This is a genomic window from Richelia sinica FACHB-800, from assembly GCF_014698825.1.
Lineage (GTDB): Bacteria > Cyanobacteriota > Cyanobacteriia > Cyanobacteriales > Nostocaceae > FACHB-800.
In genome coordinates, this window is the sequence record NZ_JACJTT010000027.1 from 1 (window position 1) to 57,671 (window position 57,671).

The following is a 57,671-nucleotide window of genomic DNA, read 5'->3' on the forward strand; positions in this document are numbered from 1 at the left end:
AATGAATTTATAATCACTATCAAATAGATATACTTTAATGTTTCGCCCAAAATCTAACATATTTTGGGCTGTTTTTATCGCATTTTTCTTAACATTCAACACTTCTGATATTATTCATGTTTGTACCTCATACACTTGCAATCTGCTGTAAAAAGCTAAATTTAATGATGATAGACATGCTTGGATAAGGGTTTAGCAATGCTAAACCCCTACCAGTAATTCGTATTTATCAGTACGATGACTCCTGTCTTGCCAAAATATTTAATTTTCTGGTTCGCAATCAGGAACCCCTTCTCTAAACACGCGACTAGCAAGGATATCTGCGGCTTCAATGGTGATTAAATCCTGCTTATTTAAACGTTTACCACTACTCAATAGTCGATTAGCTTGACGCAATCTTGCCCTATCTATAGCGTTGCGAACACTCCGCGCATTGGCAAAATGAGGCATTGTTTTCCGACGAATTAAATATTCTCGAAAAGCCTTTTCTGCATCTGGACTAAAACAATAATGTTGAGCTTTTAAGATGCTTTGGGCGATAATCATCAAATTATCAACGCCATAATCATTAAATTCAATATGTAGACCAATGCGGGAATTCATACCAGGATTACTATGGAAAAATCTTTCCATGTGGTCTTTATAACCAGCGAGAATCACAACTAAATCATCACGCTGGTTTTCCATCACTTGCATGATAATTTCTATTGCTTCTAAACCAAAATCTCCTGGATGATCTGGACGATATAATGTGTAGGCTTCATCAATTAACAAAACACCACCCATGGCATTATTTAAAACTTCTCTAGTTTTTGGTGCTGTTTGTCCAATTCCTTGCCCAACTAAATCGTCTCGTGTAACTAACATGACGTTTTCTTTGCGGATATATTCCAAACGATAGAGAATTTCCGCCATTCGCATTGCTACTGTGGTTTTACCCATGCCTGGGTTCCCTAAAAAGGTCATGTGTAAGCTAGGTGCACCCGCAGTTAAACCAAGACTTTTACGAATCCTGTCAACCAATAGCAAAGCTGCCATTTCTTTAATTTTGTTTTTGACGGATTTTAAACCAACCAATTCTTGGTCTAATTTATCCAGAATTTCTTGTACATGAGATTCCCGAAAAGCTGACTCTAAATCAATGTCGCTATCTTGGACAACGGTAAAATTTGCTTCTTTGTCTAAAAGCTGTTCACTCATGACTATTACCTCTGGCAATAGCCTTGATGATAGCGTCGAATCTGAAAATATAAAAGAATATAATTTTAATATGAGTTATATATTTTTCTTTATTATCAATTCTTGAGTTTAGTTATAGAGAAAACATTATCTACTGCTTCTCACCTCCAATATAGAGACAGACTGATAGCTGACAATTGGCAACGGGTAGTTAGTCAGCTTTTTCCCTATTTCCTGTCTTTTAACTTGTCAATAGGGATATTCAATAGATTGAAATATCCTATGGATGTGAAATAAAGGCTCATACATAGGAAAATTAGAACGGCTTGACGATAACCTGGCCTCAAATCTGATTTAGGTTGTAATCAATATGGTTATACAATTGACAAAACGGCTGTTGGCGTTGGCACTGGTTTTTGTTTGCTTATTCTTCTCTTTCAATGTTCCCGTTGCCGAAGCTAATCAATTTTTTCCCTCTCCGCGTGAAATTTTTACTACAACTAGTAAAAATACTCATCATACCCTCACTTTTTCTGAAGATGACTTGACTCCCCAAGAACACCAAGAAATTCAAGCTGTACGTCAGCGTCGAAATAGAGACATCTCTGGTGTTTTAGATTTGTCACAACGAAGAAAACTAACTCACGAATTACACTCCGGTAAGGATTTAGATAGTGCTTTAGATGCAGTGAATTTAGATAAAGACCAGAAAGAATTAATTAATGCAATTATAGAGTTGACTAATTTGAAAATGAAAGCGATTGTTTCCCATCACGCTTTATTGGAAGAGCATAAGTAAATTAGCCATAGTAATGATAATTTATCCCAGAAGCAGAGGTGCGATCGCATTTCTGCCACTGGTAATATTATATTGATCACACTTGACAGGATTTTTGCTGCACATTTTGACGGGAAACGGTTATGGAATCACGTTAGTTATGGATAAAGATAATCAGCAAAAATTTTTCTGGCTGAGTTTAGACGGTTTGCAAAATAGCATCCAATAGGATTTCTGCACCGAAACGGACGGGATCTGTACAAGGTAGATTGGTTTCAGCTATAGTTTGAGCGATCGCATCTTCAGCTTGGTATTTATCTAAATCTTTGGTATTTAAAGCAATTCCCACCACAGGAACTCGTGCAAATGCACCCCCCCCACTTGCCACAGCTTCATACAGTTTGATCACTTCTGGTAAGGGGGGAATGGGGATATGGGGGTTATTACGGTTATGAGTTTGTCCTGCTTTATGCACTAATATCAAGTGTGTTGGCTGGGAACCCCGAATCAAAGGTAATGTAGCAGTTGAACCGGGGTGTAATAAAGAACCTTGTCCCTCAATATGTAAAATATCGTAGTGTTGACCGAAGCGCATAACTAGCTGTTCCACTGCACCAGCGGCAAAGTCTACCCGCACCGCATCTAAAGCGATGCCATCTCCTTCTAACATCACACCAGCTTGACCAGTAGCTAAAAATTTAGACCGCAAACCCCGCAATTTTCCGGCTCGATTTAATTCTAAGCTAGTGGACATTTTGCCTATGGCCATATCTGTTCCCACTGTTAACACCCGCCGACAGGGGAGATTTCGCGCCATTGCCGATGCGATTTCGATGTTGCTGGGTTCCTTCCGCACATCCCAAATTAATTGTCCTGGTTTCAACAGCGCATTCAACTCTGGAATGCTAGCTAGAGGTGTGTGTAAACCATTAACTAAAGACATTCCTGCTTTTAAGGCATCTTTGATGTCTGTCCAATAATCATCAGGAACAGCACCACCTTTGGGAGCAATACCAATCACCAAGACTTCTGGCTGATATACTAAAGCAGCAGACAAGGATGGGACAATGGGTACATCTCGGTTGATACCAGTTAATTCTGGTATAGATTTACCAACAGCCTGACGGTCGATTACCGCCACAATCGGCGATTCACTGTAGCGTAAAATTGATAAGCCTGTTTTCCCTTGACTTCCACTTAAACCTTCATGGAGGAGAATAGCAATTCTTTGATTAAGCGGCAAACGCACTTTTTTGTACCCCCAAACCTGGTAAATTTTGCGGTAAAATCCTTCCCTCTGCCACTACTGCACCTGTAAAGGGATCATCAATTAAATTCAAGTGGCTATCTAAGTCTAAATAATCAGCTAAAGGTGCTAGTTGGGATGCAGCACTATTAGCTAAAGAACTATCAGAATAACAGCCAAACATCACCTGTAAACCGTGGGCTTTCGCTGTATGCACCATCCGTAATGCTTCAGTTAAGCCACCTGATTTCATTAACTTGATATTAACACCGTCTATTGCGTCAGCAAATCGAGGAATATCCGTACTGGTAAAGCAACTTTCGTCGATGAAGATGGGCAAAGGAGAATTTTGTTTGAGAGTGGGCAAATGTCCTTCCTCACCCCGTGGTAATGGCTGTTCTACATACTTTATACCCAAATCTGCTAGCCAATGGCACATAGCGATCGCATCATTTAAACTCCATCCCCCATTAGCATCCACAAATAATTCCGTTTCTGGTGCTTCCTCCCGTACCGCTAACAACATTTCCTGGTCTGCTTTTATGCCTTCTGGAGACCCCAATTTTACCTTTAACAGCCGCACATCCATAAAGTCTAACCAGTCCCGCGTTCTTTGCCTCGCACCTGCTGGAGAGTTAATGCCGATGGTGACGGAAGTAGGGACAATGGCATTGTGATTTAAGCCCCAAATTTGCCATAAAGGCAACCCTACATACTTACCAAACCAATCATGGAGGGCCATATCAATAGCTGCCCTAGCTGCGGAAGGAACTTGCTGCTGAATCAATAGAGTGTCTATTTCCTGTCGTTGCCAGGGATGGAAGGATGTTAATAAAGGGGCTACTTGCTCTAAACTATCTTTGATTGTATCCGTTGATTGTCTGCGATCGCCCACACCAAAAGGTGAACCTTCACCCCAACCTTCAATTCCATCATGGCTAATTGTCACCCACACATTAGTCGTCTGTGCCGTTGTGCCTCGACTAATAGTTAAAGGAAATCGCTTATTAACTGTAAATAATTTTATATATATTTGCATATATTTTGACTAAAATTCTTATAGATTCTAACTTAGAAAATACTATTTTTACATTAATGACTGAATTAAGTAAATGGAAGATTTTAAATTCTCGGATGGTTTTAAATCATCATTTTTGCCAAATCAGACAAGATGAAATCGAATTACCAAATGGTCAAGTCATTGATGACTATTTTGTTTATATTAAACCTGATATTGCTCTCATTTTACCAATTACGAACAATCAAGAAGTAGTTTTTGTTCGTCAATACAGACATGCAGTAGGGGATTTTTTCATAGAACTACCAGCAGGTAGTTTTGATCCGCAGAAAGAAAGTCCAGAAGCTGCCGTAATTAGGGAACTCAGAGAAGAAACCGGTTATTTAGCCGAAAATATGATTAAAATTGCCACCATTCACGACAAACCAAGCAAAGATACGAATTTAATCCATTTATTTCTAGCGGAAAATGTGGTTAAAGTTGGAAATCAGTGTTTAGATGTTACAGAAGAGATAGAAGTAATATTAATTCCTCTAAATGCTGTTTTAGATCAGATTTTACAAGGTAAAATTTCCGTATCGGGAACGGTAGCAGCTTTGTTTTTGGGCTTAAACTTTCTCCAAAATCGTGGTTAATTTCCGTATCAAGAGTATTTCAAATTCATGAACTAATTAACCTGCATTCAACAACTAGGAATTAATCAGGTAAATATTTGGTTTCTACCACTTTGCCATTCTGGAAATACACAATTAATATTTCTGCATTGTAACGACCATCAGTTGGGTCAAGAATGTAATTTAAATTCTGGTCAGAGATAATAACAACACCTTTTTGATCAGAGTTAAGATTTTCCCGCATCTCATTGAGTGACCATTCCGGTTGACGAAATCTTCCCTCTTTAGGAAAATGGTAGTTAAATAAGCCTTGCACTTCCTCAATTTTCATCCCATTTTTAATGTCCAGATAAAACTTGGTGAATGGTTTTACAGGACTGAGAGTCACAAAGTGTAGAGCTAATAAACTAATATTGAAACCAAGGAAAAGCCACAATACTTGTTTCCGCCGATATAGCAAGTATGCTGGCAAGAGTAATATGAGTGAGAAACCAGCCATCACTAAGTAAAATTGCCATAGTAAAGAAACCGCTAATTCATACTCTAGATAGAGTACCAATAGAAATAAGAATATTAAGAAAATTAACTCAAAAATAATTTCAAGAATGAGTTCAAAAATGAGTTGATTTTTCTTTACATAACGTTTGATGTATTTCATTTGACTGAATTTCCCTCTCAGAGCTAATTTGTAAACTCAAGTAAAATCTTTGTACGGTAAGGGTTTCAGAAATTTGAGCATATCAAGGATTTATCTTCCGAAAGCCATACCCAGCAATGAATTGCGTGTCCTTAAGATTTTCTTTACGAATCAGCTCTCATACGGCAGATTGCAAATCAATGAGGTACAAACTGAAAACCAAAACTCAAACAGCAACTATGTTTCACCTCCTGCCTTCTGCCTTCTGCTGTATGATGTCTGGCAAATCAATCATAAAAATATTTCCAAATTACTTGACATCAGTAACGCGCCAACTCAATTTTAAATTAACCCAGAAATTCCAAATTGTAGTTACAGCAATGGCAATTAGATTAGCAATATAGGGGTTAGGAATCAGGAAATTAACGACCAAATTTAAGACGATGATGTTTAAAACCAGTCCTGCCAAACAAATAACATTGAATTTGAGAAAACGTTTTAATCTTTTTCTCCATCCACGCTGATTAATAGATACATCAGCAAAAGTCCAAGCATCATTCCACAAGAAGTTATTAAAAACTGCTACTTCTCCAGCAATAAATTTGCTGGGAGTTAATGGTAAAGCTAGGGTTGCGGGGTCACTGAGTAAATAAAACACTGCCATATCTACAAATACCCCACTCAGTCCCACCAAACCAAAACGCAGGAATCTACCCAGAGGAAAGTTAACTTTTTGGCGGAATTTGGCGACTCTACCAGTAGTTAGACGTAACCTTAACAAGTGACGGATATAATCTACATACTGCTTCCATGTAACCTTACTCTCACCCTCTGTGCGTTCTCGGAAAACGTAACCAACTTCCCCTATTTCCCTCACCATGCCTCGGCCGATTACTTCCAGTAGGATTTTATAACCAACGGGATTGAGAGTCACATTAGCGATCGCACTCCGCTTGACCATAAAATAACCACTCATAGGGTCAGAAACTCTTCCCAACACCCCCGGCAAAATAATCAGTCCCAATACTTGGGCCCCACGAGATAAAAACCGTCTGACCACACTCCAGCTACTTACACCACCACCATCGACATGACGACTAGCTACTGCTAAATCAGCCCCCTGCTGCACTTTTTCTAATAATTGTGTAAGTACCTCTGGTGGATGCTGTAAATCTCCATCTATCACACCTAAAACATCACCTCTAGCCACTTGCCAACCCCGAATCACTGCGGAAGACAAGCCCCGTTCTTGTTGCCTTCGCATCACTCGCAATTGAGGATAATCTGGTAATAAAGATTGTGCTACTTCCCAAGTTCGGTCTGGACTATCATCATCTACTACTATCAGTTCATAATTATCAGGTATAAAATTGTCTAGTAACTCACTTAAAATTTTTACTATATTTTCGATGTTATCCCGTTCTTTAAAAGTAGGGATAACTAGAGAGAAATAAACCCGATTACTATGTATATCACTAACTTCTGGTGGATATTCATCAATCGTTAATTTACTGGTAGGAACAGATAAAAGTCCTGTTGATAAATCAAATTCCATAGAGCTAATTAGTTTTTATTTCTATCAGCGGTGTAAAATTATTATTTCATTCCTTATGCTTTTTTATACATTGTTTATATGAAGATAAGGTTAATTATTATATTAATGCGTGTGGACTTGGTATAATTTTTATTTAATGAAAATACCGAGAGATATTGACAATATGCTAAATACAAGAAACCCATCAGGTTTCAAATCTAACATCATTAACTAGAGAAAACTTATAGCATATTGCCGACAAATGATGTACAGACATAAAGAGTAAAACTTTTGTGGGGTGGGCATACTATGGCTAAAGCCACGCTGCTCAAACGACAAGCTCAGACAAGTCTTGCCTGCCCTTGTCTACTCCAATTACAGGAAAAATGCTGTATAAACTAGGCAGTAGTGGAAAACACTTTGAGCTTTACAACCGTGTAAGCTTTCAAGTTTTTCAACTATTTTCAACAACGTGATAACTTTTCTTTGTCCCTGTGACAATTTAGTAGAAAAACAAAAGTAATGTGTCACCTGAGATGACAAATTGCTAATAACTATATTTCAGAAATAGTATGTTTTCCTTCTGCAATTTTCTGTGATTCGCTCTTGAGTACCTCAGTTGCTTGCTGAGGAGAAAGGGGACGATAGTAAAAGTATCCTTGGACATAATCACAATTAATTGACCTCAAGAAATCTATTTCTTCTGCTCTTTCAACACCTTCAGCCGTCAATCTTAAACCTAGACTTTGACCCAAAGTCACAATCGCTTTAATAATATGACCTACCTTATCATCATTTCTCAATTGTTTAATGAAAGAACCATCAATTTTGAGAGTATGGAGTGGCAACATTTGCAACCGGGATAAAGAAGAATGACCAGTACCAAAATCATCAATTGAAAGATAAACACCCATTTTCTCTAAATCCTTTAAAACACTGCGAGTAAAATCTAGATCCTCAATGGCAGTTGATTCAGTAATTTCTAATTCTAAAAATTGCGGTTCTAATCCCGTTGTCTCCAAAATTTCCGCCACTTTTTCTAGCAAATTTGGTTGACGAAACTGCTTCGGTGAAAGATTGACGGCAATAGTCATAGGTGTCATACCAGCTTCTTGCCAGGCTTTGTTTTGAGTACAAACTTCACGAATTACCCATTCCCCAATTGGAATAATTAAACCACTCTCTTCAGCTAGGGGAATAAACACATTAGGTGCAACTACTCCCATTTCTGGGTTTTGCCAACGTAGCAAGGCCTCCATCCCAGTAATCTCTCCCGTAATGATATTTACGCGAGGCTGATAATAGACAATAAATTCTTTTCGTTCTAAAGCACAACGTAAGCTTTTTTCTAAACTGAGGATTTCTGGAGTTTTAGCACTTAAAGATACTTTATATAATTGACAGTTATTTCTGCCTTCATCTTTAGCATAATATAAGGCAGTATCTGCATGTTGGATTAATGTTTCTGCGTCAGGACTATCTTCATCCAATAAAGCGATGCCAATGCTTGCACTCACATAAAGTTCATGTTCATGAACGATAAAGGATTTTTCTAGAACTTGTAAAATATTGGGAGCAAGATTATTCACTGCTTCAGTAGCAGTAATTTGGGGTAAGAGAATGGTAAATTCATCACCTCCCCAACGAGCAATAGTATCTCCAGGACGTAAAGAATCTTGTAGTCTTTGGGCTACATTCTTTAACAACTCATCACCAACGGTATGCCCCAAAGTATCATTGATTAACTTGAAACGGTCTAAATCTAGAAACATTACAGCTAAAGGTTCCTCGTCTGCCAAAGCTGTATGGATAGCTTTGTCCAGCAAATCGTTAAACTGTAAACGATTAGGCAAACCAGTCAACAAGTCATGCATGGCTTGATAACGAATCTTTTCTTCCACCTGCTGACGCTGACGAGCACCACTAATACTAGCAGCAAAACTCAAAAGAGTAGACTCTTCATGTCTAGACCAATGCCTTTCTGAGAAGCAGTCTACCATACCCAAACAACCCCAAAATTCTTCTTCTAGCCGCAGAGGTACAAGTAGCAGAGACTGGATTTGATACTGATTTAAAAATTCCTGCTCACTAGCAGGTAATTCTTGGGTGCGTCCACTAATAGATTTACCACTTAAAAGCGTATCGTACCATCGATTGAGACCACATGATTGATAACATAAGTTTTGCCAATGTTGTTGAGAAGCTACGACACCCGATTTAGTCCATTCAAATCGCAAACTAAAAGCAATCTCTTCTGTATTTCCATTAAGATGATTTTGAAATAAATATACTCGATCTACATTAGCTGCTGTACCCAGAACAGCTAAAGCCTTTTCAATCCCACTTTTGTAATTCATATCTACAAGCAAATAATTAGCAGCTTCAGCCACAGCTTGTAACAAGCGATCGCGTTGCTTCAATTCTGCTTCTGCTTGTTTTTGTTCAGTAATTTCTCTAACTATAAAAGTTCTAATTAAATCGCTTTCTGGTAAATAATGAATAGACTGTTCAAATATTTCTCCCCCTACTTCAACCTCCCGCAAAAAAGAATTGCCTGGTTGAGTTTGTACTAAATCTAACAATTGGGCTAAAATTGGATGCTTTTGACCCACTTGTCTGAGATTAGGAAACTTCAGTGTTGCGGCAGGATTTAAATAAGTTACTGTTCCCTCTAAATCCATTTCAATAATTGGATTGGGAATCAATTCGGGAAAGGATGCAAGACGAGTAAGTGCAGCTTCTCCAGCCCCTTCAAAATTACTATCTGGAACAATAATGGTATCAAAGGGATTAGCAGGGCTACCTTGCGCGGATAAAAAATTCGATATATCTTCTGCTGCACAAGATTGAGAAAATTCTTGCTCTGACAGATTAGCAATGGCATAGTATTTGGCTTGGGCTTGATGATTACCAAAGACAATTACATCACCATGTTGAAGGAAGTGAGAAAAGCATTTATTCCCATTAACAAATAAGCCGTTGGTACTTCTTTTACCTGTAAAGTTACCATCAATAATCCGAAACCCATATTGTTCTGTATTCGGTATGGTAACTCGCAATAAAATTGCATGTTGTCTAGATACAGACCGAGAACGCAGAACAATAGCATTTCTTGAATCACGTCCCAAAGAGTAAGTAGCTTCTAACAATGGTATTGTTCTCTGTCCTTGGGTGTCTTGGACGACTAATAGATGGCGTATTTTTTCCTGCTCATTGTTTGACATGCCTCTACCTTAGATTCCAATTAATTAACTTCAGTTTTTGTTGGCAACACACTTAAATGATGTAACAAATATTGACTTTTAACTGTAATTTTGTGTTCAAGATGACTTGTACACAATTAAGTATAAAATAAAACATAAATTATTATCACGCAAACAACTTCACTGCCTCTTGAAACATAAATTTATGTATGACACGAATGTAGTTAGAGTGTTTATTTTACCTAGATTATACAAAGGGGAGATGATTTAATATTTACCCCTATCTATTCAACGTAGAACGCCAATTCCCAGTAAAAGACAAAAATATATAGTTAATAAAAATACACAAATTTAAGTGCCATTTGATTCCTTGGAATTTACAGATATTATATTTATCTCCCATTTAAGACTAGCTGTAACCTGGCTGTGTGTCCAGCACTACTTCTGTCCCACACCAACTGAACGAGAAGTCATCATTGTCTGAAATGGAATTATACCGTTTTGCATCCTGACTAATCCCAATTAGGTACCAGCATCTGGATAAAACGACGAATCCAGGGAAACAGTATTATCTGTAACATAGCATTCATTTCCGATTCCTGGGTAATAGTCCAGCTATTACCCAGGCAAAGATAGTAAATTTGAAAGCAAGATAAAAAGTAAACCTATAAAAATAAAAAAAGCTTTTGAGTCAAGCTTTACAGAGATTTTTAGGATCAATTTTAGGAGAATTGGCATTAGCCAAAGCGAAAAGTCAATCTTTTAATATAATCTGATTATATTATGTATTGACCATACTTTCCGTTTGTAAATGAGAATCAGGTAGAAACGCGAGTTTCTGCACAAGAGCGTAGATGGAACCGCAAAAACCGTAACCAGCGCATCCAGGTTCTAGCAGGCAGTTCAAAGAATGTGAAAATATCCCCGAAACCCAAGTTAGTTTTTTGGTGGTGTAGCCAATGCTGTTCAGGGGTGGTGATAAACAGCAACAGACAAAGCCAACGCACAACTGTGGGGGTTTCCCAACCCAAAACCATTGTGTGTCTCCACCACACGTGAAACTGACCCAATATCAAGCCAGCAATAACACCAATATTGGAGAAATGCCAAAGGCATACAGCTACGGCTAAATAGGGTACAGCACCGAGAATACCGTCCAACAACACTTGAAGGTTGAAAGTTAAAATAGCGTAGTGACGAAAGTCCTTCTTCCAAGAATGATGTGTTTTTAAGTGGAGGCTACCAAATACATGCTCAGGTACATGGTAAAAGAAAGTAGACAAAAAATCGCCAGAAAACAGTAATAGCCAAGCCACAGCGATAGCTTCAACCATTTGCACTCCTTAAATTTGATGAAAAAAATACTTTTGTTTCTTGTATCCTCTGCTTAGATCAATGAGGTGGTCGGTGAAAATGTCACGAATTGATTTACCTGTTCGACCATAAGCAAGTCTTGGATATAAGCTATCTTGTGGTGGATGCTGAAGAGCAGGGTCTTATACATCTAAATACCGACAGTTTTTTAGTTGTTTAGATGAGTTTCTTCATTATCTTCTGACTAAAACTCACCCTGTGAGCCAAGATTGAGTTAAGAGTGGTACAAATTTAGGTTAAGTAAATGACGATTTCCCCATTATTCAGGAGGTGATATCTACATGCCTAAGTGGAAACTGGTGACAGAGTTTAGTTTTGATAGTGCCCACTACATCAAAGATTATGATGGGCCTTGCGGAAGGATGCACGGACATACTTATAAGGTGAGAATAGAGGTACAAGCATCAAAGTTATCTGCATCCCAATATTGTCCTCATCCGGTGATGGTTGCGGACTTTAGAACATTGCGTTGGGCTAAACAAGATGTAACCAAAGGAGGATTAGATCATTGTGTACTCAATGAGGTTATGCCTCCTGAATATGAAACAACTGCGGAGATGATTGCTCAATATATTTATGATGAAACTAAAAAGCGATTAACATCTGATGTAAAGCTAAAAGTTGCCGTTTCTGAAACTCCTAATTCCTGGGCAGAATATGAAGATGATTAAGCAGTTTTGGCCGGGAAATTGCAGTTTGAGAAATGATGAGGCAGTAGAAATTTCCGGGGAGCATACCATGTTTTAATCAATGAGGAATTTCTAGTCATAAATCAGGTATGCAACAAAAAACAGCTGCTTTGAAGTTTGTGGTTTTATTAGGATTTGTAAGTTTGTGTGCAGATGCAACCTACGAAGGAGCACGCAGCATTACAGGTGCTTATTTACAAGTCTTGGGGGCTAGTGGCACTGTTGTAGGTTTGGTAGCTGGATTTGGGGAGTTAATTGGCTATGGTTTGCGCTTAGTAATTGGTTACCTGAGCGACCAGACTCGCAAATATTGGGGAATTACTACTTTAGGCTACATATTAAATACCGCAGTTGTGCCACTTTTAGCTTTTGCTGGTAGATGGGAAGTAGCAGCAGGGCTGATGATGGCAGAACGAACTGGTAAAGCAGTCAGAACCCCACCACGAGATGCTTTACTATCCTATGGTGTCAGCCAAATTGGTAAAGGTTTTGGTTTTGGTTTACATGAGGCGATGGATCAAACTGGTGCGGTGATGGGTCCGTTGGCTGTAGCCGCAATGGTTTATTTCCAAGGGGAATATCACAATGGTTTTACTATTTTGGTCATCCCTGCGGTGTTGGGATTGATTATATTGTTGTTCTTACAGTTTTTGTACCCAAATCCCAGTGATTTTGAGACAGAAACTATTGTGGAAAAAGACTCAAAGCTACCACGAATATTTTGGATTTATTTGGGTGCGGTGGCCATTATTGCGGCGGGTTATGCTGATTTTCCATTGATTGCTTTTCATTTCCAAAAACAAGAAATAGCTTCTGGTCAAACCATACCTTTATTCTACGCTATGGCTATGGGTGTAGATGCGGTGGCAGCGTTGATATTTGGTTACTTGTTTGACAGGGTAGGGATTACTATTTTGGTAGTTGCGGCTTTGATTTCTGCTTTATTTGCACCCTGCGTATTTTTAGGTGATACTCATTTGGCTTTATTGGGGATAGCATTTTGGGGCATAGGCATGGGAGCGCAGGAATCGATCCTCAAAGCCGCAGTTGCTGGTATGGTACCCATGGCTAAACGGGCTACTGCTTATGGAATTTTTAGCACTGGTTATGGTTTGGCATGGTTTGTCGGCAGTGCTTTGATGGGCTTTTTATACGATGGTTCAATTATGTGGTTAGTTGCCTTTTCTAGCACTACTCAACTGTTAGCTATTCCATTTTTTGTGTGGGTGAAATTAAAAGTTAGTCATGCTCCCACCGAGGTTGATAGTCAAGAGGTGACAAATGTGATAATTCAGGATTTAGAATCTTGATTATTCTGGCTGGGGATAACGAGGAAGAGAGACGGTGACTATTGTACCTAGACCCTCTGTGCTGTCTAGGAAAATATTGCCTTGATGAACTTCTACACACTTTTTGACAATTGCTAGTCCTAAACCAGTGCCTTTGATTTTGCCCACATTGTGGCAACGATAAAATGCGGTGAATAGATGTGGTTGATTTTCTAAAGGGATGCCAATACCTTTGTCTCTAACTCGAAAAATGGCAATCTCAGGTTGACAATCTAGCTCTAGGGTAATTTGGGAGTCGGTGGGAGAATATTTAATGGCGTTGGAGAGTAAATTATTGAGGATTTGCTGAAGCAGGGTGATGTCTATTTCTGCTTGAGTAGAGCTTTGTTGACAGGTGAAACGGAGTTGGTGTTGATTACCAACTCCGCATTGTAAGGAGTCGATGAGGTCGGTACAAAAATTTTTTAAATTTACTTCTACAGGATTATGTTGCATTTTGCCGACTTCCATGCTGCCGATGAGCAGGATCTCATCTAATAAGTTGAGTAGGTGATCAACGGCGTTGTTAATTTTATCGATATAGCGATTGATGACTTCTGGGGAGAGAGATTGAACTCCACATTGTAGTAAACCGGCAAAACCTTGAATTGTGGTGAGAGGAGTCCGAAAATCATGGGAAATCATGGAGACGAACTCAGATTTAAGACGATTGAGTTCTTGTTCCTGTTCTAAGGCTTTAATTGCTTGTGCTTTTGCTTGTTGAAGTTCTAACTGCATCCATCTTAAGTTAAGTTGGGTTTCGATTCTAGCTAGGACTTCTTCGAGTTGGAAGGGTTTGGTAACGTAGTCTACACCACCAAGACGAAAGGCTTTGACTTTATCAATGGTTTCGCTGAGGGCACTTAGAAAAATGACTGGGATGTCTTGGGTTTGTTGGTCATTTTTTAACCTTTGGCAAACTTCGTAGCCATTCATATCGGGCATATTAATATCTAGCAGGATGATGTCAGGATGTTCTGTACTGACTGCTATTAGGGCCATGGCTCCACTATTGGCACACCGGACTTCGTAGCCTTGCTCCTCCAGCATACTGGACAGTAAATGCAGGTTGTTGGGGGTATCATCAACTATTAATATGTTGCCTTTGTATATCTTGGTGGAAATATCTTTCATAAAAAAAACTTAAAAAATTACTGTAGTTTTAAGGATAAGGATTGGCTAATCACAGATAGTACAGTATTTAGATATGTTTCAATTTAGTTGGGGGTGTGCTGATAATTTAAGTTTGTGTGAATTATTTATTTTATTGACTTTTTTAGTGATTATCTCAATTTTCAGTAGAAATACTCATTTATCATCATAATGGATGAGATTTACTTAGATGTTGATCATGAGGAAATTAGGGAAGAAGATTGGGGATGATTCTCCTGTGGGGGAATGAAGTAGTGTTGTTGTTGCTACATCATTTGTTTTACGCTGTTTCTGTGCGATCGCCTCTCATCTATGGTTTACCATCGCTTGTTACCTCTGCCTCTGCGTACTGTTCTGACTTTACCGTTCATTTTGCTGTTAGTGATAACGGTAGGTTTAACCAATTTTTTATGTTTGCATGATAGCTATAAAGCAGCAGATGAGCTAGCACAACAGTACCTGACAGAAGTGGGCGATCGCGTACATATATATTTAGATCATTATCTAGACCTACCACATCAGATTAATCAGATCAATGTTGAAGAGGTACGATATGGATCTTTAAATATTAATGATTTAGATGCAGTTGAACGGCATCTCAGTGCCAAAATCCATACTTTTGACCAAGTATCAGATATTATCTATGCTAGCCAAGAGGGAAACTGGCGAGTAGTGGACACCCTCAATGGAAAACCGACTATGTGGGTCAGCAATAATTCACAACCCACACAAGTTGCACAATATGAAATTGCAGATAATGGTTTGCGGGGTAAACTGTTGTCTTTTGGTAATTATGGGACTGAGTGGGATATTTATCAAAGTGAGTGGTACAGATTAGCTAATCAGAAAAAACAACCTAGTTGGAGTTCTGTATATCCAGTTAGAAATAACACTGACTTCACGATTAGTGCTAGTTTGCCTGTTTTAGATAGGGAGAGTGGAGATAGTCAAGGAGTATTTGCAGTTAATTTAAATTTACATAAAATAGCTGTTTTTCTTCGCAGTTTAAAACTGGGCAACTCAGGGATGGTATTAATCATGGAAAGAGATGGTTCCTTGATTGCTAGTTCCACAAAAGAATTAGGCATTGTACATGGCAAAAATCAACCAGTAAGAAGGCTTTTAGCTCACCAAATCGCCAATCCTGTCTTGAGGTCTGCGACCCTGGCTCTAAAATCAAAATTCCCGAATTGGAATGCAATTACACAGGAGGAAAGTTGGCATTTCACGGTTGGTGATCAAACCTATTTAGCGGAAATTCAACCCTATAGTGATGAATATGGATTGAATTGGTTAATTGTGACGACTGTACCTCGTCCACAAATTCTTAGACAAATGAATGCTAATGCAGGCAACAATATCTTGATGACTATTGTGGCTGTAATAGTAGCGATCGCTCTAGGATCAATAATTGCTAATTGGATTGCTCGCCCCATCATCAATCTCAGTCACATTTCTACGGAGATTGCAGCAGGTAATTTTCATCAGCAGGTTTCTCCTCATTTACCAATTCGTGAGTTAGTGCGGATGGCCCAATCTTTTAACTTGATGATTGGGCAATTACAAGTCGCTTTTGAGCAGATCCAGGGTAATCTTCGCAATTCAGAAGCTAAATATGCCACTATCTTTCATACAAGTCCTGACCCAATTTTGATTACTGCTTTGTCAGAATTACGTTTGATTGAGGTCAATGATATTTTTTTGCAAACAACCGGCTATGAATTAGAAGAAATTATTGGTCGGAAAATTTCAGAAATTAACTTACTACCTTATCCAGAAGAAACGGCAGCAATTTTTCAACAAATCCAAACCACAGGAATCATTGATAACTATCAATTTCATTGGCAAACAAAAGCAGGAGAAATTCGAGTTTCTCTGCTCTCCTCCGAAATAGTAGAAATTAATGGCCAACCTTGCGTCATTTCTATCACTAAAGATATTAGTGATATGAAGCAGGCAGAAATGGCATTGCGGGAAAGTGAAGAACGATTAAGGTTAGCATTGGAAGTTTCCCACACCATAGCCTGGGAAAGGGATTTACAGACAGATATGCTGTTTTTTACAGCTACCAGTGTATTAGAGACACCACAAATCCTTTCTTATCAAGAAGCAATGGCACTGGTACACCCAGATGATAGAGTGCTGGTTGATTTAGCGAATCAAAATGCGATCGCTAATCGAGGGGAATTTTTGATTGAACATCGAGTAGCTGTAGGTACAGAACCTCAAACCTGGAGATGGTATCAGGTTCATGCCAAGGTGCTCATAGACGCTGAAGGTGTTCTGCGTCGGATGATTGGTATGTCTATTGATATTACGGAGCGCAAACAAACAGAAGCCGCTTTAGAAACTACTAAAAATCGCTATCGTGCCATTGTCCAGGATCAGACAGAATTTATCATTCGTTATCAACCAGATGGCAACACTACCTTTGTCAATGATGCCTTTTGTCGTTACTTTGGGCGATCGCGATCCGAATTAATAGGGTATCCTTATGAAATTTGGATTGATGAACAAGACCGAGAATATGTTGCTCAACTCATCAATTCCATGAGCCAAGACAATCCATCGGTGTTAGTGGAAAATCGGGTCATTGTTGGTGATGAAATTCGCTGGACTCAATGGATTAATTTAATGTTGTTTGACGATGATGGGGAGTTTGTCGAATATCAAGCTGTAGGCAGAGATATTGATACTCGCAAACGTGCAGAATTAGTTCTACAAGAAAAGGAAGAATTTCTCAGAGTAATTTATCAAGGCGTTGAACAATCCATTTTTGTTGTTGATGTTTTGGATGATAATGAATTTTGTTATGTGGGCATGAATCCTGCTTGTGAAAAAATTGCAGGCTTAACAGCAGCAGAGATTCAAGGTAAAACTACCGCAGAAGTTTTACCACTGGAATTTGCTAAATCAGTAAAACAACATTATCAAGAATGTTTAGAAACAGGGACTACGATTACCTATGAAGAATATTTGCCATTCCAAGGTCAAGATTTTTGGTGGCTGACTAGTTTAACACCAATTCGAGATGAATCCGGTCGCATTTATCGCCTGGTAGGTAGTAGCGTGAATATTAGCGATCGCATTTTAATTGAGCAAGCTTTACGGAAAAGTCAACAAAGATTGAATTATCTACTCACTTTCTGTCCAGCGATGATTTATAGCTGCAATCCCAATCATAATTTTAATTTGAATTTTGTGAGTAGTAATGTCAAAACTTTATTAGGATATGAACCCAATGAAGTAATTGGGATTGAAGCTTTTTGGCAAAATCATATCCATCCTGATGATCAAGAAAGGGTATTAACTAACCTGAATCAATTATTTTCCCAAGAAACTTACGCCCACGAATATCGCTTCATCAACGCCTACGGCAACTATCGCTGGATACAATCAGAAATGAGATTGCTCCGAGATGAATTAGGTAACCCCCAAGAAATAGTTGGTTATTCCATCGACATTACTGAAAGAAAGCAAGCTGAAGAAGCTTTACGCCAAAATGAGATGTATTTGCGAGAAGCTCAAAGAGTCGCTCATGTGGGCAGTTGGAGTTATGACCTCATCAATCAAAAAAGCACTTGGTCAGAAGAACTTTACAAAATTCATGGTTTGGATATCACCGCAGCACCACCAACTATAGAGGAAATTACTCGATTAATTCACCCTGATGATTCGGAACTATATCAACAAGAAATAGTTGCTAAAGCTTTAGTCAAGGAACCATTTGAACTTGATCTGCGAATTATTCAGCCATCAGGAGACATTCGTCATGTGGAAACCCGTGGTGAACCAATCTTTAATGAAGAAGGGGAATTGGTGCGCTTATTCGGGACTACTTTAGATATCACAGAACGTAAACGACTAGAAATCGCACTGCAAGAACAGGAAGCCTTTCTCCGGGCAATTGGTGACAATATCCCCAATGGTTACCTATATCAGTTAATTCGTCAGCTAGATGGTAGTTATAATTTCTGTTATCTCAGTGCTGGTGTGGAGAAATCCTATAATCTTCCAGCCGCAGCAATTATTGCTAACCCAAAGTTAATAGACAACTTTATTGTTGAAGCAGACCGTCTTTACCTACTGGAAAAACAAGAAGAATCAGCACAAAATATGTGTGTGCTTGATGTTCAGGTGCGAGAATATTCTCCCACTGGCAATATTCGTTGGATACGATTGTGCTCTACTCCCCGTCATTTGAGTGACGGACGCATTCTCTGGGATGGTGTACATTTAGATATCACAGAATTAAAGCAAACAGAAGAAATTCTCCGTAGTAGTGAAGCTAGTTTAGCCAAAGCTCAACAAATTGCCCATATTGGTAGTTGGGAATTGGATATATCCACCCAACAATTAACTTGGTCAGAGGAGTTATTTCGGATTTATGGGCAAGATCCACAACGACCAACCTTAACCTATCCTGAATATCTGCAATTAATGCCCATGGCAGACCAGGATAATTTGCAAAGCGTGGTGAATCAGGCAATTAATACTGGCAAGTCCTATGAAATTGAGCATCGGTTTATCCGTGCAGATGGTTCTGTTGGTTGGTTATTAGGAAGAGGAGAGCCAATTTTTGATTCTCAGGGCAGGGTAGTTAAGCTACTGGGAACGGCTTTAGATATTAGCGATCGCAAACGAGCAGAGTTAGAATTACAGACAGCCAAGGAAGCTGCGGAAGCTGCCAACCATGCTAAAAGCGTCTTTCTCGCTAATATGAGTCATGAATTGAGAACACCACTCAATGTCATCCTGGGCTTTACTCAGGTCATGAAAGGTGATTTATTATTAACTGCTGAACAACAAGAAAACATCAAAATTATTCATCATAGTGGTGAACATTTGCTGAATTTAATCAACGATGTTCTCGATTTCTCTAAAATTGAAGCAGGTCACACCCAATTAGATATAATTAGTTTCGATTTAATTGCATTATTGAAATATTTACACGAAATGTTTCAACAAAAAACAGCCTTAAAAAATTTACAATTGCATCTAGAAATAGATCATCAATTACCCCAATATGTAACTACTGATGCCAATAAACTCCGCCAAGTATTAATTAATTTAATTGGTAATGCAATTAAATTTACAGACCAAGGGAGCATTACTATTCGGGCTATGATGAAAGTAGATTCTGGTAGGGAAAACTATGGTGATAATTTACCAAATCAGCCCTTAATACTGCGGTTAGAAGTGGAAGATACAGGTATTGGCATTGCCGCAGAAGAACAAGAAATTATTTTTGATGCTTTTGTGCAAACTCAACGTGGTAGAGCATCCTTAGAAGGTACAGGTTTAGGACTGGCAATTAGTAGCAGATTCGTGAATTTAATGCACGGTGATTTGAGCGTTACTAGTTCCCTTAATCAAGGCAGTATTTTCCGGATTGATTTACCAGTAGAAGTAGCTTCATCTGCCGAAATTCCTGCCACAGTCCAAACCAGACAAGTCATTGGTTTAGCACCCAATCAACCAATTTACCGGATTTTAGTAGTGGATGATCAACGAGAAAATCGTCAGTTATTAGTGAAACTTTTAGAACAGGTAGGATTGGAGGTTAAAGCTGCTAGTAATGGAGAAGAAGCAATTCTCATCAATCAACAATGGCAGCCAGATTTAATTTGGATGGATATTCGATTACCAAATATGAATGGATATGAAGTTACACAGCAAATTCGCGCCCAAAGCCTTAACAAATCTCCCATTATTATTGCCTTAACTGCTCAAGTTTCTCCTGAAGACCCCCATTTAGCCATCCAATCAGGCTGTAATGACTATATGAGTAAACCATTTCGAGAGGGAGAATTGTTTGCCAAAATAGAGCAATATTTGGGTTTAAACTATATATATGCTGATGATAATTATTCTTTAGGAATTAACAGCGATGACAATCATGAATTAGCTACAACCTTAACACCAGAAAATCTGACTGTGATGCCTGTTAGTTGGCGAGAAGAACTCTACCAGTCGGCATTATGTTGTGATGAGGAAGATGTACTAAAACTAATTGCCCAAATTCCTAAGGAATATAATGTGTTGAGTGATGGATTAAAATCTCTCGTTCGTAGCTATCAATTTCAATCAATTTTGCAACTGATTAGCATAGGTGATTAATCAAATTTAGTAATATTCCTATGTCAAAAGAATCAGATATGCAAGTTATAACAGGGAACAGGTTACAGTATGAAAAGTATTTTGTTCTCTGGGTTGTATCATCAATGGATGTCCTAAGCACCTTGGTGATGGCTATAAAAACCGTCTGCATCTAAAACCTAGAATCAGATTCCTGTAAAAACTCCTCTTCTTGTGGTGTAGATATCCTTCCCAAAATTTGATTACGGTGAGGAAAGCGTCCAAACCGAGAGATGATTTCCATATGTTGAAAGGCAGATTTAATGGCATCAGCACTATCACGGTCATGACTCAGTTGTTGAAATAACTTTATACACTGGCGCTGATGGGCTAAATTTTCACTGTGTTCAAAAGGTAAATAAATAAACCAACGTTGTACAGATAATAAAGAGCGATCGTAACCTTGTGCAACTGCATGTTGTGCCAAAGAAAGGGCCTCCCAATCAGTAGCGAAGGCTTCTGGGGTATCACGAAACATATTCCGAGGAAATTGATCTAGCAACAATATTAAAGCCAGACAACTCTCCGGTGCATTCATCCAATCATCAAAATCCCCTGCTGCGGCTTTGCGGTAATCTTCTAAAAATTTATCCCGTACCACTTGGTCAAAATCTAGGTCTTTGCTAAACCATATCCGTCGTGGTTTACCATATTCCACTTCCTGAGGATGACCAAACCAAAAATCTAAAATCGCGGTTGCCTGTGACATTAGTTTGATTAGCAATTACAATGTCGCATTGTACGCAATTTTACCCTGAAAGGGAACAATCAATGATATGACATTTGGCATCAGTGTAGAACAATGCCTGATCATCCTTCTTGGTTCCCTCTTACTGTGATTTAACTATTATTTGCGCCTAAACGTGCTTTTATATCTGCTGCAAAATCTTCATATCTTCTTAGAGAAGTCACTTCTACCTGAACTCTTTGGCCATTTTTTTTCATAATTGGTAAATCTAAGAGAATTTGATCCAAAGTATCAGGATTAGGTACATCTACAATAGCAATGACACGACGGGTACCAACGCATTTCCACAGGTCAATTACAACTCCTGCCTGTTTTGCGTGCAGCGCTGTATCAGCTTCCTCGCTCCAAATGGTGAACAATTCTTGCTGAGTTATGTCATCAGGGTATTCTACATGAAAGTCTAGGTGGTATAGCATGATTCACTTTCTTATCCGAGTGTTCTTATAGAAAAGATATACAGCAACATGGCATCAGATACCAACTCTCCAGGAGAGATTTTTCTAGTGTTGGATATTGAACTGATATAGAATCAAGCTTTTGTGGACATAATCGGAAAAATTGAGTGACTTTTGCAACTTTCCTGCACCTTATTTATTGCACAACAAATATTAATCGCTGGCTTATAGCACATCCTAATAATTTTGCATAATGTATTTTATTGATGTTCAGCAATCGCATATTGATGAGACACAATGCTAGTAATTCTGTCTAAATACTTACCTCAAAAAGATTGACGTAATTAAATAGCAAACGAAAATATAAGAACAGAATGTAAGCTCGAAAACTTATTTACACCTACTCCTATATTGGTGGAGGAAATACCAAAATGGATCTCATAATCGTTGATTTATATCCCAATCAAGAACATATAAATGATCTATCACCCTGGGAAATGGAAAAGATTAAGGGTGGGTATCGAAGAAGACGAAGAAACTCTAGGTCGAATGATTCTCAAAATTTTTCTCAACTCCGCCAAGAAATTGACAGTAGCATTCAGAGGTGGAGAAATGAAATAAATGATATCAATGATAGCTTAAGAGAAGAGTTCGAGTTTTAAAATAACCCTCTAGCATTTATCGATTCCTTAATTTATACGTGCATGATAAATAATCAATCATGCACGTTTTTTGTATAGTTGAAAGTGGTCATAAGTCTAGACATAACAGACACAAGACATTTATTTATGTCCTTTTAGACTGGGTTGAGCTATTGATTTTTTGAAGCAGCACCAATAAAAATTGAGTTATCGGTTAAGTGAAGGACAACAACACTTAACTAACCGAAAAAATAAATTTGCGGAAAGCAAATTCAGGAGGAAAACATGGCTAGTATTAAACTCTCGGAATTAAATATAGTTGGTTCTGAATTATTTCAAGATGCTGACAGCTACTTGAACGAATTAAGTGAAGCTAGTGCTCTAGCTGTAAATGGTGGTGATGATAGCAGCGACTTTGGTTCTTACACTGAATATGGTGTCAAGTACCTGGAATTTTTCGTAGCTGGTTATGGTATTGCCACTGTTAAGCACATTGCTAAATCTTTCAGCAATTCTTATCACTAAGCTTCCCCAATGTTCAGGTTGCAACTAGTTTGTAGTAGGAGGAAATCATGGCTCATATCACACTTGCTGAATTAAATTTTGCTGGTTCTGAACTATTCCAAGATTCTGAAAGCTACTTGAATGAATTAAGTGAAGCTGCTTCTCTAGCAGTCAATGGTGGTTACGACAGCAGCGACTTTGGTTCTTACACTGAATATGGTGTCAAGTATCTAGAGTTTTTAGTAGCTGGTTATGGTATTGCGACTGTTAAGCACATCGCTAAATCTTTCAGTGATTCTTATCACTAAATCTCAGTACAAACCAGTTTAAAAATAATTGTTCAGGAGGAAATTATGGCAAGTATTCATTTGTCTCAATTGAATGTCACTGGTTCTGAATTGTTCCAAGATTCGGAAAGCTATTTGGACGATTTGAGTGCAGCTAGTGCTCTAGCAGTTAATGGTGGTGATGATAGCAGCGACTTTCATTCCTACACTGAATATGGTGTGAAGTATCTGGAATTTTTCGTAGCTGGTTATGGTATCGCTACTATTAAGCACATAGTTAAATCTTTTAGCGATGGTTACCATTACTAGAATACTAAATCTAACTGCTGTTTAGTTTTCTAGTCACATAAATAGCTTTCCAGGGTTAATTTACCAGAAAATCTATTGGATTGAACATGGAAAATAGCCCTGGATTTCTCAAAATTATCTATATAGAACATCATTTATTGGCAGGAATTAAAATGGTATGGCTAAAATTAAAATTAATGATTTACAGGTCGATGATGTAGATAAGTTTCTAACAAATATCAATAATATTGAATCTCAATTTATCTTTGGTGGTGAACATACCTCCGTATATCAAGTGTTGAATTATGGAGTCAAAGCTCTGGAATTTGCTTTAGCAATTTATGCAATTGATACTATTACTTTATTAACCAAATCATTTAAAACCTAGTGAGTATCTGCCAGTAATAATCTTTCCTGCACTTCATGAAATCTTGATTTAAAGCTATGAAAATTATTTTAAGTGATCAAAACGTATTTGAGTATCTCATTTCTCAAGGACTCTGCACAGCACAAGATGCTTCACTCAGCACTATTGAACTAAAAGCAGCTAAAAACTTTAATTTACTGATTAGTTTACCAAATGGTCAAAAGCTGTTGGTCAAGCAAGAAAGAGTGAACCGAGATGGTAAAACAATAGGTGAATTTGAGAGTGAATGGCAAGTACATAATTTATGTCAGAGTTTTCCTGAACTTAGTCATTTATGCTCATCTTTATCAGAGGCAGTTTTGTTTGATGAAGAAAACTCTATTTTGGTATTTAATTATCTCAATGAATATCGAGATTTAGGTAATTTCTATGCTTATGAAAATATTTTTCCAAGCGAGATATCCCGGTCAATTGGCACTACTTTAGCATCAATTCATAGTTTAACTTTTCATCGTCAAGACTATCGGCGTTTTTTAGAAAAATCGGGAGAGATTGTAGATATTATTCCGAATTTAGCTAGGGGATTAGATAAAATCACACCAGAGGTTTTTGGTAAATTGCCTGGGGAGGGCTTGAAATTTTTTACCCTTTATCAAAGATATGATAATTTAGGTCAAGCCATAGCTGATTTAAGTGCAGCTTTCAAACCTTGTTGTTTAACTCATAATGACCTAAAGCTGAATAATATTCTACTGGCTTTAAATTGGGAACAAAATATTCTTCCAAGTACAATTTTCACAGAAGGAACAATTCGCTTCATTGACTGGGAAAGGGCTAATTGGGGAGATCCTGCTAGTGATTTAGGTGCAATAATTGCTAGTTACTTACAAATTTGGCTATATAGTATGGTTGCTAGCAAAACAATACCTATTGAAGAATGTTTGCGTTTAGCTGCTGTTCCCCTGCAATTGATCCAACCTTCATTAAGAGCATTAGTAACTGGCTATTTAGCAGAATTTCCCTCTATTTTCGAGGATCGTCCTAATTTTTTATCTTTAGTTTTACAATTTTCTGGATTTGCTTTAATCAGGTCGATTCAAGCGACTCTCCAACATGAAAAAAGTTTTGGTAATACTGGAATTTGCATCCTACAAGTTGCCAAGAGTTTATTATGTCGTCCCCAAGCATCTATCAATACTATTTTTGGTATGGATGCAGAAGAATTAATTGCAACAAGTTTATCTTTGGTTTAATTGAGCCAAGATATTGGGCTGGGCTTAACGCTGCATCTGAATTATATACCCTATACTCTGAACGATATGCAACTATTAAACTCACTAGATAACCAACTCTCAGCACTACCTACACAATTGCAAATATCTCTCTACGATATTGTTAATAAGCTAGAAATCTTCTCTCATCATTGTATTAAACATCCAGATTATAAACCGATAGAACTACCAGAATCCTTAGTATCTAGATTTCAAACTTTACCCTTGGAAATTCAACATCAACATTTAGGGTTACAGTTGCGAAATTTTCTATATAGTGCTTATTACAATGGTGCTTGGAAACCTGGTATAGAAACTGACCCAGAAGAAAAAACTCTTGTAAATAACAGCTTGTTTGGTATAGATATAGAGTTTTATGATCGTTTACATACCAGTAATAAAAGTGAAGGATACTGGAGTCATGATTGGTTGGTAACAAAAGAAGAAACTGACGGCACGTTAGCTGTTAAAAGGAATGGATTAACTCTACATATCGAACGTGATTTATATTTGGCACCAAGAGATCAGAATGCGAAAGTAGGAAATTTAGTTGCCATTAAAATGCCTAAAAATTTAGTACAAAAAGGTTTTTATATGGCAGTTGCTAATTTAGGATCGGAACGTAAAAATGATATCGTGAGACTTTACTTTAATTTAACTCCTGATGGGGCAGTATCCATGATGGAAAACTTGACCTCTCAACTTAATACTATTCCTATTTCTTTTTCGTTTAAAGCACTTTATAATCCATCCGACTACATTCGTTATGATTCAGCAGTTTTATATTTTGAAAAAAAACAATATGAACTTGTATATCCGATAATTAATCAGATATATAGAGAAAATCAATCTTATTTTAATGAACAGGTACCTTTATTTACTAAATTACTTGCACCAGGTTTGGCTTGTGCAGAAGAACCAGCAAAAAAATTCGGTGAACAAGAAAGTTTTGGTACAAACAGATGCCAAATGATTGCCAACGGTTTAATTTCTGCTTGGCAAAGAGGTGATGATAGTCCAGAAAGTCGTTTAGCAGCTATTTTAGACGAGTTTACTTTGAGGGAAATTGATTTGCAATGTTCTTATCTGAACAGTGATTCAGAAGATATATACACTCCTTTAGAGGTATGATTTTGCAAACCTTTTTATGAATAAGTTAGTCTATTACTGAAATTTCCAGAAATTTACATTACCAAAGCTTTAAGGGTGGGCTTGTCCTACTCTTAAGTACTATGAGTATTGAAAATTATTTTCTAATACTCTAAATGTAGCGTGTGTTGTCTCACAGAGTAAACGCACTGCCAATAATTCAAGGTGCGTGAGCCTACAGCATAACACAGCCTACGCACAATTTATATTTCTTTATATACATTGAATTTTTCTCACCGAATTACTTACTTTATGATTTATTATGTAGTTTAATTTTTCTTAAATTAGGTATAGAGCTAGCTCTATCTGTGGATAGTCAAAATAGGAGCAAGTAACAACTAATCTTGGAGAATAACCTGTCTAAAAGATACAAAAATATGACATCTAAAATCCCTAAAGACAATCGCCAAGATGATAGCAAATACGACCCAGAAGATAATCCTGGCACAGAAACGAATATACCCACTACGGAGGAAGGGGATACTCCTCTTGATGAAAGATATCGGATGACTGGTCAAGAAGCAGGTACAGAGGTTCGTCAAGGGTCTGAACCTGAAGCAGCAGGAGGAAAAGTCACAAGACCTGGTCTGCCTAATCAAGGTACAGAATCTCGTTAGATAGAAATTGCAGAGAATAGGGCGCTAGGAAGACAAATTTATCGCTATTCTTCATCTATTTGTCATCCTCGCACCATTAGACATCTGTTGGTAATTAAATGTGCGTGGTTTGAAACTCTTGTAGAGACGTTCCGGCGAAAGCTTTCTACATTCATTTTCACCAGATGTCTATTTCACATAAAAGAATGTCTATGCTCAATATTATGCAATAACCCGAAGAATTGTGAGACTTGCCATAACATCCTCTAAAACATAGTCTAAAATTTGATATTGCTTTACAATACCAATATATGGACCATCCTCGACCTTTAGGTCCAGAAACCCAATTACACCAGCATATCCACACCTTGACGCTACATCATACCCTAGTCAATTTCAAGCTGATAGAGCAGGTACACACCAGATAGTTGAGCGTACAACCATCGGTGGTTAATAGATGAGACTGCTGGTAATTGATGCAAGATTTAGATGATATTGAAATAGTAGAAGCAAGGGGTAGAATTTTGTTCTACCTCTTTTCTCATATTATCTATCACCTGCTACACCAGCATCATCGTTCGATCCAAAACCTAACAGCAACATTTACTTGCCAATATCTTCATTCCACAACTCTGGTTTCTCAGTTATAAATTCACTCATCATCTGTTGACATTCATTTAAATTTAAATCTATTACTTCCACACCATGAGAAACCATAAATTCTTTCGCACCAGGAAAAGTTTTTGACTCTCCCACAATCACTTTTTTAATACCAAACTGTACAACCGCACCTGCACATAGGTAGCAAGGCATTAAGGTCGAATATAATGTTGTACCTCTGTAGTTGCCAATTCTGCCAGCATTGCGAAGACAATCAATTTCGGCGTGGGTGATGGGATCTCCATCTTGAACACGTTTATTGTGTCCTCTACCGATAATTTTGCCATCTTTGATCAAAACAGAACCGATAGGAATTCCCCCTTCTTGTCTTCCTTGTTTTGCTTGTTGAATAGCAGCTTGCATAAATTCGTCCATTTGCGAAACTCCTGTAATGAAGAAGAAACAACTTGTATTAATGGATCATGACGGTGGTGTAGATGACTATTTAGCTACTATGCTGCTGTTGACAATGGAACATATCGAACTTCTGGGTGTGGTGGTGACTCCCGCAGATTGCTATATTCCAGCAGCTGTAAGTGCTACTCGGAAAATTATTGATTTGATGGGATTTTCTCATATTCCTGTGGCAGAAAGTACCGTGAGAGGAATTAATCCTTTTCCACGACTTTATCGGCGTGATTCTTTGATAGTGGATTATTTACCAATTCTCAATCAACAGGATTTTCTGACTACACCTTTAGTTGCTAAATCTGGACAAAATTTCATGGTGCAGATATTACAGAATGCACCAGAACCAGTAACCTTGATGGTAACTGGCCCATTAACTACAGTTGCAACGGCTTTAGAAATAGCGCCAGAAATCGAGGACAAGATTGACCAAATTATCTGGATGGGAGGTGCGTTGAATGTTCCAGGAAATGTGGAAAAAAGTTTAGAAGCTGGACAAGATGGTTCTGCGGAATGGAATGTTTACTGGGATGCAATTTCCGTGGCAAAGGTCTGGAAAACAAAAATTAAAATTATTATGTGTCCTTTAGATTTAACCAATAATGTACCTGTGACATTAGATTTAGTCCAAAAAATGGGAAAACAACGCCAATATCCTCTTTCTGATTTGGCAGGTCAATGTTATGCCTTAGTCGTCCCCCAAGATTATTATTTTTGGGATGTATTAGCAACTGCTTATTTAGGTAAACCAGAGTTTTATGAATTGCGGGCATGGGAAACAGAAATTATTACTTCTGGTTTGAGTCAAGGCAGAACTAAAATTGTTAAAGATGGAAGAATAATTTATGCCATGGATAAAGTAGATAAGCAGGCTTTTTATAACTATATTTTACAACAGTGGCAACGCTAATAGGTGTTGTAAATTAAAATTGCTACCACTACAATAAGTAGTTGATAGTCACAGCTATCAACTACTACAACTAAGCCCAGCTATTACTTATATAGTCACATTCTTTTCTCGTCCAGCATATTAATCATCATCGTCATCGTCGTCATTATCATAATCATGAACATTGCCACTGGTACCTGCATAACTAATGTTCGTGATTTCGTTGATGCTACTCACCTGAGTAATATCTCTGTAATCCAGAATGTTTTCAAATACAACTCTTTGGTCTCGCTGACTTGCTAAGTCATAGCGAATTTGGGCTATAACTTTTAATTGAGACCTTGATAAATCAACACCTCTAATTTGCAATTGATTAAAATCAATAATTTCTGGACTTAATCTGAATTGTCCTGCTTGTTCTTCAATTAATCTGGAGCCTGTAGTGTTATAAATTTGTACCCAGCTATTGGCACGTCGAGCGTAAACCGTATAAACAGCATTGGCATATCTAGTCACTGGCTTATCTAGTACATCCATTTGGACAACTAGTGCATTTCGACGGGAATTAACTAACCTGCCACATTTTAAGTAGGTACTCCAATTGTTGGTCCGAAAATATTTAGCTGAACGATGCTTTTTCTTTTTCTTGTCTCGACGATTATGGTTGTGTTCTCTATCATCATTACGAACATTCGTTGTTGTTCTGGTATAGCTAATATTCTTGATTTGGTTAATGCTACTAAATTCAGCAATATCTCTGTAATTGAAGATATGTTCAAACACGACTGATTGATCAGGCTGACTAGTTAAATCATAACGAATTTGAGCCACAACTCTCAATTCTGTTCTCGATAACTCGCTACCTCTAATTTGCAGTTGATTAAAATCAATGATTTCTGGCTCTAATCTAAATTGTCCTCTTTGTCCTTCAATTATTCTAGAACCAGTGGAACTATATAGTTGTGCCCAACTATTGTTCCGTTTAGCATATAAAGAGTAAACTACATTCGCATCTCTAGTGACAGGTTTGTCTAACACATCCATTTGGATCACTATGGCATTTCGCTGGGAATTTACCAACTTAGCAGACTTTAAGTATGTATTCCAGTTCTGGGAACGAAAATACTTAAATGAACGATATTGTTCCCTACTATAGTTCTGCTGATAATTGTTATGTCTTCTTCTATCGTCATCATCTTCGTCATCATCATCACGCTCATTATTTCTTGTGCTGGTATAGTTGATATTGGTGATTTCATTGATGCTACTAAATTGTGCAATATCTCTGTAATTGAAGATATTTTCAAATTCTACTCTTTGATCACGCTGACTGGACAAATCATAGCGAATCTGTGCAACAACTCTCAATTCAGCCCTAGATAAATCAATACCTCTCAGTTGCAATTGATTAAAATCAATAATTTCTGGACTTAATCTGAATTGTCCTGCTTGTTCTTCAATTAATCTTGCACCTGTAGTGTTATAGATTTGAACCCAACTATTTGAACGTCGAGCATATACAGTGTAAACAGCATTAGCATATCTAGTGATGGGTTTGTCTAGCACATCCATTTGGATAACTAGTGCATTTTGCCGGGAATTCACTAACCTGCCACATTTTAAGAATGTATTCCAATTCTTAGAGCGAAAATGCCTAACTGAACGATATTTTTTCTTTTTATAGTTATGCCGCTCGTGGTGACGTTTTTTGTCATCATCATCGTCATCGTCGTCATCTTTATCTTTTTTAGCAATCAATAAATTTGAGTCTTGCTTGTTCCCTAACTGATGGGGAAAAAAATTATTTTCTTGCTGTTGTAAATCTATAGTCTGAGCTTGTAAATCTTCTAATTGAGTTGTGGCAGAAAGAACTTGTAAGGGAGAAGATACAGCCACTAATATAGATAGACTGCTAAAAGTCACAGCACTCCTACCACACAAAGCCAACACAGTTTTGAGCGACATAACAATCCTTATTCGACTTGTCTATTGAGCTGATATAGGAAATTCAGCACTCAGGATTTACTGAGTTTCTAATCGCAAGGACTGATGGTTATAAATATAAGTTCCTGAATCTGTGTAATTTAAGGAGACTTATTAATTTTCTGTTTTCCGTCTGATTTAGCTAAAATCAGTGAAAATAAAGTATCCTTTTATGGTATTATTTTTGGATTTTCAATTTGCTATTGATCAGGTAGCTGGAAATAGGTTCAGTATTTCATCCTGATTTTTTGGACAATTTATGATAAAAGTCAAAATTCTTCTTAATATAGACATATCCGTTAAAAACCTCAAACCCTGATAAATCAAGGGTCAATATCTAATTTTTGGAGATATCTAATGTGCTTCCCAATTGCATACTGAGGGTGGGCAAGATACTTGCACCACAAGAGTTGAATTTGTATGCAATGCAATTTAATAGGAACGCAACAGCTTATTTATTAAGAAGTATAGATTTTTATCTATTATGACAATTTAATATTCTTTTAATAAACTTCATTTGTCAATGTCATACATTGAGACGAATCACTGTAAGCTGTTTTCATTGAATATCAATATGAATGAAAATCATGGATTAAATGTGAGTTACCGAATATTACATTATCTGGTGCGATACAAGCTCGGTTGCAAGCTGAAAGTACCACGACCATACAGTGTCAACCAAAAGCCAAAAGCAATAGAGACATTTAAAAAAAACATTCCACAAGCACTGATAATATTACAAAAATTAACAATAACCTTTATTTTGCCGCTGCAAAGACTTGTTGGGCTGCTGCCCCCGAACCCTGGCTTCGCGGTGTCAGTGCTCTAAAAACCATAGAAAAATCCCTATACTCACAAAAACTTTTTTCTTGCTCACTCAGTAAGTATTCCTACCCAGAGTGGCGTAAGGTTAAGAATATCCAAATGATTTAACTACTACGATTTAGTTTTTCAGAGATTAAAGTTCCTCGGCAATCATTATCGGCAGTCTGTTGTTGAGACTTCTTTGAGTGCGCGATAAGCCGGGTACGGCTTGCGCCAAAGGCGATCGCAGATGTTTAGATTCTATTCTCCATGCGACTTTTATCTATAACCCATCCTTTCTATGAAAAGGGTCGCTTCTAGTTAGTTTAATCTACCGTTTATTTACCTTAATGATAGCAATCACCAATCCCATCCAGTTTAATCACCTCCGGAGCGATATCTTCGGTACTGTCACTGCTGCGGTTGTCTCATTACCTCTTGCCTTCGGCGTAGGGCCCCCCTCGATAGACTCTATGGGGCAGTTTGTGGCGGCTTTTTTGCGGCCATGTTTGGTGCTACCCCAACGTTGTTCTCTAAACCAACCGAGTCAATGACCGTAAGCTATGTCTACAGTGTCTTATCCAGCACCTCACTCTTACTCTCTTTAACTCTTTCAAGTTCATTTATTGTAATACTCCTCATCAGAGGAAGCACAAGGAGGCATTCGTGGATTTTTTGTCCCTGTTCGTTAAGGACTTCATTCTTCAATTGCAGTCCCCAACACTCGCCTTTTTGATTGGTGGGATGATCATTGCTGCCCTTGGTAGCGAATTGGTCATTCCCGAGGCGATTTGTACGATCATCGTCTTTATGCTGCTGACCAAAATCGGTCTAACCGGTGGAATTGCGATCCGTAATTCCAACCTGACGGAGATGGTGTTACCCATGATCTTTGCCATCATGGTAGGGATTCTTGTTGTCTTCATCGCGCGATATACATTGGCTAAACTGCCAAAGGTCAAAGTCGTCGATGCGATCGCCACTGGGGGGTTGTTTGGAGCCGTGAGTGGTTCTACCATGGCTGCCGGTCTGACGGTACTGGAAGAACAAAAAATTTCATACGAGGCATGGGCTGGCGCACTCTATCCCTTCATGGATATCCCAGCGCTCGTAACTGCGATTGTTGTGGCTAACATTTACCTCAACAAGAAAAAACGTAAAGAAGCAGTCTACTCTACTGAACAGCCTGTTGCGGCTGGTGATTATCCCGATCAAAAAGATTATCCCAGCACCCGGCAGGAGTATCTCAGCCAGCAGCAGGATGCTGGGGATAATAAGGTCAAGATATGGCCAATTATCGAGGAAAGCCTCCGGGGTCCTGCCTTATCGGCAATGTTGTTAGGTCTTGCGCTGGGACTGTTCACCCAACCGGAAAGTGTCTATAAAAGCTTCTACGATCCCGCCTTTCGTGGCTTGCTTTCGATCTTGATGCTGGTCATGGGGATGGAAGCTTGGTCAAGAATTGGTGAACTGCGTAAGGTAGCCCAGTGGTATGTTGTGTATAGTGTGGTGGCACCGTTTATCCATGGGCTAATTGCCTTCGGTCTCGGTATGATTGCCCACTACGCCACGGGATTCAGCTGGGGTGGTGTCGTGATGCTAGCTGTCATCGCCTCCTCCAGTTCTGACATCTCAGGACCACCCACCTTGCGAGCCGGTATCCCGTCAGCCAATCCCTCCGCCTATATAGGTGCATCCACAGCCGTCGGTACGCCAGTTGCGATCGGCTTGTGTATACCGTTCTTTGTCGGGCTTGCCCAGGCACTCAGCGGCAAGTAATTCCAGACGGGTCGCGGTCTGTCAGCGCTCCGGTGAACGGGCAGACCTGGTAGATCAATGTACATAATTTAAGGAGGTAACCAACATGGCCAAACGTGCCAACAAGCTCGTCATCGTCACGGAAAAGGTTCTGCTGAAAAAGGTCGCCAAGATTATTGATGAATGCGGGGCGACTGGTTATACGGTGGTAGATACAGGCGGGAAAGGCAGTCGCAACGTACGCTCTACAGGTAAACCCAGCACTGCCGACACCGATTCCAATGTAAAGTTCGAGGTACTCACCGAAAATCGGGAGATGGCAGAGAAGATTGCGGATCAGGTCGCAATCAAGTTTTTCACCGATTATGCGGGCATTATCTATATCTGTGAAGCAGAGGTACTATACGGGAGAACTTTCTGTGGGCCAGAGGGCTGTTGAATCGAGATGACACGCCACGAAAGGAACAAGTGAGCCTGCGAGTTTCTCTGGGTCAGACGGCTATTGCATCAAGACAAGGTAGACCCTAAAAGCCGAGGTCATGACCTCGGCTTTTGAGTAACCATGTTTCGTGTCCGCAGTACGTTGCCCCTGGCGCAGAAGTAATTCCCCCCGCAGTTTTATGAATCCCTCAAACCCTTAACCTTCATCCCTTTAAACTCATGATTTTGTCCAACATTCTGCCTCCTGCTTTCAGTGGGGGGATAGCTCCGATACCGTTCCTGGCGACTGTTGTTGCTGAGGATGCACCCATTATTCTGTCTGGCGTATTGCTGACGCTGGTGGTGATTTATCTGGCTAGCAAGTTCGGTGCAGAGGTCGCTAGGCGATTGGATTTTCCGCCCGTCCTGGGGGAACTGGTCGCTGGTGTGATTGTCGGCATTTCGGCGTTGCACCTGGTAATCTTTCCTGAAGGGGGGCTGTCTGCCTCTGACTCGGTGATTATGACGGCGCTGCAAGGATTGAACCAATTGACACCGGATGCACTGACGCGGATATTTGAGTCGCAAAGTGAAGTGATTTCGGTGCTGGCTGAAATCGGCGTGATTATTCTGCTGTTTGAAATTGGTCTAGAGTCCGATCTGCGGCAACTCAAGGAAGTGGGAATTCAAGCCACAGTTGTCGCCTGTGTTGGGGTGGCAGCACCTTTTGCGGCGGGTACGGCAGGATTGATGTTGCTGTTTCATGTGGCGGCGATTCCGGCAATTTTTGCGGGGGCGGCGTTAACGGCAACGAGTATCGGCATTACCTCTAAAGTGTTGTCAGAGTTAGGTCAACTCAAATCCAAAGAAGGGCAAATCATTGTTGGCGCGGCGGTGATTGATGATGTTCTTGGCATCATTGTCTTGGCAGTGGTAGCAAGTTTAGCCAAAACCGGTGAGATTGATGTCGCCAATGTCATTTACTTGATTGTCAGCGCTACTGCATTTTTGATTGGATCAATTTTGTTGGGGGGTATCTTTAACAAAAGTTTTGTGGCGATCGTGGATCGGCTCAAAACCCGTGGAAATATTGTAATTCCGGCATTTATCTTCGCTTTCTTTATGGCATTTTTAGGTAACGCCATTCATCTCGAAGCGATTTTGGGCGCTTTTGCAGCGGGTTTGGTGCTTGATGAAACTGATGCCCGGAACGAGTTAGATGAATTAATCAAACCGATCGCTGATTTGCTTGTACCCATATTTTTTGTGACCGTTGGCGCACGGGCTGATTTGGGCGTATTAAACCCAGCCATTCCAGAGAATCGCGCAGGACTGTTGATTGCAACGTTTTTGATCGCAGTGGCGATTATCGGCAAACTGATCACAGGTTGGGCAGTGTTTGGACAACCCGGCATCAATCGAGTGGCAATCGGGGTTGGGATGATCCCACGAGGTGAGGTGGGTCTAGTGTTTGCTGGCATCGGTTCAGCTAGCGGCATTTTGGATAAGCCACTGGAGGTGTCGATTATTATCATGGTAATTTTGACAACTTTCCTGGCTCCTCCTTTTTTACGGGTTGCCTTTGGTTCATCCACGAATCCCATCCCAGAATCTACCACGGCTGTAGAAACAGCAAATGAGTAACGGTTGTACAAGATTACGGCTGTTTTCTCAATAGACCTCTGGTGAAAATAAATGTAGAGACTTTCCGGCGGAACGTCTCTACAAGGGTTTCAAACCACGCACATTTAATTACCATTCTGAAGTGCTTGATATCTTCCCAAGGCGATTAAAGGAAAATACTGCTGGTAGAGATGATATTTGAGATAAAAATGGCAGGGAAAACCAGTGCCTGTAAAATATGATTCATCCCAAGTCCCATTTGGTCTTTGAGTTGATAGAAGGTAATTAATGCCTTTTTCTATGCTATCGGTAGCCATTTTGCCTGTGGCTTCTCCTGCCGCTATTAAGCCGATTAAAGCCCATGCTGTTTGAGATGCGGTGCTATCTCCTTGACCTTTGAATTTGGGGTCGTTGTAGCTAAAACAGGTTTCTCCCCAACCACCGTTAGAATTTTGAACTTTGACTAACCAAGCTGCACCCTGTTCGATGTGAGGGCGATATTTTTGGGGATTAATTAAAGCTAGTGCAGATAAAACTCCACTGGTGCCATAGATGTAATTGACACCCCAACGACCAAACCAACAGCCTTCTGGTTCTTGTTCATTTAAGAGATAGGTTAGTGCCCGTTCTAGGTTGTGGGGTTGGATTTTGAGATGACAAGCACCGAGCATTTCTAATACTCTGGCGGTGACATCAGCAGTATTAGGGTCAATCATGGCTTTCAGGTCTCCATAGGGAATACCATTGAGCCAATCTTGATCATTGTTAATGTCAAAGGCTGCCCAACCACCAGGTTTACATTGCATGGATGCAACCCAGTTTAATGCCCGTTGCATAGCTTGGTGTTTCAGTGCTTCGTTGGGTAATTTGGCTTGATGGAGGGCCATGACAACTACGGCGGTATCATCGACATCGGGATAAAAGCGGTTGTCAAATTCAAAAGCCCAAGCCCCTGGCTTTCCTTGGGGATTTTTCACTATCCAGTCGCCGTAATCTAAGATTTGCTTTTGCAGTAGCCATTCTCCGGCTTTGACTATGGCTGGATGGTCTGGATTTACGCCAGAATCAATTAAGGCTCGAATTGACCAAGCTGTATCCCATACAGGAGAAACGCAAGGTTGGACGCAGTAGCTATCTTCTGTTTCGATGGCAAAGTTATCGACTGCTTGTAAGCCACGATACACGATGGGGTCGTTAGCATCGTAATCTAGACAGCGTAAAGCTAACAGGGAGTTGAGCATGGCGGGAATGATTCCACCCCAATCGCCGGTGGCTTCTTGGCGTTCTAAAATCCATTTTTCTGCGGCTTGAATGCCTTCTTCCCGGAAGGGTTGGAAGTTGAGGTTTTCAGCTAGTTTGAATATGTTATCTAGGGTGATAAATATATCTGTCCAATCATTATTACGGGGTAACTCCCAACGGACGTGATTCACGTCTGTGGTGTATAGTTCGTCTAAATTGATTGGTTGGTCGATGGTGAAGACTGGTTTACGGTCGAAGACGATGAGTAAAGGAACTGTACTAGAACGGGCCCAGCTCGAAAGCTCATAAATATTGAAGGGGAAATTATCGGGTAGTAGCATGACCCAAGGGGGCAGGGAGGGGAGTCCACGCCAGTTGTAGCACCCAATTAAGGCTAGGTGTAATTTGGTGAAAATGCGAGTTTTGGTGATTCCGCCTTGGGAGAGGATAAAGGATTTGGCTTTGAGTAAGGCGGGATCCTGGGCAGGAACACCTAGTAAACGCAGGGCCATATAGGCTTCTACGCTGGTGCTGAGTTCTCCACCGTCACCATAGGCCAGTTCCCAACCACCATGATCTCGTTGTTGAGTACGGAGGTAATTTTCGACTTTGTGGAGGGGTCTGGTTTTGTCTGTTCCCCAAATTTTATGGAGAAGAACAGCTTCGGCGGTAATGGTGACGTTAGATTCTAGTTCAGCCCACCAGTATCCATCTGGATATTGAATGGAAAGTAGATGTTGTTGACTAGCAGCGATCGCTTGTGCTACTTGATTGACTGTAACCCTGTCTTGTGTCTGCATTAAATCCTATTCTCTCTCACCACTTAATAATTGTGAATCATGCCACAGTTAGGAGAAATTCTATTTTCCCATGATCCGCAGAAATAGTATTCTGTCGGAGGCACTGAGAATTGGCAATAGGTTATGGTGGCAATTGTTTTGGGGATGATGCTTTTATCTTTGGCGATTTGGTTGGTGTTACTGGTCTTTTGGGGGCAGTTTTGGCGGGTTGATCAAAGGTTAGAAACGGGTAGAGAAGTTTTAGATGCCACTGTGAATTTACCCAGTGTCTGTGTGGTGATGCCGGCACGTAATGAGGTGGATGTGATCCCTTTGAGTTTGCGATCGCTCCTGCTTCAAGATTATCCTGGGACTGTGAATATTGTATTGGTGGATGACCAAAGCAGTGATGGTACGGCTAGCTGTGCGGAAGGTGTGGCCTATGCTTTAGATCAAAGCCAAAAATTACATATTGTCAGGACTCAATCATTACCTGCTGGCTGGACTGGTAAACTTTGGGCGATGGAACAAGGTGTACAAGCTGCGGCAAAGTTCACACCAGATTATATTTTATTTACTGATGCAGATATAGAGCATCATGTCAAGAATATCAGTCAGTTAGTTACCAAAGCTGTAGGAGAAGATTTAGACTTAGCTTCCATTATGGTGCGCTTGCGCTGTCAAAGCTTTTGGGAAAAACTATTAATTCCCGCTTTTGTGTTCTTCTTCCAAAAACTCTATCCTTTTCGCTGGGTCAACAACCCCAAAAAATCCACAGCGGCAGCAGCAGGGGGCTGTATTTTAATTCGCACAGAGGCTTTACAGCGAATTGGTGGGTTACAAGTGATTCACCAGGCTTTAATTGATGATTGTTCTTTAGCCCATGCGGTTAAATCTAGTCAGGGGAAAATTTGGTTAGGGCTGAGTACCCTCACTTACAGCTTAAGACCCTATGATTCTCTAGAGACGATTTGGAATATGGTAGCTCGTACTGCTTACACCCAACTCAATTATTCTCCTTGGCTGTTGTTGGGGAGTGTGTTGGGAATGACTTTAGTGTATTTGTTACCACCATTGGGGATAATTGTAGGTTTAGTGATGGGGAATGGTGCGATCGCACTCATTGGTTTTTTCACCTGGTTATTAATGAGTGGCGCTTATTTTCCGATGGTTCGCTTTTATAAATGTTCCCCTGGATTTGCCTTCACCTTACCTGTAATTGGCTTGCTCTACACATTAATGACTGTAGATTCAGCAATTCGCCATTGGCAAGGGCGTGGTGGTGCTTGGAAGGGAAGAGTATATGCCTAATTTCAACTAAAAAAAACATAATTTTCAGAGACGTTCTATCAGAACGTCTCTACAGTCACTGAATTTAAGGATTTGCAGATGGATAGAGGGGAGACTTATCAATGGGGCCAATGTGGTTGAGAGGCCAAAAACGGACTACCGCACGACCAATGATATTTTTACGAGGTACTACTCCCCAGCAACGGCTGTCATAACTACTACCCCTGTTATCTCCCAACACAACATAGGCATCAGGGGGAATAACTTCTGGTTTACCTAAGAAAGCTGGTTGGGGAGCAGAATTACAAACATCAACTAATGTCCGTTGCTCGGAAGCAAGGTAAGTATTTTCTTCTAGCTGTTTATCGTTAATATATACTTTACCATCCCGAATTTCTACTCTTTCTCCAGGTAAGCCAATGACTCGTTTAATAAAGGCATCCTGATATTGTTCTTTTTGTAGTTCATCAGTGGGAGAAAATACTACAATATCGCCTCTTTCTGGTTTAGCAAATTTATATTTCAGCTTATCAACAATGATTTTGTCCGCCTCCCACTGGTTTGGTGTACCATGTAGAGTCGGTTCCATAGAGCCAGAAGGAATCCAACGCGCTTCAGCCACAAAAGTACGAATTCCCAGAGCCAAAAAGACGCTGAGGATAATGGTTTTACTTAGCTCTACAATCCAGGAATTATCAGGCTGTTGGCTAGAGTTGTTATCAGACACTTGATTTTGCATGAAATTACTCAAGAAAAGGTAAGAGGCTAGAGCTTAACTCAGGAGGCAGGACATTATCTATTAATCTTAGCGATATCAGCTGATTTTCTTATTGGGTTGGTATCTGGATAAATATATTCATAACTTTAAAATAAACTTTTTTTTAAATCGGAGCAAAAATAGCTGGTTGGGAGTGAAACTAAGTTTACTGTCATGTCATCGATAGTGTTTGATACTGAACAATATTAAATCCATGTCAACTCCAACAAGTTTACTGATTCGTCATGCTCGTATTATTTTACCTAACGGTGAGTTGATGAACGGGGATGTACTCACCCAAGGTTCGACAATAGTCGCAGTAGAGACGGAAATAGCCAATGCTCAACCTACTATAGAGATTGACGCACAAGGGTTGACTTTGTTGCCAGGGGTAATTGATCCGCAGGTGCATTTCCGAGAACCAGGACTAGAGCATAAGGAAGATTTATTTACGGCTAGTTGTGCTTGTGCTAAGGGTGGTGTGACCTCCTTTTTAGAAATGCCCAATACTAGACCATTAACTACTACCCAAGCAGCTTTAGACGATAAGCTGCAACGGGCAGCTAGTAAATGCTTGGTCAATTATGGCTTTTTTATTGGCGCTACGGCAGAAAATTTGCCAGATTTACTTTCAGCCCAGCCCACCCCAGGCATTAAAATTTTCATGGGGTCGATGCACGGTCAATTGTTAGTTGACCAGGAAGAACTGCTAGAGAGGATTTTTGCTCAAGGTGAGCGGTTAATTGCTGTTCATGCAGAAGACCAAGCGAGAATTAACCAACGTCGTCAAGAATTTGCGGGTATTGAAGACCCGGCCATACATTCGCAAATTCAAGATAATCAAGCGGCTTTGTTAGCTACCCAATTAGCATTAAAACTTTCTAAAAAATATCAACGCAGGTTACATATTCTGCATATGTCTACGGCAGAGGAAGCGGAGTTATTACGTCAAGATAAGCCCAGTTGGGTGACAGCAGAGGTGACTCCACAGCATTTACTGTTAAATACTAGTGCCTATGCCAGCATTGGGACTTTGGCCCAAATGAATCCACCCTTGCGATCGCCCCACGATAATGAAGTTTTATGGCAAGCTTTAAAGGATGGGGTCATTGACTTTATTGCTACAGACCACGCACCCCATACTTTAGAAGAAAAAGCCCAAACCTATCCCAACACACCTTCAGGGATGCCTGGTGTAGAAACTTCTCTGCCTTTAATGTTAACTGCTGCCCAGGAAGGCAAGTGTACTGTTGCTCAAGTTGTCAATTGGATGTCTAAAGCTGTGGCTGTGGCTTATGGTATTCCCGATAAAGGGGAAATTACACCAGGCTATGATGCAGATTTAGTCTTAGTTGATTTGCATAACTATCGTCCTGTCAACAGGGAAGAATTATTAAGCAAATGTGGTTGGAGTCCTTTTGAAGGTTGGAATTTAACTGGTTGGCCGGTAACAACCATCGTTGGTGGAGAAATTGCCTATGCTCATGGTCAAGTCAATACACAAGTTCGTGGCAAAGCATTAAATTTTCGCTAATAAATCCAGTGTAGAGATGTAATTTGTTTAAAGATATATAAGTCAGTATTAAGGATTGACAATACTGGCTTCACAACATCCCTTTAGAGTCCTTATGTCCTTTAGAATTTTAAGTCTAGATGGTGGCGGTATTCGTGGCGTAATCTCAGCCCAAATTCTCAAAACAGTTGAACAAGAAATTATTAGTCAAGGCAAGGGAAAATCCCTCAAAGACTATTTTGATTTGATAGCTGGTACGTCAACGGGGTCAATTCTCACAGCTGGTCTGGCTTTAGGAAAAAATAGTCAGCAAATACTAGATTTATATCAAAAGTATGGACAAAGTATTTTTCGGCAAAAAACTGGTTGGCAGAAATGGTCTGATCAATTGATTTCTACAATTACACGTGGTGCAGCTTCTTTATTTGCTGATGCCAAATACACTCATGACGGTTTAATTGCTGCTCTTCAAAGTGCAGATGGTTTAGGGAATACCAGAATACAAGAACTGAGAAAACCGCCAATTATCTTGATTTTGGCTTACGATACTCTTTATCGCAACACTACCTTTTTTACTAATTGTCATCCTGATATTGGCGATCGCTGGTATGATGAGTGTCATCTGTGGCAAATATGCGTGGCTTCTGCCTCAGCACCAACATTTTTTCCGCCTTATAAATTAGAACCAATGAATAAGGAAAAATTTGGTGATTGGCAATTTCCCCATATAGATGGCGGTGTGTCTGCTAATAATCCTTCTCTGGCAGCTTTAAGTTTAGCGTTGCGCTTAAGTTCTGCGGATATTGACCCAGAAATTAAGAAAACATATCGTCTCGAAAATCTCGAATTAGAAAATATATCGATTTTATCTGTAGGTACTGGTCAAACTAATGATCCTTTTGAGTTTGCTCAAATTAAAAACTGGAAAGGAAAAGATTGGATAGGCAATTTACCAGGTATTTTTATGGACCCTACTTCAGAAATTGGTGGCACTATTTGTCGTCATATTATGGGTGGACATAAATCTAGTCGATACTTAAGACTACAGTTTGATTTGAATGAATGTTTTAAAGAGAAAGAAAAAGAAACTTATAAAGACACGCGGATTTTATTACCACCAGAAGAACGTAAAAACCGATTTACTGGCATGAAAGTTAGTCCAAAAATGGATGATGCTAGTGAAGAATCTATTCAACAATTAATGGATACAGCAGATGCCTATTTAGACAAAGGCTTAAAATATTATTTGAGAGATGATAACAGCGCTCCCACAGTCAAGCAAGCGATCGCTGATTTTATTCGCAATAATTAGATATAGCTGTAGACAACACAGTTAGAACATTAACTGCAACTAAAACTTAGACACACAAAGGCTTTTAGCACTGTCACCTGTCACCTGTCCCCTGTCCCCTGCTATAATCGGCCAGCTATTTCCTGGGGAATCTCACAGTTAAAAGTATTAATTTCTACCTGGCGACCACCTACCGCACCATAAGTTAAATTTACCAGCCAATAACTATCTGGCTGGTAAGGCATTCTTTCTGACCATTCAATGGCGACAATTCCCGGTGTCACCTCTATTCCTTCCCAGTAAATATATAAATTTAGTCCATCAACTTCCTTGGCTTCTAAGCGATAAAGATCCAAATGATAAAGGGGAATTCTCCCTTCTGTGTATTCATTAATCAATGTAAAAGTCGGGCTGACAATGGAGTCCTTAATTCCCAAACCTTGACCAAGACCTTGCACCAAAGTTGTTTTCCCTGCACCTAAATCACCTTCGAGAAGAATGACCGTACCAGGGTGTAAATGTTGACCAATGAGCAAGCCTAGTTGGAGTGTTGCTTGCGTGTCTTGCAGAAAAATCTTCACCATACCCATGTTTTCAGTCCCATTGGAATCATCCGGTCTAATCAACCCAAAATCTCAAATTCAACATGTTATCACTTACCATGTTGAGCGCCACTGTACCATTTCAACAAAACTCGTGCTAATTTTTGGGGATCGTGACGAACAACACCACATTCATCTTCATCTAAAATATTTGCTGGGACAATGCGCCTTCCCAAATTAGCTACAGCTTCCCGGTCTAAAAATACCGGATGGGAGTTTTGTTGAGCATAGCGAATTAGGGCTTGGGCAGAAGGAGTTTTCTTGTGAACCAGCACCGCATCAAATAGCTGGACATGATTACAAACTTGGTCAATAGCTTGAATATGGTCAGCTACAGTATATCCCTCTGTTTCCCCTGGTTGGGTCATAATATTGCAGACATAAATTCTGGGGATATTCACAGAGGCGATCGCTTCAGCAATTTCTGGTACTAATAAATTAGGAATCAAACTTGTATACAAACTACCAGGGCCAATAATAATATAATCAGCTTCTTTAATTGCCTTAATTGCTGCTGGTAAAGCAGGTGGATTTTCAGGAATACAGCCAATTTTAGCGATTCTCCCCCCAGCTTTGGGAATATTCGACTCACCTTCAATGCGACGACCATCTACTAATTCTGCCCAAAGACGCACATCACTCAAAGTCGCTGGTAATACCTGCCCCCGCACTGCCAATACCTTAGAACTAGCGGCTACAGCCCTCTCTAAGTCCCCGGTAATATCACTCATGGCAGTGAGAAACAAATTCCCAAAACTGTGCCCTGTTAGCCCATCTCCAGCCCGGAAACGATATTGAAACAACTCTGTCAGCAGTTTTTCTTCATCTGCTAAAGCCGCTAAACAGTTGCGAATATCCCCCGGTGGTAAAACGCCAAATTCTTGACGCAAACGCCCAGAAGAACCACCATCATCAGCCACAGTCACGATGGCTGTAATATTGGCGCTGTAGGTTTTTAAACCCCTGAGTAAAGTAGAAAGTCCAGTTCCACCCCCAACTACTACAATTTTTGGGCCTCGGTACAGACGACGATGGGCTAAGAGGACATCTATTAGTTCTTCCTTATCTCCCTGTGGTCTTAATACCTCTGTAATAGAACTCACTGTACGTGACTGTCCCCACAGCAACAGCAACAACCCACCCAGTAAAACTAAAGGCCCACTGATATAGTTAGGCAAAATATTAGTAAGTACACCTAAAAAGTTTCGCAATAATTCTAAAGCCAAAAAAATCGGGGTTAGCTTTATCCAAATTGCCAACCCCAAACTTGCCAGTAGTACACCACTCACACTAATGAGTAGCCAACGTTTGACTGACAGTCCAGGAGATAACCATTTGAACCACTGGTTTACCCGATAGGAGGTACGACCATTTGAATTTACATGTAATGCGTTGAGGGCTTGTCTAAATAAACCGATTGACATACCTAATTTAAAACTGCTGTTGTACAAAGAATAATGTTTAACAGAAAATGTACACCACTTAGCTAAAATGCCAAGGGTCAAACTATGATATTTTTCAATTCCTTTATATTTGAGGCAAGTTTTCAACTTTACCAGTTTTACTCATCCATGACGATGCTTAATTAATGACAAACAAGAATAGTAAAAATTCCTGTATCAAATAGCACGTATTGTTAAGCAATAATTTATTTAATGGAAAAGCGAATTTTAGGATTAGATCCTGGACTGGCAATATTAGGATTTGGGGCAATTACTTGCAGTCAAACGCCAGGAAAAAATTCCAGCACAACCGTTAAAATGCTGGACTATGGTGTAATTAGAACTTCGGCAGATGCGGAAATGGGCCAACGGCTATGCACGTTATTTGATGATTTACACACCCTGATTAAGGAAGTGGAACCAGATTTAGTGGCAATTGAAAAGTTTTTCTTTTACCGCATGGCAAATACTATTCTAGTGGCACAAGCACGAGGTGTCATGTTGTTAGTTTTGGGACAATGTGGTTTACCCTATGTGGAATTTACCCCTGCCCAAATTAAACTAGCCCTAACCAATTATGGCAATGCAGATAAGGCAGAAGTGCAAGATGCGGTAGCTAGGGAATTAGATTTAGATGAAATTCCCCGTCCAGATGATGCAGCGGATGCCCTCGCAGTCGCTTTGGCTGCTTACTATCAGGTATATATGTGAATGAAGAGAATAGTTGGGTGAACTCAAGAATAATTAATTAAAAGGTTGGCTGTTGGCAAAAGACACTTAAGGGGACAAGCCGGAAATTACCATTGCGTAAGTAATGTAATGTATAATTTATCTTAAAGACGTATTTAAGCGCAGTCTTATCAATACCCTCCTTTTAGTCAGATGCAAAAAATTACACAGGCATTAGTCAAGTGGTTACCTACTGGTGCTGGAGTTGGTGTAACAGGTCATTTTCTCCTTAACCATCAATGGACACAAGCTGTAATTTCCACCTTTTTAACTGCTATTTCCTCTATTTGGGTGAAGTTTAGCGGCGAATTTATGAAAGTCCTAGAAACCAAAGCAGAAGAAAAAGGTAAACAAACTGGAGAATGGGTTGCTCAGAAAGCAGACGATTTACCAAATCAATTGATCAAAAATCTGTCAGGATTTGAGAGCAAATATAAAAAATTATTAGTTGATTTTTATAATGACTATAAGGTAGAGGGTTTTAGAATTGGTTTGCCTGTCTTGGATTTAGAGGATGTATTTGTACCTTTAAAAGTTGAGACAGGTAATTTAGAAAATATTTCTGGTGCAATGGTTTCAACTAAACACACCAGTCAAAATTCAGAAAATCAAGAAATATGGGATTTTTTAGCAGCTATTTCCAAACAAGACAGTTATCGCTGCATGGCTGTGATTGCTCCCCCTGGATATGGTAAAACAACTTTGCTCAAGCATTTGACTTTAACCTATGCCCAAAATGGTCATAAAAAATATAACGCACCACAATTTTTACCAGTTTTATTGTACCTGCGGGATATCCGGGAAGAAATTACCAGTCAACAACCTCCTGATTTACCAGAATTAATTATTAAACATCTGGAAAATCAACCTGCTTTTGCTGAACTCAACCCCCAAACAGATTGGTTTAATCAACAGTTAAAAAATGGCAAATGTCTAGTTATGTTGGATGGACTAGATGAAGTTGCTGATAGTCATGAACGTTTACGGGTAAGTGATTGGGTAAATAAGCAAGTGGCTACTTATCGCCAAACTGCTTTTATTATTACTTCCCGTCCTTATGGTTATAGCAGTGCGCCGGTGGATGAGGTAGGAGTGATTTTGAAAGTTCTACCATTCACTTTAGAGCAGATGAAGCAATTTATTCATAGTTGGTATCTGCAAACAGAAATCAGAAGTCGCGCTGGTAAAAAGAATCAAGCTGTCAAAGCAGAAGCTGAGAAAAATGCCGCAGATTTAATTGATAGAATTATTAATAATCGTGCTATTGCTGATATGGCAACAAATCCGCTTTTAGTGACGATGATTGCTACTGTTCATTATAGCGGTAGTGCCTTACCAGGAAGGAGGGTGGAACTTTATCAAAAAATTTGTGATTTACTTTTGGGAACTCGACAAGCAGCAAAGAAAATTAAAGCACCTCTGACATCGGAGCAAAATAAATCAGTATTGCAAGTCTTAGCACTAGAATTGATGCGAAGGAAAACTCACACTTTTGCACCAACAGAGGTTGAGAATTTGATTGCTAAAGAACTGCAAACAATAGTTAATACCACAATCACACCAGGAGAATTTTTAGAACAAGTTAAAGATGTGAGTGGTTTAATAGTGGAAAGAGAACAAGGTTTATTTGAATTTGCTCATTTGAGTTTCCAGGAATATTTAGCTGCGTCTGAGGTAAAGGAGTTGCAGCAAGAACAAATATTAATTGATAACTTTGATAATTCTTGGTGGGCAGAAACAATTCGCCTTTATGCTGCTCAAAGTGATGCCACCAATTTAATTCAAGCGTCGTTACAAAATCAAACTGTTGCTTCTTTAACTTTAGCTTATGACTGTTTGAAAGAAAGTAAGAAAGTAGAGCCACAAACACAGATTCAACTTGAAAATATTCTCGAAACTGGTTTGGAATCACCTGACCTAGAAATTTATATAATAGCAGCACGGGTGAAATTATCAAGAAGGCTAAACACTTTATTGAGAATTAATGAAACGCAAGAAATTGATCAGGGCTACATCACAATTGCAGAATATCAGTTATTTGACCTATTTGACTTCAAAGTAAAATATATTTCTCGTACTCAACCTGTTACGGGAATTAGTTTCCAAGCTGCTAATCGGTTTTGTACTTGGTTAAGCTTAAATTCTAATTTAAACAACAACCTAATTCGTTATAGATTACCAACAGAAGTAGAAGCAAAACTGTATCCAGCAAGAGATGATAAACATCTTACTTGTTGGACTCAAGAAAACCGCACTGATGGGGAAGGAATTAGGGTTGTTAAAGACCAATGGCCAGAACAATACAGACAACTTTTAGAATATTTAGCTGCTGGAAATTGGCGCGAGGCGGATGAAGAAACAGCTAAAATGATGCTGAAGGTGGCTAATCGAGAAAGTCAACGCTACTTAGATGTTGAAGATATTGAAAAATTTCCCTGTTCTGACCTCCGCACCATTGACCAACTTTGGGTACAATATAGTGATGGTCGCTTCGGTTTTAGTGTTCAAAAGCGTATCTATGAAGCACAGGGGAAAGACTGGGAAAAATTGTTGAGCGTATTAGGGCTAAGCGTAAATTATAGTATAAAAGCCCCGAAAGGGCACTTACCTTTTATATATAAACTTGATAAAACGCAAGCCACTAATCTTCTCTCGCGCAGAGACTTGTAAATTGTAAGCTATAAAGCTTTCAGCCAATCATAAACATTTCTTATTTCCTCCTTGCCTACGAATTGTCAAGGTTTACCGGTTATCGATACCTGGCACTCCCTCCCAGGCTGTTGATAGCAATTCGCCATAAAAATCTATCAGCCACTGCCCGAATTGCTGGGTCTGTTGCTTCCCTGTTCAAGGTAAATTCATTTGTTCTGGTGATGTCTTCTTTTTATGAGAATAGCTTTAGTTAAACTGACCACTGACCCTCAGATTGGGATAGAGTATTTTTTGTGCCTACTTTAAAAGATCCCACCTTATGGAGACTGTAATGAGTAAGGGTGTAATCACCATCACTGATGCTGAGTTTGAAACTGAGGTGTTGACAGCCGAGGAGCCTGTTTTAGTTTATTTTTGGGCTTCCTGGTGTGGGCCTTGCCAATTAATGTCGCCAGTAATTAATTATGCTGCCACAACTTACGGCGATCGCTTGAAAGTTGTGAAAATGGAAGTTGACCCTAATCCCATTACTGTTAAACAGTATCAGGTAGAAGGTGTACCAGCCCTCAGATTAATTAACAAAAATCAACTTTTGGCATCCACGGAAGGTGTTATTGCCAAAGATAAACTACTCAAAATTCTTGATGAACATTTGAGTGTTAATTAGTAATTTCTGCTTCGTAATTCGTAATTGCAATCATAATAAAAAATTATGAATTACGACTTCCTCATTTGGCGGCGTAATTTTGCGGTTAGTAGCAGTGAATCACCACTGACCACTGACCACTGACCATTGACTAATGAAAAAAATGCAATTTGCCCAGCGTTTACAACCTCTACAAGCTAACGTATTTGCGGATATGGATGTGGCTAAGGCTTTGGCTTTAGCTGCGGGACGAGAATTGATAGATTTATCTTTGGGGTCTTCCGATTTGCCGGCTCAACCCCACGTATTAGATGCGATCGCTAAATCTCTTTATGATCCTACCACCCATGGTTATCTACTGTTTCGGGGCACACAGGGATTTCGGGAAGCTGCGGCCCAATGGTATGAACAAAAGTTTGGTATTGCCGTTGACCCAGAAACTGAAGTATTACCGTTAATTGGTTCTCAGGAAGGAACGGCTCATTTACCATTAGCAATTCTCAATCCTGGGGATTTTGCCTTATTATTAGACCCTGGTTATCCTTCCCATGCAGGTGGTGTTTATTTAGCGAATGGGCAAATTTACCCAATGCCACTAAGGGCAGAAAATAATTTTCTCCCAGTTTTTGCTGACATTCCGGCCGCAGTCATAGCAAAATCACGGTTGATGGTACTGAGTTATCCCCATAATCCTACCAGTGCGATCGCTCCTTTATCCTTCTTCCAAGAAGCAGTTGCTTTTTGTCAACAACATAACATTGTGTTAGTCCATGACTTCCCCTATGTAGATTTAGTCTTTGAAGAAGCCACCTCCCCTCATCAATCTCTGGTGCCATCAATTTTGCAAGCAGACCCAGAAAGAAGCGTTTCTATAGAATTTTTCACCCTCTCTAAGTCCTACAACATGGGTGGATTCCGCATTGGCTATGCTATCGGTAATGCTCAATTAATTAAAGCCTTAAGGCAAATTAAAGCCACAGTAGATTTTAATCAGTATCTAGGTATTTTACACGGGGCGATCGCTGCACTCACAGGCCCCCAAGATGGTGTAAAAACTGCCGTTTCTACCTTCCGTCAACGTCGAGATGCTTTTATTCATGCCTTACACCAAATCGGTTGGAACGTCCCCACACCAGAAGCCACTATGTACATCTGGGCAAAATTACCTGAGCCTTGGAGTCAAAATTCTATCAAATTTTGTACTGAATTAGTGAAACAAACTGGTGTAGCAGCTTCTCCCGGTGCTGGTTTTGGCGAGGCAGGAGAAGGTTATGTGCGGTTTGCTTTAGTACAGGAACCAGAAGTATTAAAAATTGCTGTCGAGCGTATCGCTCAATTTTGGAAATAATTTTACAAAGTTTGTATTTTTCAGGAATTGATGTTGTGGAAATTGTTTAACTCTCCATTAGCTATGACTGCTGATTATTTTCGCTGAATTCGGTAATTTTACGTAGAAATCTATGCAACCCTTGCTCAGGGGTTAGTAAAAAAAACACAGTAACTTTATGCAAAAAACTGTGTTATTTGCGTAGACTATATATGTATGGTCAAATGCTTAATCAGGGAAAAATAAGGCTAGTGCTAGTTAGTATTAGCAACAGTATTGCTAAGGAACTTCACGTCCGTATTCCATGTCAATTGAATACAAGGCAAATTATTAAACTTCATTTCCACACTCATAAATACTGTAAAATGAAAACAACTGTAGGAAAATTATTGATTGGTGCGTCAATGGCCATTGGCGTAAGTGCGATCGTATCTACTCCAGCCCAAGCAGGTAGTTTAACTGGTGCTACTATTGGTGGTAGTGCCTCATCTGATTACTACGTTTATGGTGTTCTTGGTAATAACACTGTGCTGATTCCTAGCAATCCAGCAAATGCACAAAGCGTGCTAGATGGTAATGCGGCTAGTCCTACTGGTAATGTCGAATTAAGAGCCAGTAGCGAAACAGTAGGTTTTGACTTCAGTAAAAATACCACATTATCAGGACAGATTGGTGGAAAAAATATCACTCTCAGTAGCTTAGTTCTTTCTGACTGGACTAGCCTCTACAAAAACACAGGTAAAACCTTTGGTCAATACTGGTTTGATTCTGCCCTAACAGCTAATGGGTTCGGAAGTTTAGTTGGAACTACCATTGGTACAGGGTTTTTCAATGCTTTTCAAGCCAATGGTGGTTTTCAAAGATTTAGCGATCCCAATATTTCCTACGTCAACCAAGATGACTCAACTGGATTAATTCGTATTGGGTTAGCAGGGCACTCTAATGCTACACCCTTACTACTACCGTATTATGATCTTTACGTTAACAGCTTACCAAATAGTCTGTTAAAAACAGCTGCATCAAATTTGAGGACTTCCTTAGCCAACTCAACTACTAAAGCTAGTGAAATAGTTAAATACAGTTACAATAATACAACTGACTATTTGTTTAGCTTTGATGGTACACCATCGGGGCTAGTTGCATCTGATGGATTCTCCCACAATGCTAACTACGAAGTCACTATCGACGGTATACCTCCTGAAAAAGTACCAGAACCTTCTGTGATGTTAGGTGCGTTGGGTGTTGTTGGTATGTTTGCTGCACAACGCAAGCTGAAAAAAGCTGCCGTTTAAGATTCTAAAATACAAAATCATGGTAGGGGTTTAGCATTGCTAAACCCTATTGTTTGTTTGATGCCAGGCAATTTCCCAGAAATTTTTTAAAATAAAGAAGGGTATATTTGGGAAATTACGTAACTTTAGCAGTGACTATATCTTCATCATCAGTACCACTATATAAAAATCCAGAACGCTTAGAAAACCGCTTAGGAGAAATTCCCCCGGAACCAGGGGTTTATTTAATGCGGGATGGGAGCGATCGCATTATATATATAGGTAAGTCTCGTAAGTTGCGTTCTCGTGTCCGTTCCTATTTCCGGGACTCCACCAACAAAACTGAACGCATCAACACTATGGTGAAGTTGGTGACAGAAATCGAGTTTATTGTCACCGATACGGAAGCAGAAGCTTTAGCACTAGAAGCCAATTTAATCAAACAGCATCAACCATATTTTAATGTTTTACTCAAGGATGATAAAAAATATCCTTATCTGTGCATTACCTGGTCAGAGGAATATCCCCGCATTTACATTACCCGCAAGCGTCAGTTGGGGAATGAAAAAGATAAATATTATGGACCATACACCGATTCTGGCTTACTACGGGAGATTCTGCATTTATCTAAACGGATTTTTACTCTCCGTCAACGACCACAACCTTTGTTTAAAGACCGTCCCTGTTTAAATTATGATATTGGTCGTTGTCCTGGTGTGTGTCAAAAATTGATTTCTCCTGAAGAATATCGGCAAATTGTCCAAAAGGTGGCCATGGTATTTCAGGGAAGAACCCAGGAATTAATTGATATTTTGACAGAACAGATGCAAGTTGCTGCGGAAGCTTTAAATTTTGAATCTGCTGCGCGAATTCGTGACCAAATTAATGGCTTAAAATCTCTGACGGCACAGCAAAAGGTATCTTTACCTGATGATACTGTATCACGGGATGCGATCGCCCTCTCTACCGACGAGCAACATGCTTGTATTCAATTATTTCAAATTCGTGCAGGTCAGTTAGTCGGACGTTTAGCCTTTGTTGCTGATGCTCTAGCTGAACCTGGAGCTATTTTACAACGAGTTTTAGAAGAACATTACCAAACTGCTGATAGCGTAGAAATTCCTACAGAGATTTTGGTGCAGCATGAGTTAGCAGATAGCGAGATTTTGGCAGATGTGCTAACTCAGCGTAAGGGGAGAAAGGTGACAATTGTTGCTCCTCAACGCCAAGCTAAGGCAGAATTAATAGAAATGGTAGAGCGTAACGCCCAATATGAGTTACAAAGAATGCAAAAATTGGGTAATGCTAACCAAGAATCTTTGCAAGATTTAACTGCTATTCTCGATTTACCTGACTTACCCCATCGCATTGAAGGTTACGATATTTCCCATATTCAAGGTTCTAATGCGGTAGCTTCCCAAGTGGTGTTTATTGACGGTATACCTGCAAAGCAACATTATCGTCACTACAAAATCAAAAATCCCCATGTCACTATTGGTCATTCTGATGATTTTGCTAGTTTAGCGGAAGTTATCCAGCGTCGGTTTCGCAAGTATGGAGAAGAACCGCAACTATCACGGGTAGATAATCCTGACTGGCCAGATTTAATTATGATTGATGGTGGTAAAGGTCAATTATCTTCTGTGGTTGCAGTTTTGCAGGAAATGAACTTGCTAGAAGATTTGCGGGTAGTCAGTTTAGCGAAGAAACGAGAGGAAATCTTTTTACCAGGAGAGTCACAACCATTAGCAACAGACCCAGAACAACCGGGAGTACAGTTATTGCGACGGTTGCGAGATGAAGCACATAGATTTGCGGTGAGCTTCCATCGTCAACAAAGAAGTGATAAACTCAAGCGATCGCGTCTTGATGAAATACCAGGTTTAGGTCATCATCGGCAAAAGTTGCTTTTAGGTCATTTTCGCTCACTTGATTATATTCGCCAAGCCACACCTACACAATTAGCGGAAGTTCCCGGTATTGGTCCAAGGTTAGCTCAAGATATCTATGATTATTTTCATCCCAGTTGAAAATACATCATTCAACCTATCTCAGGTTAATCAATTAGCTTTGAAATTTTTTTTAAATACTGCTAGCAAGGAAAAAAGACCCATAAATACGTAATGGGTCTTGGATACGCACCTCAAATCTAATATTTATTACTTGGCGTAATTGGGGTTCCATTGTAACCAATAACTTTCAAGACTTCTAGCAATCACATCAGCTAATTTACCAAACATTGCATATAGCAAAATACTCAAAACAACCACATCTGTTTGCATAAATTCTCTAGCGTTCATAGCCATATAGCCAATACCGGAATCAGCCGCAATAGTTTCTGCAACGATGAGTGTTAGCCACATAATTCCTAAAGAAAAGCGCACACCTACTAAAATAGAAGATAAGGCTCCAGGTAAAATAATTCGCCAAAATAAACCCCAGGTATTCAAACCATAAATTTTCCCCATTTCTATTAAGCCCTGGTCTACGTTACGAATGCCATGGAAGGTATTGATATAGAGGGGAAACATCACACCTAAAGATACTAAAAATAATCTTGCTTCATCTCCAATACCAAACCACAAAATCACCAAGGGAATTAATGCTAAATTGGGGATATTTCTCAACATTTGAATTGAGGTATCTAATAATTTTTCGGCAATGGGTGAAATCCCATTAATCAAACCTAATGTGAAACCAATACTACCACCTACAATGAAGCCAGAAATAGCCCTTGCCGCACTAATCCCAATGTTTTTAAATAATTCTCCTGTTTGTGCTAAATGAATTGCCGCATTTACTACACTGAAGGGAGCAGGTAAAATTCTGGTGGGAATAATGCCTATACTAGAAAGTAATTGCCAAACCAGGATAATTGTAAATGGTACAATCCAAGGAATAAAACTTTGTATATAACGATTTTTAAATAGCTGCTTATAAAATTTACCTTTTTTCATTTTCGATTTAGATGAGAAATTGACAGAACTTGATGATATTGATTTCATAGAATTAGGTGGTGTTATTTCTACAAAATAGTTGAAAAGTTTCAATTAGCGAAACTTTTCAACCATAACCTTAAAAATTTATTAAAAAGGACGACTACCAGCTAAACTGATACGTTTTAGCACACGACGTTCATGAGGATCGAAAGCTTGACGATAATGCAACGTAGATTGATTATCCCAGTAGACAATATCACCCACAGACCATTTGTGTTGATAATAAAACTGGGGTTGATTTAAATGCTCACGCAACTGCTCAATTAACTCTTTACCTACTTGTGGGTCTAAACCTATAACTTCCACTTCCGTGGCATAATCTAAATTTAAAATTTTCTTGCCACTTTCTGGATGAATTCTTACTAAGGGGTGAGGAAAGACAGGACTGATTAAAGGAATGGTTTTATCGTCACGATATTTCCGTCTTGGTTCACCAGGTTTATTTAAAAAGGGGTTATAGGTAATTAACTGTAAATTAGCAATTCTCTTTTTTGTAACTTCATCTAATGCTTCATAGGCTAAATTCAAATTTAACCAGTAAGTATCTCCACCGACTGAAGGCACTTCTAAAGCATAAAGTAGAGAACCGCTAGAAGGGTAAGGAGTCCATTTATGATCTGAATGTAAAGCTAACTCATTTGTCCCAGTATAGCCACCATCAACATTAGAAATGGGAATAATTACTGGTGTAGAACCTGGTTGAGAAGCCAGCACGGGAATATCATCTGGTGGGACAAACAAAGAGCCAAAGTAAAAGGCAAAATTTAAGAATTTCTCATCAGTTAAATTCTGATTTTTAAAGATGAGAATATGATAATCACGCAGTGCTTGTTTTAACTGCAAAATTACTTCTGGTGCAATAGGTTGACTACCATCTAAATCTGTGACTACTGCCCCTAAAGGTGCATCTAAAGGAGTAATTTCCAACTTGGTTAAAGAAAGTGTTGCCATTGTCAATAATTCAGATAATTTATTTTTGAGCTAAAACTTCTTTGGGAGTGATTTCTGCATATTGTTGAGGAGTTAAAAATCCATCCCTGACATTAACTTTTTTAGGGATTAATCCCAAGCTGTACCATTTATCAGCAACTTCTTGTTGTTTATTAATGACTTGTTCTGTAATAGGTACTAATGCAAAGTTATATTTGCTGTGCATTGCTTCCAAGGTAGGTGCATCAAGCTGAGTTACAGGTGCTAATAACTGGGCAATTTCTTTAGAGTTATTCTTAGCCCAATTCTGTGCTTTGTTTAATTCTTCTAAGAAAACTTTAATAACTTGTGGGTTTTCTTCATAGAATTTACGGTTGGTAGAATAAAAGTTATTAGTGTCCCGTAACCCATTTCCACCATCTGTCAGCACACGACCAACTTTATTTTGGACATTTCTAGTTACAAATGGTTCCCAAATAAACCAGCCATCTACTCTACCTTGACTAAAGGCAACATTAGCATCAGGAGGTGGCAGAAAAACTGACTCAACATCAGTAATTTTTAATCCTTCCCTTTCTAAAGCTCTCACTGTTAAATAATGTCCAATAGATGCCTTTTGAAAAGCGATTTTTTTACCTTTTAAATCTTTGACACTTTTGGCTGGTGAATCAATAGGAACTAACAGGGAAACTGCTTGACCATCAGAAGAATTAGCCGCTAAATAAACTAAAGGTGCACCAGCAGCTTGGGAAAAAATTGGTGGAGATTCAGCCGTAGCAGCAATATCTAATCCACCTGCATTTAGAGCTTCTAACTGTTGAGGTCCAGCAGCAAATTCTGGCCATTCAACTTTATAACCTAAAGGTTCTAATCGCTTTTCTAAAGTTCCTTGTTTTTCCAACACTGCTAAGGCAGTGAGTTGTTTAGAACGGACGATTCTCACAATTTTTTGAGGTGAATTACTAGCAGAGTTAGATGTATTAGCAGTATTAGTTGTATTAGTATCTTGATTAGCAGAATTTGTTGATGTTTGAGAGTTATTACTTGGACTACCGCAACCGAATAAAGTGGTTGATAAAACTAAGCTATAGCCAAGAGCAAATAATGTAGAACGACGAGTGATAGGTTTCCGTACCAAAGCTTGCAATTTATTTTTCCAATTTGGCATTATATTTGATTACCTGATTTAATGTGTTGAAGAAAGTAAGGTGGGATGACCCACCTTATTTAAACGAAAGAGGTCAACTGGGGAAAACTTGTGATGAGGAATTATTGATTAATGAAGGGAAATTCCTGATTGATTCCACAAATAATTACCAATGTCATTTTGACGCAGCAAGTTAAATTCAGTTTTGAGGTTCCTATTGAAATACGATTTGCACTATATTCTTGAACCTACCAACAAAATTTATGCAGAGAGTGAACTTAAAGCATAATTAGATTCTGTTGGCTGTAATTGGGTTTTACCCATAACTCTAGCTAAAATTTTCTCTACAAGCTTGGCAAACTGGATATCACCTCTAGCTCTGGGACGGGGTAGAGAAACTCTAATATCCATACCGATTTGACCGTTTTCAATTAATATAACTCTGTCTGCTAATACAACAGCTTCTTCTACATCGTGGGTAATTAATAGAGCCGTAAATTGTTCTTTAATCCACAAATCTTCTAGGAGTTGTTGCATTTCAATTCTAGTCAGTGCGTCCAATGCTCCTAAGGGTTCATCTAATAATAATAAAGCTGGTCTATTGGCCAATGCTCTCGCTAAAGCTACCCGTTGTCTTTGACCACCAGAAAGTACCGCAGGCCAATCATAAGCCCGGTCTTCTAAGCCAACAGAACGCAATATTTGTAAAGCTGTTTGTTTAGCATAAACTTTAGAATTAGAACCTAATAATCCCAACTCGACATTTGTTAATACTCGTTGCCAAGGCAAAAGTCGAGGGTCTTGAAACATCATACGAATGTTAGGATTAATGCGATTATGCAAATCTTGACTATTCAATATTACCTGTCCATTGGTAGTAGCATCTAACCCAGCTACTAAGCGTAACATGGTACTTTTACCACAGCCGCTGCGACCAACAATGGCAACAAATTCTCCTGGTTGAATATTTAAATTAATTCCTTCTAGAACTGTCTTTGTACCAAAGGATTTAGAGACATTGGCTAAGGTTAATTCCATTCCCCTTACTTCAGACACCATTGTGAAAATCTCCAGGTTGCAAATTTTTACCGAACTAACTTCACACAAATAGCTAAAAATTTTATCGATACGCACAAATAAAATGCAGAATTTATCTCCTGTACAATCAATCGAGATAAATTTGCTAATAATACTGACTTTTACTGGTCTGAGAATTTCGTTACCAACAAGCTTTAGTTAACAAGCATAAAGGATGATTACCTATATGCTTGCTGGTTCAACTCTGTGTTTTCCGGCATAAAATACGGTAAGTCGATAAATTTACCGTATTATTAGGATATTGTTCCATAGACTCAAGAAAAAATCAAGTACCC

General features: G+C 39.2%; 46 protein-coding genes. 26 read left to right on the top strand and 20 right to left on the bottom strand.

What is annotated here, in order from left to right:
* Window positions 1-261 precede the first annotated feature (261 nt).
* Window positions 262-1,200: an AAA family ATPase gene (locus H6G73_RS16985; RefSeq protein ID WP_190606602.1), complete on the bottom strand. Its 939-nt coding sequence runs from the start codon at window positions 1,198-1,200 to the stop codon at window positions 262-264.
* Between the two features lie 349 nt (window positions 1,201-1,549).
* On the opposite strand from H6G73_RS16985, the gene H6G73_RS16990 reads away from it, so the two are divergent.
* Window positions 1,550-1,978, top strand: a complete 429-nt coding sequence (locus H6G73_RS16990; RefSeq protein WP_190606604.1) for a hypothetical protein — start codon at window positions 1,550-1,552, stop codon at window positions 1,976-1,978.
* Between the two features lie 178 nt (window positions 1,979-2,156).
* On the opposite strand, the gene H6G73_RS16995 is transcribed toward H6G73_RS16990, so the two are convergent.
* Together H6G73_RS16995 and H6G73_RS17000 are read right to left on the bottom strand one after the other, a co-directional pair.
* Window positions 2,157-3,206: a DUF1611 domain-containing protein gene (locus H6G73_RS16995; protein WP_190606606.1), complete on the bottom strand. Its 1,050-nt coding sequence runs from the start codon at window positions 3,204-3,206 to the stop codon at window positions 2,157-2,159.
* Window positions 3,190-4,242: a dipeptide epimerase gene (locus H6G73_RS17000; protein ID WP_190606608.1), complete on the bottom strand. Its 1,053-nt coding sequence runs from the start codon at window positions 4,240-4,242 to the stop codon at window positions 3,190-3,192. The genes H6G73_RS16995 and H6G73_RS17000 overlap by 17 nt, the downstream gene beginning before the upstream one ends.
* 56 nt (window positions 4,243-4,298) lie before the next feature.
* Between H6G73_RS17000 and H6G73_RS17005 the strand changes: the two genes are divergently transcribed.
* Window positions 4,299-4,856 carry an NUDIX hydrolase gene (locus tag H6G73_RS17005; RefSeq protein WP_190606701.1) on the top strand — a complete coding sequence of 186 codons (558 nt, stop codon included), beginning with the start codon at window positions 4,299-4,301 and terminating at the stop codon, window positions 4,854-4,856.
* Between the two features lie 61 nt (window positions 4,857-4,917).
* Here the strand turns inward: H6G73_RS17005 and H6G73_RS17010 are convergent, their stop codons facing one another.
* From H6G73_RS17010 to H6G73_RS17025, 4 genes are all read right to left on the bottom strand, one after another.
* Window positions 4,918-5,493: a hypothetical protein gene (locus tag H6G73_RS17010; protein ID WP_190606610.1), complete on the bottom strand. Its 576-nt coding sequence runs from the start codon at window positions 5,491-5,493 to the stop codon at window positions 4,918-4,920.
* A gap of 289 nt (window positions 5,494-5,782) precedes the next feature.
* Complete coding sequence (locus H6G73_RS17015; protein ID WP_190606612.1) at window positions 5,783-7,027, bottom strand: glycosyltransferase; 1,245 nt, start codon at window positions 7,025-7,027, stop codon at window positions 5,783-5,785.
* Between the two features lie 533 nt (window positions 7,028-7,560).
* Entirely contained in the window at window positions 7,561-10,230 is a 2,670-nt protein-coding gene (locus H6G73_RS17020) for an EAL domain-containing protein (RefSeq protein WP_190606613.1), read from the bottom strand.
* A gap of 797 nt (window positions 10,231-11,027) precedes the next feature.
* A complete protein-coding gene (locus tag H6G73_RS17025) occupies window positions 11,028-11,543 on the bottom strand; it encodes a fatty acid hydroxylase (protein ID WP_190606615.1) in 516 nt (171 codons plus the stop codon).
* A 321-nt stretch (window positions 11,544-11,864) separates the two neighbouring features.
* On the opposite strand from H6G73_RS17025, the gene H6G73_RS17030 reads away from it, so the two are divergent.
* Both H6G73_RS17030 and H6G73_RS17035 read left to right on the top strand, forming a co-directional pair.
* A complete protein-coding gene (locus H6G73_RS17030) occupies window positions 11,865-12,254 on the top strand; it encodes a 6-pyruvoyl trahydropterin synthase family protein (protein WP_190606617.1) in 390 nt (129 codons plus the stop codon).
* A 107-nt stretch (window positions 12,255-12,361) separates the two neighbouring features.
* Complete coding sequence (locus H6G73_RS17035) at window positions 12,362-13,582, top strand: MFS transporter (protein ID WP_190606619.1); 1,221 nt, start codon at window positions 12,362-12,364, stop codon at window positions 13,580-13,582.
* Here H6G73_RS17035 and H6G73_RS17040 read toward each other — a convergent pair whose 3' ends face one another.
* A complete protein-coding gene (locus H6G73_RS17040; RefSeq protein WP_190606620.1) occupies window positions 13,583-14,734 on the bottom strand; it encodes a hybrid sensor histidine kinase/response regulator in 1,152 nt (383 codons plus the stop codon).
* A 330-nt stretch (window positions 14,735-15,064) separates the two neighbouring features.
* On the opposite strand from H6G73_RS17040, the gene H6G73_RS17045 reads away from it, so the two are divergent.
* Window positions 15,065-20,872 carry a PAS domain S-box protein gene (locus H6G73_RS17045; protein WP_190606622.1) on the top strand — a complete coding sequence of 1,936 codons (5,808 nt, stop codon included), beginning with the start codon at window positions 15,065-15,067 and terminating at the stop codon, window positions 20,870-20,872.
* Between the two features lie 151 nt (window positions 20,873-21,023).
* On the opposite strand, the gene H6G73_RS17050 is transcribed toward H6G73_RS17045, so the two are convergent.
* Complete coding sequence (locus H6G73_RS17050; RefSeq protein WP_190606624.1) at window positions 21,024-21,599, bottom strand: DUF924 family protein; 576 nt, start codon at window positions 21,597-21,599, stop codon at window positions 21,024-21,026.
* 131 nt (window positions 21,600-21,730) lie between these two features.
* Window positions 21,731-22,054, bottom strand: a complete 324-nt coding sequence (locus H6G73_RS17055) for a muconolactone Delta-isomerase (protein WP_190606626.1) — start codon at window positions 22,052-22,054, stop codon at window positions 21,731-21,733.
* Between the two features lie 456 nt (window positions 22,055-22,510).
* Between H6G73_RS17055 and H6G73_RS17060 the strand changes: the two genes are divergently transcribed.
* The 8 genes from H6G73_RS17060 (at window position 22,511) to H6G73_RS17095 (ending at window position 27,157) form a co-directional block, all read left to right on the top strand.
* The gene (locus H6G73_RS17060) at window positions 22,511-22,654 is read left to right on the top strand and encodes a hypothetical protein (protein WP_190606628.1); all 144 of its coding nucleotides are present in this window, start codon (window positions 22,511-22,513) and stop codon (window positions 22,652-22,654) included.
* Window positions 22,655-22,959: 305 nt separating this feature from the next.
* Window positions 22,960-23,199, top strand: a complete 240-nt coding sequence (locus H6G73_RS17065) for a hypothetical protein (RefSeq protein WP_190606630.1) — start codon at window positions 22,960-22,962, stop codon at window positions 23,197-23,199.
* A 47-nt stretch (window positions 23,200-23,246) separates the two neighbouring features.
* Entirely contained in the window at window positions 23,247-23,486 is a 240-nt protein-coding gene (locus H6G73_RS17070; protein WP_190606632.1) for a hypothetical protein, read from the top strand.
* Window positions 23,487-23,531: 45 nt separating this feature from the next.
* Complete coding sequence (locus H6G73_RS17075; RefSeq protein ID WP_190606634.1) at window positions 23,532-23,774, top strand: hypothetical protein; 243 nt, start codon at window positions 23,532-23,534, stop codon at window positions 23,772-23,774.
* 157 nt (window positions 23,775-23,931) lie between these two features.
* Window positions 23,932-24,141 carry a hypothetical protein gene (locus H6G73_RS17080; RefSeq protein ID WP_190606636.1) on the top strand — a complete coding sequence of 70 codons (210 nt, stop codon included), beginning with the start codon at window positions 23,932-23,934 and terminating at the stop codon, window positions 24,139-24,141.
* Between the two features lie 56 nt (window positions 24,142-24,197).
* Complete coding sequence (locus H6G73_RS17085) at window positions 24,198-25,373, top strand: phosphotransferase (RefSeq protein ID WP_190606638.1); 1,176 nt, start codon at window positions 24,198-24,200, stop codon at window positions 25,371-25,373.
* A 66-nt stretch (window positions 25,374-25,439) separates the two neighbouring features.
* On the top strand, window positions 25,440-26,522 hold the full coding sequence (locus H6G73_RS17090; protein WP_190606640.1) for a T3SS effector HopA1 family protein: 1,083 nt from the start codon (window positions 25,440-25,442) through the stop codon (window positions 26,520-26,522).
* Window positions 26,523-26,917: 395 nt separating this feature from the next.
* Window positions 26,918-27,157 carry a hypothetical protein gene (locus H6G73_RS17095; RefSeq protein WP_190606642.1) on the top strand — a complete coding sequence of 80 codons (240 nt, stop codon included), beginning with the start codon at window positions 26,918-26,920 and terminating at the stop codon, window positions 27,155-27,157.
* Between the two features lie 582 nt (window positions 27,158-27,739).
* On the opposite strand, the gene H6G73_RS17100 is transcribed toward H6G73_RS17095, so the two are convergent.
* The gene (locus tag H6G73_RS17100; protein WP_190606644.1) at window positions 27,740-28,171 is read right to left on the bottom strand and encodes a nucleoside deaminase; all 432 of its coding nucleotides are present in this window, start codon (window positions 28,169-28,171) and stop codon (window positions 27,740-27,742) included.
* A gap of 40 nt (window positions 28,172-28,211) precedes the next feature.
* Between H6G73_RS17100 and H6G73_RS17105 the strand changes: the two genes are divergently transcribed.
* Window positions 28,212-29,114: a nucleoside hydrolase gene (locus H6G73_RS17105; protein WP_190606703.1), complete on the top strand. Its 903-nt coding sequence runs from the start codon at window positions 28,212-28,214 to the stop codon at window positions 29,112-29,114.
* Between the two features lie 120 nt (window positions 29,115-29,234).
* Here the strand turns inward: H6G73_RS17105 and H6G73_RS17110 are convergent, their stop codons facing one another.
* Window positions 29,235-31,058 (bottom strand): hypothetical protein, encoded by a 1,824-nt coding sequence (locus H6G73_RS17110; protein WP_190606647.1) that lies wholly within the window; start codon window positions 31,056-31,058, stop codon window positions 29,235-29,237.
* Between the two features lie 1,488 nt (window positions 31,059-32,546).
* Here H6G73_RS17110 and H6G73_RS17115 point away from each other — a divergent pair.
* From H6G73_RS17115 to H6G73_RS17125, 3 genes are all read left to right on the top strand, one after another.
* Entirely contained in the window at window positions 32,547-33,659 is a 1,113-nt protein-coding gene (locus tag H6G73_RS17115; protein ID WP_190606649.1) for a sodium-dependent bicarbonate transport family permease, read from the top strand.
* An 85-nt stretch (window positions 33,660-33,744) separates the two neighbouring features.
* The gene (locus tag H6G73_RS17120; protein WP_190606651.1) at window positions 33,745-34,077 is read left to right on the top strand and encodes a P-II family nitrogen regulator; all 333 of its coding nucleotides are present in this window, start codon (window positions 33,745-33,747) and stop codon (window positions 34,075-34,077) included.
* A 221-nt stretch (window positions 34,078-34,298) separates the two neighbouring features.
* Window positions 34,299-35,702, top strand: coding sequence for a cation:proton antiporter (locus tag H6G73_RS17125; protein ID WP_190606653.1), 1,404 nt, complete (start codon window positions 34,299-34,301; stop codon window positions 35,700-35,702).
* 104 nt (window positions 35,703-35,806) lie between these two features.
* On the opposite strand, the gene shc is transcribed toward H6G73_RS17125, so the two are convergent.
* Complete coding sequence (gene shc, locus H6G73_RS17130; RefSeq protein WP_190606655.1) at window positions 35,807-37,723, bottom strand: squalene--hopene cyclase; 1,917 nt, start codon at window positions 37,721-37,723, stop codon at window positions 35,807-35,809.
* A gap of 123 nt (window positions 37,724-37,846) precedes the next feature.
* On the opposite strand from shc, the gene H6G73_RS17135 reads away from it, so the two are divergent.
* Complete coding sequence (locus H6G73_RS17135) at window positions 37,847-39,013, top strand: glycosyltransferase (RefSeq protein WP_190606657.1); 1,167 nt, start codon at window positions 37,847-37,849, stop codon at window positions 39,011-39,013.
* A 64-nt stretch (window positions 39,014-39,077) separates the two neighbouring features.
* Here H6G73_RS17135 and lepB read toward each other — a convergent pair whose 3' ends face one another.
* A complete protein-coding gene (gene lepB / locus H6G73_RS17140) occupies window positions 39,078-39,731 on the bottom strand; it encodes a signal peptidase I (protein ID WP_190606659.1) in 654 nt (217 codons plus the stop codon).
* Between the two features lie 232 nt (window positions 39,732-39,963).
* Here lepB and H6G73_RS17145 point away from each other — a divergent pair, with 232 nt between their 5' ends.
* Together H6G73_RS17145 and H6G73_RS17150 are read left to right on the top strand one after the other, a co-directional pair.
* Complete coding sequence (locus tag H6G73_RS17145) at window positions 39,964-41,283, top strand: dihydroorotase (RefSeq protein WP_190606660.1); 1,320 nt, start codon at window positions 39,964-39,966, stop codon at window positions 41,281-41,283.
* A 94-nt stretch (window positions 41,284-41,377) separates the two neighbouring features.
* Window positions 41,378-42,574, top strand: a complete 1,197-nt coding sequence (locus tag H6G73_RS17150; RefSeq protein ID WP_190606662.1) for a patatin-like phospholipase family protein — start codon at window positions 41,378-41,380, stop codon at window positions 42,572-42,574.
* A gap of 101 nt (window positions 42,575-42,675) precedes the next feature.
* Here H6G73_RS17150 and tsaE read toward each other — a convergent pair whose 3' ends face one another.
* Window positions 42,676-43,137 (bottom strand): tRNA (adenosine(37)-N6)-threonylcarbamoyltransferase complex ATPase subunit type 1 TsaE, encoded by a 462-nt coding sequence (gene tsaE, locus H6G73_RS17155; RefSeq protein ID WP_190606663.1) that lies wholly within the window; start codon window positions 43,135-43,137, stop codon window positions 42,676-42,678.
* A 68-nt stretch (window positions 43,138-43,205) separates the two neighbouring features.
* Window positions 43,206-44,579, bottom strand: coding sequence for a gluconeogenesis factor YvcK family protein (locus H6G73_RS17160; protein ID WP_190606666.1), 1,374 nt, complete (start codon window positions 44,577-44,579; stop codon window positions 43,206-43,208).
* 231 nt (window positions 44,580-44,810) lie between these two features.
* Here H6G73_RS17160 and ruvC point away from each other — a divergent pair, with 231 nt between their 5' ends.
* The 6 genes from ruvC to uvrC all read left to right on the top strand — a co-directional run bounded on the left by ruvC (window position 44,811) and on the right by uvrC (window position 53,252).
* Window positions 44,811-45,308 (top strand): crossover junction endodeoxyribonuclease RuvC, encoded by a 498-nt coding sequence (ruvC, locus tag H6G73_RS17165; protein ID WP_190606668.1) that lies wholly within the window; start codon window positions 44,811-44,813, stop codon window positions 45,306-45,308.
* Between the two features lie 171 nt (window positions 45,309-45,479).
* Window positions 45,480-47,996 carry a GUN4 domain-containing protein gene (locus H6G73_RS17170; protein ID WP_190606669.1) on the top strand — a complete coding sequence of 839 codons (2,517 nt, stop codon included), beginning with the start codon at window positions 45,480-45,482 and terminating at the stop codon, window positions 47,994-47,996.
* Window positions 47,997-48,309: 313 nt separating this feature from the next.
* Window positions 48,310-48,645 (top strand): thioredoxin family protein, encoded by a 336-nt coding sequence (locus H6G73_RS17175; protein ID WP_190606671.1) that lies wholly within the window; start codon window positions 48,310-48,312, stop codon window positions 48,643-48,645.
* Window positions 48,646-48,778: 133 nt separating this feature from the next.
* Window positions 48,779-49,972: an LL-diaminopimelate aminotransferase gene (locus H6G73_RS17180; protein ID WP_190606673.1), complete on the top strand. Its 1,194-nt coding sequence runs from the start codon at window positions 48,779-48,781 to the stop codon at window positions 49,970-49,972.
* Window positions 49,973-50,316: 344 nt separating this feature from the next.
* Window positions 50,317-51,243, top strand: coding sequence for an NF038130 family PEP-CTERM protein (locus H6G73_RS17185; protein WP_190606675.1), 927 nt, complete (start codon window positions 50,317-50,319; stop codon window positions 51,241-51,243).
* A gap of 131 nt (window positions 51,244-51,374) precedes the next feature.
* The gene (uvrC, locus tag H6G73_RS17190) at window positions 51,375-53,252 is read left to right on the top strand and encodes an excinuclease ABC subunit UvrC (protein WP_190606676.1); all 1,878 of its coding nucleotides are present in this window, start codon (window positions 51,375-51,377) and stop codon (window positions 53,250-53,252) included.
* Between the two features lie 129 nt (window positions 53,253-53,381).
* Here the strand turns inward: uvrC and ssuC are convergent, their stop codons facing one another.
* The 4 genes from ssuC to H6G73_RS17210 all read right to left on the bottom strand — a co-directional run bounded on the left by ssuC (window position 53,382) and on the right by H6G73_RS17210 (window position 57,357).
* A complete protein-coding gene (gene ssuC, locus H6G73_RS17195; RefSeq protein WP_242034231.1) occupies window positions 53,382-54,179 on the bottom strand; it encodes an aliphatic sulfonate ABC transporter permease SsuC in 798 nt (265 codons plus the stop codon).
* A gap of 129 nt (window positions 54,180-54,308) precedes the next feature.
* Window positions 54,309-55,172 (bottom strand): TauD/TfdA dioxygenase family protein, encoded by an 864-nt coding sequence (locus H6G73_RS17200; RefSeq protein WP_190606680.1) that lies wholly within the window; start codon window positions 55,170-55,172, stop codon window positions 54,309-54,311.
* 19 nt (window positions 55,173-55,191) lie between these two features.
* Entirely contained in the window at window positions 55,192-56,319 is a 1,128-nt protein-coding gene (locus tag H6G73_RS17205) for an aliphatic sulfonate ABC transporter substrate-binding protein (RefSeq protein WP_190606682.1), read from the bottom strand.
* 240 nt (window positions 56,320-56,559) lie between these two features.
* Complete coding sequence (locus H6G73_RS17210; protein WP_190606684.1) at window positions 56,560-57,357, bottom strand: ATP-binding cassette domain-containing protein; 798 nt, start codon at window positions 57,355-57,357, stop codon at window positions 56,560-56,562.
* Between the last annotated feature and the right edge of the window lie 314 nt (window positions 57,358-57,671).

What these genes read in the sequence shown, in the direction of transcription:
- shc (WP_190606655.1), bottom strand. Translation starts at nt 37,723, where the DNA reads ATGCAGACACAAGACAGGGTTACAGTCAATCAAGTAGCACAAGCGATC.
- H6G73_RS17000 (WP_190606608.1), bottom strand. Translation starts at nt 4,242, where the DNA reads ATGCAAATATATATAAAATTATTTACAGTTAATAAGCGATTTCCTTTA.
- H6G73_RS17210 (WP_190606684.1), bottom strand. Translation starts at nt 57,357, where the DNA reads ATGGTGTCTGAAGTAAGGGGAATGGAATTAACCTTAGCCAATGTCTCT.
- H6G73_RS17100 (WP_190606644.1), bottom strand. Translation starts at nt 28,171, where the DNA reads ATGGACGAATTTATGCAAGCTGCTATTCAACAAGCAAAACAAGGAAGA.
- H6G73_RS17145 (WP_190606660.1), top strand. Translation starts at nt 39,964, where the DNA reads ATGTCAACTCCAACAAGTTTACTGATTCGTCATGCTCGTATTATTTTA.
- lepB (WP_190606659.1), bottom strand. Translation starts at nt 39,731, where the DNA reads ATGCAAAATCAAGTGTCTGATAACAACTCTAGCCAACAGCCTGATAAT.
- H6G73_RS17040 (WP_190606620.1), bottom strand. Translation starts at nt 14,734, where the DNA reads ATGAAAGATATTTCCACCAAGATATACAAAGGCAACATATTAATAGTT.
- H6G73_RS17175 (WP_190606671.1), top strand. Translation starts at nt 48,310, where the DNA reads ATGAGTAAGGGTGTAATCACCATCACTGATGCTGAGTTTGAAACTGAG.
- H6G73_RS17205 (WP_190606682.1), bottom strand. Translation starts at nt 56,319, where the DNA reads ATGCCAAATTGGAAAAATAAATTGCAAGCTTTGGTACGGAAACCTATC.
- H6G73_RS17050 (WP_190606624.1), bottom strand. Translation starts at nt 21,599, where the DNA reads ATGTCACAGGCAACCGCGATTTTAGATTTTTGGTTTGGTCATCCTCAG.
- H6G73_RS17200 (WP_190606680.1), bottom strand. Translation starts at nt 55,172, where the DNA reads ATGGCAACACTTTCTTTAACCAAGTTGGAAATTACTCCTTTAGATGCA.
- ssuC (WP_242034231.1), bottom strand. Translation starts at nt 54,179, where the DNA reads ATGAAAAAAGGTAAATTTTATAAGCAGCTATTTAAAAATCGTTATATA.
- H6G73_RS17125 (WP_190606653.1), top strand. Translation starts at nt 34,299, where the DNA reads ATGATTTTGTCCAACATTCTGCCTCCTGCTTTCAGTGGGGGGATAGCT.
- H6G73_RS17030 (WP_190606617.1), top strand. Translation starts at nt 11,865, where the DNA reads ATGCCTAAGTGGAAACTGGTGACAGAGTTTAGTTTTGATAGTGCCCAC.
- H6G73_RS17150 (WP_190606662.1), top strand. Translation starts at nt 41,378, where the DNA reads ATGTCCTTTAGAATTTTAAGTCTAGATGGTGGCGGTATTCGTGGCGTA.
- tsaE (WP_190606663.1), bottom strand. Translation starts at nt 43,137, where the DNA reads ATGGTGAAGATTTTTCTGCAAGACACGCAAGCAACACTCCAACTAGGC.
- H6G73_RS17170 (WP_190606669.1), top strand. Translation starts at nt 45,480, where the DNA reads ATGCAAAAAATTACACAGGCATTAGTCAAGTGGTTACCTACTGGTGCT.
- H6G73_RS17185 (WP_190606675.1), top strand. Translation starts at nt 50,317, where the DNA reads ATGAAAACAACTGTAGGAAAATTATTGATTGGTGCGTCAATGGCCATT.
- H6G73_RS17105 (WP_190606703.1), top strand. Translation starts at nt 28,212, where the DNA reads ATGGATCATGACGGTGGTGTAGATGACTATTTAGCTACTATGCTGCTG.
- H6G73_RS17120 (WP_190606651.1), top strand. Translation starts at nt 33,745, where the DNA reads ATGGCCAAACGTGCCAACAAGCTCGTCATCGTCACGGAAAAGGTTCTG.
- H6G73_RS17080 (WP_190606636.1), top strand. Translation starts at nt 23,932, where the DNA reads ATGGCTAAAATTAAAATTAATGATTTACAGGTCGATGATGTAGATAAG.
- H6G73_RS16990 (WP_190606604.1), top strand. Translation starts at nt 1,550, where the DNA reads ATGGTTATACAATTGACAAAACGGCTGTTGGCGTTGGCACTGGTTTTT.
- ruvC (WP_190606668.1), top strand. Translation starts at nt 44,811, where the DNA reads ATGGAAAAGCGAATTTTAGGATTAGATCCTGGACTGGCAATATTAGGA.
- H6G73_RS17010 (WP_190606610.1), bottom strand. Translation starts at nt 5,493, where the DNA reads ATGAAATACATCAAACGTTATGTAAAGAAAAATCAACTCATTTTTGAA.
- H6G73_RS17075 (WP_190606634.1), top strand. Translation starts at nt 23,532, where the DNA reads ATGGCAAGTATTCATTTGTCTCAATTGAATGTCACTGGTTCTGAATTG.
- H6G73_RS17110 (WP_190606647.1), bottom strand. Translation starts at nt 31,058, where the DNA reads ATGTCGCTCAAAACTGTGTTGGCTTTGTGTGGTAGGAGTGCTGTGACT.
- H6G73_RS17095 (WP_190606642.1), top strand. Translation starts at nt 26,918, where the DNA reads ATGACATCTAAAATCCCTAAAGACAATCGCCAAGATGATAGCAAATAC.
- H6G73_RS17015 (WP_190606612.1), bottom strand. Translation starts at nt 7,027, where the DNA reads ATGGAATTTGATTTATCAACAGGACTTTTATCTGTTCCTACCAGTAAA.
- H6G73_RS17135 (WP_190606657.1), top strand. Translation starts at nt 37,847, where the DNA reads ATGGTGGCAATTGTTTTGGGGATGATGCTTTTATCTTTGGCGATTTGG.
- H6G73_RS17160 (WP_190606666.1), bottom strand. Translation starts at nt 44,579, where the DNA reads ATGTCAATCGGTTTATTTAGACAAGCCCTCAACGCATTACATGTAAAT.
- H6G73_RS17085 (WP_190606638.1), top strand. Translation starts at nt 24,198, where the DNA reads ATGAAAATTATTTTAAGTGATCAAAACGTATTTGAGTATCTCATTTCT.
- H6G73_RS17180 (WP_190606673.1), top strand. Translation starts at nt 48,779, where the DNA reads ATGAAAAAAATGCAATTTGCCCAGCGTTTACAACCTCTACAAGCTAAC.
- H6G73_RS17055 (WP_190606626.1), bottom strand. Translation starts at nt 22,054, where the DNA reads ATGCTATACCACCTAGACTTTCATGTAGAATACCCTGATGACATAACT.
- H6G73_RS17090 (WP_190606640.1), top strand. Translation starts at nt 25,440, where the DNA reads ATGCAACTATTAAACTCACTAGATAACCAACTCTCAGCACTACCTACA.
- H6G73_RS16985 (WP_190606602.1), bottom strand. Translation starts at nt 1,200, where the DNA reads ATGAGTGAACAGCTTTTAGACAAAGAAGCAAATTTTACCGTTGTCCAA.
- H6G73_RS17045 (WP_190606622.1), top strand. Translation starts at nt 15,065, where the DNA reads ATGGTTTACCATCGCTTGTTACCTCTGCCTCTGCGTACTGTTCTGACT.
- H6G73_RS17070 (WP_190606632.1), top strand. Translation starts at nt 23,247, where the DNA reads ATGGCTCATATCACACTTGCTGAATTAAATTTTGCTGGTTCTGAACTA.
- H6G73_RS17005 (WP_190606701.1), top strand. Translation starts at nt 4,299, where the DNA reads ATGACTGAATTAAGTAAATGGAAGATTTTAAATTCTCGGATGGTTTTA.
- H6G73_RS17035 (WP_190606619.1), top strand. Translation starts at nt 12,362, where the DNA reads ATGCAACAAAAAACAGCTGCTTTGAAGTTTGTGGTTTTATTAGGATTT.
- H6G73_RS17020 (WP_190606613.1), bottom strand. Translation starts at nt 10,230, where the DNA reads ATGTCAAACAATGAGCAGGAAAAAATACGCCATCTATTAGTCGTCCAA.
- H6G73_RS17065 (WP_190606630.1), top strand. Translation starts at nt 22,960, where the DNA reads ATGGCTAGTATTAAACTCTCGGAATTAAATATAGTTGGTTCTGAATTA.
- H6G73_RS17060 (WP_190606628.1), top strand. Translation starts at nt 22,511, where the DNA reads ATGATCTATCACCCTGGGAAATGGAAAAGATTAAGGGTGGGTATCGAA.
- H6G73_RS17025 (WP_190606615.1), bottom strand. Translation starts at nt 11,543, where the DNA reads ATGGTTGAAGCTATCGCTGTGGCTTGGCTATTACTGTTTTCTGGCGAT.